At 64.6% G+C, this 57,671-nt stretch carries 47 protein-coding genes (1 of these 47 running past the window's edge); 26 read left to right on the forward strand and 21 right to left on the reverse strand.

Annotated elements, in window-relative coordinates:
* Window positions 1-466: 466 nt before the first annotated feature.
* On the reverse strand, window positions 467-1,564 hold the full coding sequence (locus tag DNJ95_RS08975) for an NADH:flavin oxidoreductase/NADH oxidase (RefSeq protein ID WP_131184385.1): 1,098 nt from the start codon (window positions 1,562-1,564) through the stop codon (window positions 467-469).
* A gap of 276 nt (window positions 1,565-1,840) precedes the next feature.
* On the opposite strand from DNJ95_RS08975, the gene DNJ95_RS08980 reads away from it, so the two are divergent.
* The 17 genes from DNJ95_RS08980 to DNJ95_RS09060 all read left to right on the forward strand — a co-directional run bounded on the left by DNJ95_RS08980 (window position 1,841) and on the right by DNJ95_RS09060 (window position 19,770).
* Window positions 1,841-2,914: an HlyD family secretion protein gene (locus tag DNJ95_RS08980; RefSeq protein ID WP_131184386.1), complete on the forward strand. Its 1,074-nt coding sequence runs from the start codon at window positions 1,841-1,843 to the stop codon at window positions 2,912-2,914.
* Window positions 2,911-5,652: a ribosome-associated ATPase/putative transporter RbbA gene (gene rbbA, locus DNJ95_RS08985; RefSeq protein WP_131184387.1), complete on the forward strand. Its 2,742-nt coding sequence runs from the start codon at window positions 2,911-2,913 to the stop codon at window positions 5,650-5,652. The genes DNJ95_RS08980 and rbbA overlap by 4 nt, the downstream gene beginning before the upstream one ends.
* Window position 5,653: 1 nt before the next feature.
* A complete protein-coding gene (locus DNJ95_RS08990; RefSeq protein WP_131184388.1) occupies window positions 5,654-6,769 on the forward strand; it encodes an ABC transporter permease in 1,116 nt (371 codons plus the stop codon).
* A gap of 223 nt (window positions 6,770-6,992) precedes the next feature.
* Window positions 6,993-7,658: a response regulator transcription factor gene (locus DNJ95_RS08995; protein ID WP_131184389.1), complete on the forward strand. Its 666-nt coding sequence runs from the start codon at window positions 6,993-6,995 to the stop codon at window positions 7,656-7,658.
* Window positions 7,645-9,039 carry a sensor histidine kinase gene (locus DNJ95_RS09000; RefSeq protein ID WP_131184390.1) on the forward strand — a complete coding sequence of 465 codons (1,395 nt, stop codon included), beginning with the start codon at window positions 7,645-7,647 and terminating at the stop codon, window positions 9,037-9,039. The genes DNJ95_RS08995 and DNJ95_RS09000 overlap by 14 nt, the downstream gene beginning before the upstream one ends.
* 134 nt (window positions 9,040-9,173) lie before the next feature.
* Window positions 9,174-9,374 carry a Flp family type IVb pilin gene (locus tag DNJ95_RS09005; protein ID WP_131184391.1) on the forward strand — a complete coding sequence of 67 codons (201 nt, stop codon included), beginning with the start codon at window positions 9,174-9,176 and terminating at the stop codon, window positions 9,372-9,374.
* Between the two features lie 22 nt (window positions 9,375-9,396).
* Window positions 9,397-9,957 carry an A24 family peptidase gene (locus DNJ95_RS09010; protein ID WP_131184392.1) on the forward strand — a complete coding sequence of 187 codons (561 nt, stop codon included), beginning with the start codon at window positions 9,397-9,399 and terminating at the stop codon, window positions 9,955-9,957.
* 16 nt (window positions 9,958-9,973) lie between these two features.
* A complete protein-coding gene (gene cpaB, locus DNJ95_RS09015) occupies window positions 9,974-10,903 on the forward strand; it encodes a Flp pilus assembly protein CpaB (protein WP_131184393.1) in 930 nt (309 codons plus the stop codon).
* Window positions 10,904-10,963: 60 nt separating this feature from the next.
* Window positions 10,964-12,532 (forward strand): type II and III secretion system protein family protein, encoded by a 1,569-nt coding sequence (locus tag DNJ95_RS09020; protein WP_131184394.1) that lies wholly within the window; start codon window positions 10,964-10,966, stop codon window positions 12,530-12,532.
* An 11-nt stretch (window positions 12,533-12,543) separates the two neighbouring features.
* Window positions 12,544-13,197, forward strand: coding sequence for a CpaD family pilus assembly lipoprotein (locus DNJ95_RS09025; protein WP_131184395.1), 654 nt, complete (start codon window positions 12,544-12,546; stop codon window positions 13,195-13,197).
* A gap of 20 nt (window positions 13,198-13,217) precedes the next feature.
* Window positions 13,218-14,453: a CpaE/TadZ family protein gene (locus tag DNJ95_RS09030; RefSeq protein WP_131184396.1), complete on the forward strand. Its 1,236-nt coding sequence runs from the start codon at window positions 13,218-13,220 to the stop codon at window positions 14,451-14,453.
* A gap of 16 nt (window positions 14,454-14,469) precedes the next feature.
* A complete protein-coding gene (locus DNJ95_RS09035; protein WP_131184397.1) occupies window positions 14,470-15,834 on the forward strand; it encodes a TadA family conjugal transfer-associated ATPase in 1,365 nt (454 codons plus the stop codon).
* Window positions 15,834-16,823: a type II secretion system F family protein gene (locus tag DNJ95_RS09040; protein ID WP_207388760.1), complete on the forward strand. Its 990-nt coding sequence runs from the start codon at window positions 15,834-15,836 to the stop codon at window positions 16,821-16,823. Before DNJ95_RS09035 ends, DNJ95_RS09040 begins: the two co-directional genes overlap by 1 nt.
* Entirely contained in the window at window positions 16,820-17,776 is a 957-nt protein-coding gene (locus DNJ95_RS09045; RefSeq protein ID WP_131184399.1) for a type II secretion system F family protein, read from the forward strand. Before DNJ95_RS09040 ends, DNJ95_RS09045 begins: the two co-directional genes overlap by 4 nt.
* Before the next feature lie 21 nt (window positions 17,777-17,797).
* The gene (locus DNJ95_RS09050; protein WP_131184400.1) at window positions 17,798-18,661 is read left to right on the forward strand and encodes a tetratricopeptide repeat protein; all 864 of its coding nucleotides are present in this window, start codon (window positions 17,798-17,800) and stop codon (window positions 18,659-18,661) included.
* Window positions 18,662-18,664: 3 nt separating this feature from the next.
* Window positions 18,665-19,192, forward strand: a complete 528-nt coding sequence (locus DNJ95_RS09055; RefSeq protein ID WP_131184401.1) for a TadE/TadG family type IV pilus assembly protein — start codon at window positions 18,665-18,667, stop codon at window positions 19,190-19,192.
* Complete coding sequence (locus DNJ95_RS09060) at window positions 19,192-19,770, forward strand: TadE/TadG family type IV pilus assembly protein (protein WP_131184402.1); 579 nt, start codon at window positions 19,192-19,194, stop codon at window positions 19,768-19,770. Before DNJ95_RS09055 ends, DNJ95_RS09060 begins: the two co-directional genes overlap by 1 nt.
* 136 nt (window positions 19,771-19,906) lie before the next feature.
* Here the strand turns inward: DNJ95_RS09060 and rluB are convergent, their stop codons facing one another.
* A complete protein-coding gene (gene rluB / locus DNJ95_RS09065; protein ID WP_131184403.1) occupies window positions 19,907-20,917 on the reverse strand; it encodes a 23S rRNA pseudouridine(2605) synthase RluB in 1,011 nt (336 codons plus the stop codon).
* Between the two features lie 171 nt (window positions 20,918-21,088).
* On the opposite strand from rluB, the gene DNJ95_RS09070 reads away from it, so the two are divergent.
* Window positions 21,089-21,361: a DUF4404 family protein gene (locus DNJ95_RS09070; RefSeq protein ID WP_131184404.1), complete on the forward strand. Its 273-nt coding sequence runs from the start codon at window positions 21,089-21,091 to the stop codon at window positions 21,359-21,361.
* A 101-nt stretch (window positions 21,362-21,462) separates the two neighbouring features.
* Here the strand turns inward: DNJ95_RS09070 and queF are convergent, their stop codons facing one another.
* The 3 genes from queF to DNJ95_RS09085 form a co-directional block, all read right to left on the reverse strand.
* Window positions 21,463-22,293 carry an NADPH-dependent 7-cyano-7-deazaguanine reductase QueF gene (queF, locus tag DNJ95_RS09075; protein WP_131184405.1) on the reverse strand — a complete coding sequence of 277 codons (831 nt, stop codon included), beginning with the start codon at window positions 22,291-22,293 and terminating at the stop codon, window positions 21,463-21,465.
* A 715-nt stretch (window positions 22,294-23,008) separates the two neighbouring features.
* Window positions 23,009-23,788: an ABC transporter permease gene (locus DNJ95_RS09080; protein WP_131184406.1), complete on the reverse strand. Its 780-nt coding sequence runs from the start codon at window positions 23,786-23,788 to the stop codon at window positions 23,009-23,011.
* Window positions 23,785-24,717, reverse strand: a complete 933-nt coding sequence (locus DNJ95_RS09085) for an ABC transporter ATP-binding protein (RefSeq protein WP_131184407.1) — start codon at window positions 24,715-24,717, stop codon at window positions 23,785-23,787. The genes DNJ95_RS09080 and DNJ95_RS09085 overlap by 4 nt, the downstream gene beginning before the upstream one ends.
* A gap of 228 nt (window positions 24,718-24,945) precedes the next feature.
* Here DNJ95_RS09085 and DNJ95_RS09090 point away from each other — a divergent pair, with 228 nt between their 5' ends.
* From DNJ95_RS09090 to DNJ95_RS09100, 3 genes are all read left to right on the forward strand, one after another.
* A complete protein-coding gene (locus tag DNJ95_RS09090) occupies window positions 24,946-27,393 on the forward strand; it encodes an acyl-CoA dehydrogenase (protein WP_131184408.1) in 2,448 nt (815 codons plus the stop codon).
* Between the two features lie 152 nt (window positions 27,394-27,545).
* Window positions 27,546-28,583 carry an NADP(H)-dependent aldo-keto reductase gene (locus DNJ95_RS09095; protein ID WP_131184409.1) on the forward strand — a complete coding sequence of 346 codons (1,038 nt, stop codon included), beginning with the start codon at window positions 27,546-27,548 and terminating at the stop codon, window positions 28,581-28,583.
* A gap of 144 nt (window positions 28,584-28,727) precedes the next feature.
* Complete coding sequence (locus DNJ95_RS09100) at window positions 28,728-30,002, forward strand: MFS transporter (protein ID WP_420824391.1); 1,275 nt, start codon at window positions 28,728-28,730, stop codon at window positions 30,000-30,002.
* 24 nt (window positions 30,003-30,026) lie between these two features.
* On the opposite strand, the gene queD is transcribed toward DNJ95_RS09100, so the two are convergent.
* Window positions 30,027-30,383, reverse strand: a complete 357-nt coding sequence (queD, locus tag DNJ95_RS09105; RefSeq protein WP_131184410.1) for a 6-carboxytetrahydropterin synthase QueD — start codon at window positions 30,381-30,383, stop codon at window positions 30,027-30,029.
* A gap of 696 nt (window positions 30,384-31,079) precedes the next feature.
* Here queD and queC point away from each other — a divergent pair.
* Together queC and queE are read left to right on the forward strand one after the other, a co-directional pair.
* Complete coding sequence (gene queC / locus DNJ95_RS09110; protein ID WP_131184411.1) at window positions 31,080-31,805, forward strand: 7-cyano-7-deazaguanine synthase QueC; 726 nt, start codon at window positions 31,080-31,082, stop codon at window positions 31,803-31,805.
* Entirely contained in the window at window positions 31,802-32,437 is a 636-nt protein-coding gene (queE, locus tag DNJ95_RS09115; protein WP_131184412.1) for a 7-carboxy-7-deazaguanine synthase, read from the forward strand. The genes queC and queE overlap by 4 nt, the downstream gene beginning before the upstream one ends.
* 60 nt (window positions 32,438-32,497) lie before the next feature.
* Here queE and DNJ95_RS09120 read toward each other — a convergent pair whose 3' ends face one another.
* The 5 genes from DNJ95_RS09120 to fadB all read right to left on the reverse strand — a co-directional run bounded on the left by DNJ95_RS09120 (window position 32,498) and on the right by fadB (window position 39,812).
* A complete protein-coding gene (locus DNJ95_RS09120; RefSeq protein ID WP_131184413.1) occupies window positions 32,498-33,007 on the reverse strand; it encodes a DUF6586 family protein in 510 nt (169 codons plus the stop codon).
* A 371-nt stretch (window positions 33,008-33,378) separates the two neighbouring features.
* The gene (topA, locus tag DNJ95_RS09125; RefSeq protein WP_131184414.1) at window positions 33,379-35,982 is read right to left on the reverse strand and encodes a type I DNA topoisomerase; all 2,604 of its coding nucleotides are present in this window, start codon (window positions 35,980-35,982) and stop codon (window positions 33,379-33,381) included.
* Between the two features lie 86 nt (window positions 35,983-36,068).
* Window positions 36,069-36,320: a DUF1653 domain-containing protein gene (locus tag DNJ95_RS09130; protein ID WP_131184415.1), complete on the reverse strand. Its 252-nt coding sequence runs from the start codon at window positions 36,318-36,320 to the stop codon at window positions 36,069-36,071.
* A 132-nt stretch (window positions 36,321-36,452) separates the two neighbouring features.
* Window positions 36,453-37,628, reverse strand: a complete 1,176-nt coding sequence (gene fadA, locus DNJ95_RS09135) for an acetyl-CoA C-acyltransferase FadA (protein ID WP_131184416.1) — start codon at window positions 37,626-37,628, stop codon at window positions 36,453-36,455.
* Window positions 37,629-37,664: 36 nt separating this feature from the next.
* Window positions 37,665-39,812, reverse strand: coding sequence for a fatty acid oxidation complex subunit alpha FadB (gene fadB / locus DNJ95_RS09140; RefSeq protein ID WP_131184417.1), 2,148 nt, complete (start codon window positions 39,810-39,812; stop codon window positions 37,665-37,667).
* Between the two features lie 447 nt (window positions 39,813-40,259).
* Between fadB and DNJ95_RS09145 the strand changes: the two genes are divergently transcribed.
* Window positions 40,260-42,305, forward strand: a complete 2,046-nt coding sequence (locus DNJ95_RS09145) for a S9 family peptidase (RefSeq protein WP_131184418.1) — start codon at window positions 40,260-40,262, stop codon at window positions 42,303-42,305.
* Between the two features lie 106 nt (window positions 42,306-42,411).
* Here DNJ95_RS09145 and fghA read toward each other — a convergent pair whose 3' ends face one another.
* Window positions 42,412-43,254: an S-formylglutathione hydrolase gene (fghA, locus tag DNJ95_RS09150; RefSeq protein WP_131184419.1), complete on the reverse strand. Its 843-nt coding sequence runs from the start codon at window positions 43,252-43,254 to the stop codon at window positions 42,412-42,414.
* Between the two features lie 47 nt (window positions 43,255-43,301).
* The gene (locus DNJ95_RS09155) at window positions 43,302-44,417 is read right to left on the reverse strand and encodes an S-(hydroxymethyl)glutathione dehydrogenase/class III alcohol dehydrogenase (protein ID WP_131184420.1); all 1,116 of its coding nucleotides are present in this window, start codon (window positions 44,415-44,417) and stop codon (window positions 43,302-43,304) included.
* Between the two features lie 251 nt (window positions 44,418-44,668).
* Here DNJ95_RS09155 and DNJ95_RS09160 point away from each other — a divergent pair, with 251 nt between their 5' ends.
* Entirely contained in the window at window positions 44,669-45,541 is an 873-nt protein-coding gene (locus DNJ95_RS09160) for a LysR substrate-binding domain-containing protein (protein WP_131184421.1), read from the forward strand.
* Between the two features lie 148 nt (window positions 45,542-45,689).
* Here the strand turns inward: DNJ95_RS09160 and ispD are convergent, their stop codons facing one another.
* The 7 genes from ispD to DNJ95_RS09195 form a co-directional block, all read right to left on the reverse strand.
* A complete protein-coding gene (gene ispD, locus DNJ95_RS09165) occupies window positions 45,690-46,397 on the reverse strand; it encodes a 2-C-methyl-D-erythritol 4-phosphate cytidylyltransferase (RefSeq protein ID WP_131184422.1) in 708 nt (235 codons plus the stop codon).
* Window positions 46,394-46,672, reverse strand: coding sequence for a cell division protein FtsB (ftsB, locus tag DNJ95_RS09170; protein WP_131184470.1), 279 nt, complete (start codon window positions 46,670-46,672; stop codon window positions 46,394-46,396). The genes ispD and ftsB overlap by 4 nt, the downstream gene beginning before the upstream one ends.
* A gap of 213 nt (window positions 46,673-46,885) precedes the next feature.
* Window positions 46,886-48,175: a phosphopyruvate hydratase gene (gene eno, locus DNJ95_RS09175; protein ID WP_131184423.1), complete on the reverse strand. Its 1,290-nt coding sequence runs from the start codon at window positions 48,173-48,175 to the stop codon at window positions 46,886-46,888.
* Window positions 48,176-48,228: 53 nt separating this feature from the next.
* Window positions 48,229-49,074 carry a 3-deoxy-8-phosphooctulonate synthase gene (gene kdsA, locus DNJ95_RS09180; RefSeq protein WP_131184424.1) on the reverse strand — a complete coding sequence of 282 codons (846 nt, stop codon included), beginning with the start codon at window positions 49,072-49,074 and terminating at the stop codon, window positions 48,229-48,231.
* A complete protein-coding gene (locus DNJ95_RS09185) occupies window positions 49,071-50,702 on the reverse strand; it encodes a CTP synthase (protein WP_131184425.1) in 1,632 nt (543 codons plus the stop codon). Before DNJ95_RS09185 ends, kdsA begins: the two co-directional genes overlap by 4 nt.
* A 781-nt stretch (window positions 50,703-51,483) precedes the next feature.
* Window positions 51,484-53,043 carry an enterochelin esterase gene (fes, locus tag DNJ95_RS09190; RefSeq protein ID WP_165491618.1) on the reverse strand — a complete coding sequence of 520 codons (1,560 nt, stop codon included), beginning with the start codon at window positions 53,041-53,043 and terminating at the stop codon, window positions 51,484-51,486.
* A gap of 80 nt (window positions 53,044-53,123) precedes the next feature.
* On the reverse strand, window positions 53,124-55,253 hold the full coding sequence (locus tag DNJ95_RS09195) for a TonB-dependent siderophore receptor (protein ID WP_131184427.1): 2,130 nt from the start codon (window positions 55,251-55,253) through the stop codon (window positions 53,124-53,126).
* Window positions 55,254-55,416: 163 nt separating this feature from the next.
* Between DNJ95_RS09195 and DNJ95_RS09200 the strand changes: the two genes are divergently transcribed.
* Window positions 55,417-56,289, forward strand: coding sequence for a helix-turn-helix transcriptional regulator (locus DNJ95_RS09200; protein WP_131184428.1), 873 nt, complete (start codon window positions 55,417-55,419; stop codon window positions 56,287-56,289).
* A gap of 175 nt (window positions 56,290-56,464) precedes the next feature.
* Here the strand turns inward: DNJ95_RS09200 and tilS are convergent, their stop codons facing one another.
* Window positions 56,465-57,671, reverse strand: the 3' portion of a protein-coding gene (tilS, locus tag DNJ95_RS09205; protein ID WP_131184429.1) for a tRNA lysidine(34) synthetase TilS. The gene runs 113 nt beyond the window's last position; the window shows 1,207 of its 1,320 coding nt (coding positions 114-1,320); its start codon lies off the right edge, out of view; it ends in the stop codon at window positions 56,465-56,467.

A 57,671-nucleotide genomic window follows, 5' to 3' on the forward strand; every position in this document is an offset into this window, starting at 1 on the left:
ACTATGGAAAGAGCCGGCGGCGCAGTACCGAATCATCCATAGGACTTGCGGTTTCGCCGGTCTGTTTCTTTCAGGCAGCGCCGATAGTGGCTGTGCGGATGCCTGGTGGTGGGACGGGGCCTTCGCCGCCAGGGATGGCGGCGAAGAGCTACAGGGATGTATTCACGCGTGCCCCGTCCCACCACCAGGCATTCGCACAGGAACGGTGATCCCGAGATCGCGCTCTACGATCCTGAAGCCACAAACACGATTGCCAATCCAGTAGCGATGTATCGCTCCCGGGGCGATCGCGCTATGCACTGCAAACAGCCGAAAACAGCGCTGGAAGGCTCGAGGCTGGACGAAAGCGTGACAGCCGGTGTTTTTCGTCCAGCGTTCCAGCCTCCGGCGCTTTTATCGAAGCACCAACGGCATAGCGCGATCGCCCCGGTATCGCCCCCTGAGACAAGGCATACTCGGTGCTCCATCAGCGTGGCTTGCGCAATGGCGTATCGCGCTGTGCCGCACGCACGTATTGCGCCGGCCAGGGTACCTCGCTGTCGCGCAAGGCTTCGGCGGCGTGCAGCGGCCAATAGGGGTCGCGCAGCAGTTCCCTGGCCAGCAATACCAGGTCGGCCTGGCCAGTACGCAATATATGCTCGGCCTGCACCGCCTCGGTGATCAGGCCAACCGTCCCGGTGGAGATATGCGCCTCGCGGCGAATACGCTCGGCGAAGCGGGTCTGGTAGCCGGGGCCGATGGGGATTTCCGCATTGACCGCGGTCCCGCCCGTGGAAACATCGATCAAGTCGACCCCCAGGCTCTTCAAGTGACGCGCCAGCTCGACGGTTTCGTCGGCACTCCAGCCGTCCTCGACCCAGTCGGTGGCCGACAGCCGGACGAATAGTGGCAACGCCTGGGGCCAGGACTCGCGTACGGCGGTGGAAACCTCCAGCAGCAAGCGGATACGCCCTGCGAACGAACCGCCATAGCCATCCTGGCGCTGGTTGGAGATCGGCGACAGGAACTGGTGCAACAGATAGCCGTGGGCCGCGTGGATCTCCAATACCTTGAAGCCGGCACGCCGGGCACGCCCGGCCGCCTCGACGAACGCCTGGATGACCGATGCGATAGCGGCTTCGTCCAGCGCCTGCGGCACCCGGTGCTCCGGATCGAAGGCAATGGCGGAAGGGCCGACGGGGAGCCAGCCGCCCTCCTCCAGCGGCACGCTGCCGTGCCGGCCCAGCCAAGGCTGCCAGACACTGCCCTTGCGCCCGGCATGTCCCAGTTGTATGCCGGGTACCGCGCCCTGGCTTTCGATGAAGGTGGCGATGCGCCGCAAAGGCTCGACCTGCGCCTCATTCCAGAGGCCCAGGTCGCAGGCGCTGATGCGCCCCTCGGGCAATACCGCGGTCGCTTCCACCAGCACCAGGCCGGCGCCGCCCACGGCCCGGCTGCCCAGGTGGACCAGATGCCAGTCATTGGCCAGACCATCCTCGGCCGAATACTGGCACATCGGGGAAACCGCTATGCGATTGGGCAGGGTCAACTGGCGAAGTGTCAGGGGCTGGAATAGATGTGTCATGGCTGGCCTCATCTGCAGGGGAATTGCACTTTCAAGTAAAGACCGCCCGGGACCGAAGGTACAGCCAGCCCATGTACAAGTCGCCATACGGTCTTGCCTCGTCACAACGGCGATCGAGTCGCGCCATCCCATGGCTGACCTGTGTCAGTATTCCACCCGATGCCGTACCAAAGCAGCGCATGCGGCTTTCCCCGGCCACTGCCATGCTGAACAATAAGCCGATAGCCTTTATCATCCGCCGACCGGATTCTTCGTTCAAAGCAGGAGCCCCATCCAATGAAACAGGAAAGAAAGGCCACACTCGGCAAACTGGCGTTGCTGGTGGCAGTGCTCGGCGTGGTCGCCATCGGCTGGTGGACCATGCAGACGGATGAGCTTGGGGAAGGCTTCGCCAGCGCCAATGGGCGCATCGAGGCGACCGAAGTCGATGTCGCGAGCAAACTGGCTGGCCGCCTGCAGGAGATCCTCGTCGACGAGGGCGACTTCGTGCAGGAGGCGCAGGTGCTGGCGCGCATGGACACGCAGACACTCGAAGCGCAACTGGCCCAGGCCCAGGCGCAGACGCGCCAGGCACAGAACGCCATCCGTACCGCCGCGGCCCAGGTCAGCCTGCGCCATAGCGAGAAAGTCAGCGCCGAAGCCGTGGTCGCCCAACGCCAGGCCGAACTCACCGCCGCGCAGAAGCGCCATGCGCGCACCGCCATCCTGGTCAAGCGCAACGCCATGCCCCAGCAGCAACTGGACGATGACACCGCCCAATTGCAAAGCACCCAGGCCGCGCTTGCGGCGGCACGTGCCCAGGTGCACTCGGCACAGGCCGGCATCGAAGCAGCCGAATCCCAAGTCATCGAAGCGGAGTCGGCGGTGGAAGCCGCCCAGGCCAGTGTCGAGCGCCTGCAGGCCGATATCGAGGACAGCCAGCTCAAGGCACCCCGCAGCGGTCGCGTGCAATACCGGGTCAGCCAACCGGGCGAGGTGCTGGGCGCCGGAGGCAAGGTGCTCAACCTGGTGGACCTGAACGATGTCTACATGACCTTCTTCTTGCCGTCGCACCAGGCCGGCCGCGTCGCACTGGGCTCGGATGTCCACCTGATCATCGACGCCGCGCCCGATTACGTCATCCCGGCCAAGGTCAGCTTTGTCGCCAGTGTCGCGCAGTTCACCCCCAAGAGCGTGGAAACCGCCAGCGAGCGGGAGAAACTCATGTTCCGCGTCAAGGCCCGCCTGGACCCGCAACTGCTGCGACAACACCTGGAGCAGGTCAAGACCGGCGTCCCCGGCATGGCCTATCTGAAACTCGATGCACAGGCGCAATGGCCTGAACGGTTGCAGATCCGGGTACCGCAATGAATGAGAGCACCGCGCCGGTCGTGCGGCTGCAGAAGGTCAGCCTGCACTACAAGGACACCTGCGCCCTCGATGAGGTGACCCTGGATATTCCGGCCAATCGCATGGTCGGTCTGATTGGCCCGGACGGCGTCGGCAAGTCCAGCCTGCTGGCCCTGGTCTCCGGCGCTCGCCGCCTGCAACAGGGCGAGGTCTGGGCGCTGGGCGGCGACATGGCGCAACGCGGCCACCGGCGCGCGGTCTGCCCGCGTATCGCCTATATGCCACAGGGCCTGGGCAAGAATCTCTATCCGACCCTGACCGTCTTCGAGAACCTCGAGTTCTTCGCTCGCCTGTTCGGCCAGGCCCAGGCCGAGCGCGAGGCGCGCATCGCCGACCTGGTGCAGAGCACCGGCCTCGCCCCCTTCACCGATCGCCCCGCCGGCAAGCTCTCGGGGGGCATGAAACAGAAGCTCGGCCTGTGCTGCGCGCTGATCCACGACCCCGACCTGCTGATCCTCGACGAACCCACCACTGGCGTCGATCCGCTCGCCCGCAGTCAGTTCTGGGAACTGATCGAGCGTATCCGCCAGCGCCGCCCCGGCATGAGCGTGCTGGTCGCCACCGCCTATATGGACGAGGCGCAGCGCTTCGACTGGCTGGTGGCCATGGATGACGGCAAGGTACTCGATACCGGCACCCCCGGCGAACTGCTGCAACGCACCGGACGCGACAACCTGGAGGCGGCCTTTATCGCGCTGCTGCCGGAAGAAAAACGCCGCGGCCACCATGAACTGGTGATTCCGCCACGCCCCGAGGTCGAGGGCGAGCATGCCGTCGCCATCGAGGCCCACGGCCTGACGTGCCGCTTCGGCGATTTCGTCGCCGTCGATCATGTGGATTTCCGTATCGAGCGCGGGGAGATCTTCGGCTTCCTCGGCTCGAACGGTTGCGGCAAGTCCACCACCATGAAGATGCTCACCGGCCTGCAGCCGGCCAGTGAGGGCGAGGCCTTCCTGTTCGGCCAGCCGGTCGATACCCGCAACATCGACACCCGTCGCCGGGTCGGCTACATGTCGCAGGCCTTCTCGCTGTACAGCGAACTCAGCGTGCGCCAGAACCTCGACCTGCACGCCCGACTGTTCCATATCCCCGCCGAACGCCGCGATACGCGCATCGAGGAAATGCTCGAACAGTTCGACCTGCACGGCGTCGCCGAGCAAATGCCCGGCGACCTGCCGCTGGGGGTGCGCCAGCGCCTGTCGCTGGCGGTGGCGGTGATCCACCAGCCGGAAATCCTGATCCTCGACGAACCCACCTCGGGTGTCGACCCGGTGGCCCGGGACGGTTTCTGGGAGCTGCTGATCAAGCTCTCGCGCGAAGATGGCGTGACCATTTTCATCTCCACACACTTCATGAACGAGGCACTGCGCTGCGACCGCATGTCGATGATGCATGCCGGGCGCGTGCTCGCCAGCGACACCCCACGTGGCCTGATGGCCAGGCGCGGGCTGGATACCCTGGAAGAAACCTTCATCGCCTACCTGAAGGATGAAGTCGCGGACGATGGTGCCATGGATAGCGAGAATGCCACGCCATCGGCCGAGCTCGGCGACAGCCATGCCGACCTGAACGCGCGCTTCAGCCTGCGCCGCCTGCTCAGCTATACCCGGCGCGAGTCCATGGAGCTGCGGCGCGACCCGATCCGCGCGACCCTGGCGCTGCTCGGCACCGTGCTGCTGATGTTCATCATGGGCTACGGCATCAGCATGGATGTCGAAGACCTGCCCTATGCGGTACTGGACCGCGACCAGACCAGCACCAGTCAGACCTATGTGCAGAATATCTCCGGCTCGCGCTATTTCATCGAGAAGTCGCCACTGTACAGCTACGATGAGCTCGACCAGCGCATGCGCAACGGCGAACTCAGCCTGGCGGTGGAGATCCCACCCGGCTTCGGCCGCGACCTCAAGCGCGGTGCCGTACCGGAGGTCGGCTTCTGGATCGACGGCGCCATGCCGACACGCGCCGACACGGTCCAGGGCTATGTCCAGGGCATCCACCTGAGCTACCTGCAGGCGCTGGCCGCCAGTCAGCCCCACGCGGTCGCCGGCAGCTCCACCGATATCGCCCTGCGCTACCGCTACAACCCCGACGTACGCAGCCTGCCGGCCATGGTGCCGGCGGTGATTCCACTGCTGCTGATGCTGATCCCGGCGATGCTCACCGCACTGGGCGTGGTGCGGGAAAAGGAACTGGGGTCGATCACCAACCTCTATGTCACGCCGGTGACACGCCTGGAGTTCCTGGTCGGCAAGCAGTTGCCCTATATCGTCCTGGGCATGGTCAACTTTTTCCTGCTGGTGGCGCTCGCGGTGCTGATATTCGATGTGCCGGTCAAGGGCAGCCTGCTGGCCCTGAGCCTCGGTGCGCTGCTCTACGTCATCTGCGCCACCGGCCTCGGGCTGCTGATCTCGTCGGTGCTCAACAGCCAGATCGCGGCGATCTTCGGCACCGCCATCGCCACCCTGATCCCCGCCACGCAATTCTCCGGGCTGCTGCACCCGGTCTCGGCCATGGAGGGCGCTGGCGCGATGATCGGCAATCTCTATCCGACCACCCACTTCCTCACCATCAGCCGCGGCGTGTTCTCGAAAAGCCTGGGGCTGGTGGAACTCTATCCGTACTTCATCCCCCTGCTGCTGACCATCCCGGTGCTGACGCTGTTCAGTGTCCTCGGCCTGAAGAAACAGGAGAAATGACATGGCCAGCCTGAGCAACATCCTGCAACTGGGTATCAAGGAGCTACGCAGCCTGTACCGCGACCCGGCGCTGGTACTGCTGATCGTCTATGCGTTCACCCTGGGCATCTACTCCAGCGCCACCGGCGTGCCGGAAGCGCCGCACCGCGCCACCATCGGCGTCATCGACGAAGACCAGTCGCAGGTTTCCCAGCGCATCATCAGTGCCTTCCAGATGCCCTACTTCCTGCCGCCCAAGCCCATCGACCTGCAGGAAATGGACCAGGGCATGGATGCCGGCCTCTACACCTTCACCCTGAGCATCCCGCCCGACTACCAGCAGGACCTGCTGGCCGGACGCCAACCGACCATCCAGCTCAACGTGGATGCCACGCAGATCACCCAGGCCTTCACTGGCGCGGGGCATATCCAGCAGATCATCAGCGACGAGACCAGCGCCTTCCTCGCCCGCTATAAAAGCGCCAGCGCACTGCCGGTGAATGCCGTGGTGCACATGAAGTACAACCCCAACCTGGTGCGCTCCTGGTTCGGCGCGGTGAACGAGGTGATCAACCAGATCACCCTGCTGTCGATCATCCTCACCGGCGCGGCACTGATCCGCGAACGCGAGCATGGCACCATCGAACACCTGCTGGTGATGCCCATCACCCCCTTCGAGATCATGTGCGCCAAGGTCTGGTCGATGGGGCTGGTGGTACTCTGCGCATCGGCCATCGCCCTGGCGCTGGTGGTCGAAGGCTGGCTGGCGGTACCGATTCCCGGCTCCATACCGCTGTTCCTCAGCGGTGCGGCGTTGCATCTGTTCGCCACGACCTCGATGGGCATCTTCTTCGGTACCCTGGCGCGCTCCATGCCGCAACTGGGCCTGCTGGTGATCCTGGTGCTGATGCCCTTGCAGATTCTCTCGGGAGGCATGACCCCACGTGAAAGCATGCCGGAGTTGGTGCAGCAGATCATGCTGGCGGCACCGACCACTCACTTCGTGCAACTGGCCCAGGCCATCCTGTTCCGAGGCGCCAATATTTCCATCGTCTGGCCGCAACTGCTGGCCTTGATCGCCATCGGCTCGGTGTTTTTCGTCGGCGCCCTGTCACGCCTGAGAAAATCCCTGCACTGACCCAGCCTGGCGCGCCATGAGGCGCGCCGCTGCGCCGTCCCCCCGTCCTATCCAGCCCCTCCCGAAAACACCCTGCCCGATTGGTCAAACCTATTTCCACGGCGAGCTATAATTATTATAATGGTAAGTATTATCATTAGACTTAAGGATTCTTAATCCCATCGCCTTGCCATGATTGTTAAAAAGACTCCCGCTTTAGCCCACACTCACTGAGGAACAGCGCATGCGCGTTCTGGTAGTAGAAGACGACGCCTCCGTCAGCCACTGGATCGGCAGCAAACTGCATGCCTCAGGGCATAATTTCCGCCTGGCCGATGATGGCGAAGGTGCCCTGCAGATGATCCAGAACGAAGCCTTCGATGTCGTCATCCTCGACCGCGTGCTGCCCAGGATGGACGGCATCGAACTGCTGAACCGCCTCAACGGGCGGGCACGCCCGCCGATTCTCGTACTCTCGGCCAACGACCAGATAGCAGATCGCGTCGAAGGACTGCGTGCCGGTGCCGACGACTACCTGGGCAAGCCCTTCGATTTCACCGAACTGCTGCTGCGCCTGGAACTGCTGGCCAAGCGCAATACCCACCTGCAGCAGGACGAGCGCCTGCACATCGAAGACCTGTGCATCGACCTCAACCGCCGGGAAGTACAGCGCAACGGCAACAGCATCGATCTCACCGACAAGGAGTTCAAGCTGCTGCAGGTACTGGCCGAACACCAGGGCCAGACCGTTACCCGCGCCATGCTGCTGGAAAAGGTCTGGGGCTATCACTTCGATCCACAGACCAACCTGATCGACGTGCACCTGTCGAAGTTGCGCAACAAGATCGACAAGGGCTTCGAGCGCCCGCTGATCCGCACCATAAGGGCCATCGGCTATGTCCTGGGGTAGCACCCGCAACCTGCGTCTGCTGCTCAACACCAGTAACTTTCGCCAGGCCGCCACCATTGCCTTCATCTGCCTGCTGGTCGCGTTGATGTCCATGGTTTTCAGCAACCACCTGCTGGAAATAGTCATGCGCAGCCACGTACGCGACATGATCCTCACCGACATCCGCTCGCAGCAGTTGCATGGGCGCCTTACCGAAGCCAGGAACGTCGCCGCGGCGCTCACCTACCGGCAGCCCTTCGAGTTGCGCAAGGATCGCCACTCGATCGTCTTCGACAGCGCCGACCAACCGCTGTATGGCGACGCCCGGCTGATGCCTCGCGACAACTGCCCGGCACCCTGCGCGAGCAACTGGCGCCACGCCGAACTGCGGGACTCCAGAGGCCGCACCATGGAAATCCTCGGGCTGGTCGTACCACTTTCCGACGGCGGGCAATATTTCAGCGCCTACGACCTGCGCCCGATGCTGGAAAGAACCCGCATCATCCCGCTGCTCGCCAGTGCCAGCCTGTTGATCATCCTGCTGTCGATCATGCTGATCAGCCTGCCCTTCAGCATTCGCAACCTGTCGCGCATCAACCGTATCCGCGATGCGCTCGGGCGCTATGCCAGCGGCGACCACAGCGCGATGGTCCCGCATGACCGCCAGGGCGACGAGTTCGACCAGTTGGGCAACGAAATCAACCAGGGCCTGCACCGTATCAACCGGCTGATGGATGAAGTGCAGAACATCACCAGCCATATCGCCCACGAACTGCGTACACCGCTGACACGCCTGCAGGGCCGGTTGTGGAATGTCGCGGAAATGGTCGACGGCGCTGCCCGCGATGAATTGCAGCGCGCCATCCAGGATGGCGAGCGCATCCAGAACCTGTTCCGCGCGGTCATGCGTATCGCCGAGGTGGAAACCGGCCGCTGCGCCCATCAGTTCGAGCCGATCCACGCCCGCCAGTTGCTCGAGGATATCCGCGAGTACTACTTGCCACTGGCGGAGGAACGCGCCTGCGAACTGGTGATCCAGACGGCCGACGACTGCCAGCTCTATGGCGACCGGGCACTGCTGTTCCAGGCCCTGGCCAACCTGATCGACAACGCACTCAAGTACGGACCGACCGGCAAGCCCATCACCCTCGCCATCCATAACCTGCATGGCTGGAGCCGCATCAGCGTGTCCGACCAGGGCAACGGCATCCCGCACCCGCTCAACGACAAGGCGATAGAGCGCTTCCAGCGCCTGGATACCAGTGGCGATACCCCCGGCAACGGCCTGGGGCTGACCCTGACCAAGGCCATCGCCGACCTGCACGGTGGCGAGCTGACCCTTGAGGACAACCAGCCGGGCTTGCGCGCGATACTGAGAATACGCGCCCTGCAGCGCGACTGAGGATCAATTCCTTAAGCATTCTTAATGATCGGCCGCTTGCCGCCCAGTTGAGAATAACTCCTAATATCGACACTGTTCGAAGGGATGAGATTCCCTCGGAAATTATCCCTCCCCCATCCTCAAGGAGTCGCTACATGGCCAGCCGTCTCAAACAATTCCTCGCCGATGAAAGCGCTGTCACCGCTATTGAATACGGGATTCTGGCAGCCGCCATGGCAGCTGCCATCGGTGTGATCTTCGGTTCCGACGGCGTGTTCGTCACCGCCCTGAAAGAACGCTTCTCCTCCATCGCCGACCAGATCACCAACACCAACAACCCCGGCACCAGCCAGTAAGCAACCGGCCACGGAGCCCAGCATGTACACCACCTATGCCATGCTCGTCCTGCTGCCGGCGCTGGCCTGGGTGATCTGCAGCGATCTGCTGTACAGGCGCATCCACAACACCCTGGTACTGATCCTCCTGGCCCTGTGGCTGTTGTTGCCGCTGGCGGCGCTGTTCGGCCTCGGGCCATTCGCGGCCCTGGCCGGCAACGGCCTGCTGTACCAGGTCCTGCGCGCACTGTGCGGCGCCAGTATCGTGCTGCTGGTGGGCTTCGTCCTGTTCAGCCTGGGGCGCGTCGGAGCTGGCGACGTCAAGCTGATGGCCGTGATGTGCCTGTGGCTCAGCGGCCTGGGCCTGATGACCTTCCTGATCGTCACCGCACTGGCGGGCGGCCTGCTGGCCCTTGGCCTGCCATTGCTGACGATGCTCGAGGGCTTCTGCGCCCAGGCCTGGATGAAATTCGGCCAGCGCCACCCACGCCTGGCCATTCCAACGCCCATGGTACTGACGGAGGATTGCCCGCAAGGTATTCCCTACGGGCTGGCCATCGCCGCAGGCGCTTTCTACACCCTGCTATTTCCCATCCACTCCTGACTGCACGGTCCAACCCATGAAAACCCCTTCCATCCTTCTCCTGGCTGGCGCCCTGGTCATGGCCGGCGGCGCCGCCCTGCTGGCTCGGGTACTGATGACGCCACCGCCGCCCGTAGTGGTCGAGCAAGCCCCCGTCCGGGTCGAAGAACCAAAGCCGAAGCAACCGGCCATTCTGGTCGCCAGCCGTGACCTGCGGCCAGGCGATTTCATCGACCCCTCGGCCCTGCGCTGGCAGGACACCGACAACGCGCACGACGAGCGCCTGTATTTCATCGACGGCCGCGACCAGATCGGCCAACTGACCGGCGCCAGCGTACGCCAAGCCATCGCCGCCGGCGCAGCGCTGACCAGCAACCTGGTGGTCAAGGCCAACGAGCCCGGTTTCATCGCCACCGTCATCACCCCCGGCCTGCGCGCCGTGTCCATCCCGACCAACAACACCGGCAGCCTCTACAGCATGGTGGCATCGGGTGACAGGGTGGACGTGCTGGTCAACCTGGAGCGGGCCCAGGAAGCGCCCCTGGTCAATCCGCTGAACCAGGACCAGATACCGCGCCTGGCAACCCAGACACTGCTACGCGACGTTCGCGTGCTGGCCATCAACAACCAGGCCCGCAGCCCGCTGCAACCGCGCCCGGAAGTGGAACCCAAGGCCAAGAAGAAGGATACCGACGCCTACCCTTCTTCCTTCCCCGAAACCGTCACGCTGGAAGTGCCACCGGCCTATACCGAGAAACTCGCCCTGGCCAGCCAGATCGGCACGTTGCAACTGGCGCTGCGCAGCAGCCAGGAGCATAGCGACGGCCAGGTCAAGCCAGGCAGCGGGCATGTCACCACCCTGGCCCAGACCACCGGCGTCTACCAGGCATCGGCCCCTTCGGCGAACTCGAAGGTGGCTACATTCCATGGCAACGCCGCCGGAGTCGTGCAGTTCGGCCAGCAGTAACCCGACATTGTCGACGGCTGGCACGCACCAGCCGCACCTGCCCAACAGAGAACCCAACAAATGAAGTTCGCGTTCAAAACCACAGCCCTCTCGCTGGCTTGCGCCCTGGGCGCAGGGATCGCCGCTCCCGGACTCGCCCACGCCACCAGCCAGGATAGCGCCGATACGCCGGCAGAGCCGGCCAACACCTACAACCCGGACCTGGACCTGGCGTTCCTCCAGCAGATCCATACCCAGGCAGGGCAGGTCGTCGAGGCCGGGACGATAGCGCAAGCAGGGGTTACCCAAAGCGCAAAAGCGCAAAAGCGCACAGACCAGCAAAACACAGCATCGCGTTTACGCAAGCAATTAACGCAAATCAGCGAAACCGAGGACATCAAGCTGCTGGTCAAGCAGGGCCGCCTGCTGCAACTGCCCCGGCCCGCCGCCAAGGTACTGGTGGCCGACCCCAGCATCGCCAGTTTCCAGATGCCCTCGGCGGGCAGCGTCTTCGTCTTCGCCCAGGCAGCCGGCACCACCACGCTCTACGCCCTGGATAGCGACGACAAGGTGATCGCGGCGATCCGCCTGGTGGCCAACCACGACCTGGCGGCCCTCAGCGAGCAGATCCAGAATGAAGTGCCCGGTTCGCGTGTCGAATTCGGCCCGGCCACCAACAATGGCCTGATCGTTCGCGGCAGCGTACGCACCCCGCAGCAGGCCAAGCAGGTGATCAGCAGCGTCGAGTCCTACCTCGGCGGCAGCAGCGCCAGCGGCTCCGGCGCCCAGGGTGGCGGTGGTGGCGAAGGACCGAAGGTGGTCAACCAGCTCAAGGTCGAGCTGTCGGCCCAGGTCAATATCAGCGTACGCATCGTCGAGGTGTCGCGCAGCCTGTCGACCCAGTTGGGATTGAACTGGGAAGCCACGCTGAAGAACGGCAACTACTTCTTCCGCAACGCCAGCAGCCTGTTCGACGCGACCACCGGCGCATTCACCTCCACCGGCATCAGCAATGCCGTGGCCGGCGGCTCCCATAGCTATGGTTCGACGACGGTGGCCGGCCTGCTGACCGCCCTTTCCGAAGATGGCCTGGCCACGGTACTGGCCGAGCCCAACCTGACGGCGATGTCCGGGGAAACCGCGGGCTTCGCCGCCGGCGGCGAGGTGCCCATCGTCATCATCACCAACAACAACGTGACCATCGAGTACAAGCAGTACGGCGTGATCATGCGCATGACGCCGACCCTGCTGTCGCCGAATCGCATCAGCCTGCATGTCGCGCCAGAGGTCAGCGACCTGTCCGACGAAGGCGCGGTGACGTTGGAAGGCAATGTCATTCCGGCCTTCAAGGTACGCCGCGCCGACACCACGGTGGAACTCGCCAGCGGCCAGAGCTTCGCCCTCGCCGGCATGCTGCGCAGCAATATCAACCAGAGCATCAGCAGCGTGCCCGGCCTGAAGAGCATCCCTGTCCTCGGCCGCTTGTTCGAGACCGACGCCAGCTCCCAGGAAGATACCGAACTGGTGATCATCGCCACCGCCTACGTGGTCGAGCCCACCGCCCCTGGCGACCTGCAGGCCCCCGGTCGCGGTATCCGCGCCCTGGACTCGATGATGCCGTCCCAGGCCGCCGCCGGCTACCTGTTCTGAGGAGAATTGCCATGACTGTACGCCCATTGCTGTCCTTGCTGGCGCTCTCACTGCTGGTCACAGGCTGCGACCGCAACCTCAACCAGATGCGCGAGACCCGTTTCACCCCCTACCAGAGCGCGCCGCTGCCAACGGTCACGCCATCGGCCATGGTCGCTTCGCTGAAGGCGGCCGGCAACGGCAGCTTCAGCGCCGAGTCGCTGGATAATCTCAACACCCTGCTGCGCGCCCAGGGCCGCCTGTCGCGTCAGACCCTGAGCCTGCAACCCTATACGCCTTCCGGCGAGCGCCTGGCACAACGCCTGGCTGCGGTCCTGCGTGATCGTGGCACCCCCGCCGAGCAGATCATCGTCATGCCTGTACGCCTGGAAGCTGCCGAAGCCCGGCAATGGGACCTGCAGGTGGTTTCCGAGGCCCTGGTGGTCAAGACCCCCGATTGCTCCATCGCCGACGCCGAAGTGTGGACGGTCAAGCCCTACCAGGCCATCGGCCCGATGGGCTGCGCCAACCGCGCCAATATCGCACGCATGGTTTCCGACCCGAGCGACCTCGTACGCCCCCGCACGCTGGACGCCGGCGACGGCATCGCCGCGGTCAACGCGGTCACCCGCTACTACGACGATGAAGTGCGTGAACTGCTCGACATCGACTTCCAGGAAGACTGATCCGGCAGGAGAACAGCATCATGAACGACGTATCCCGGAACACGCTCGAACCCGTCGGAGGCAAGCATGGCGTGGCCCTGTTCGCGGCCACCGAGGAAGAGGCCCGCCACTTCGGCGAACAGTTGCTGCGCCTCGGCCACTCCAGCGACATGGCCATGAGCGGCGGCATCGCCAGCGCCATCGGCTGGACCAGCAGCAACCCACCACCCACCGTGCTGCTGGTCGACCTGGATGGCGACCCCTTGCCCCTGCAGTCGATCCAGGACCTCATCGAGGTCTGCGATCCGGCCTGCCAGATCATCGCGCTGGGCAGTCGCCAGGACATCGACCTTTACCGCACATTGCTGCACAGCGGCGTCTTCGACTACCTGAGCAAGCCCGTGCCGCTCGATCTGCTGGCCTCGGTATTGTCACGCGCCCAGGGCCACGCCCTGGGCGAAATACAGTCGGCACGCAGTGGCCGCACCATTGCCGTCACCAGCGTATCAGGCGGCGGCGGTGCCAGTACCGTGGCCTCCGGGCTGGCCCTGCTGCTGTCCACCCAGCGCCACAGCAGCACCGCCCTGGTGGACTTCGACCGCAGCAATGGCGACCTCGCCCTGCTGCTTGGCTATGAGGGTGACGCCGGCCTGGCCGGCGCACTGGCCAGCGAGGAAATCGACGCGCGCTTCCTGCAACGCGCCATGGGCCGGATCAACGATCGGCTCTACCTGCTCGCCCAGGAACCCAGCCTGTATGCGGATGCGAATTTCAGCACGGAACATCTGCTGACCCTCGGCGCCAGCCTGTGCCGTATGTTCAACCAGGTCATCTGGGATCTGCCAGCGGGCCGCCCGCAAGGCTCCCTGGATGTGCTCGCCCATGCCCAGACCCGCATCCTGCTGACCGATTTCACCGTGCAGGATGCTCGCAACAGCCACCGGCTGCTGCGCGAGATCGGCGACGAAAGCGCCGGCCAGCACCTGCTGCTGGTGGCCAACCCTTCGCGCCAGGGCCAGGCCGGCATCGTCGAACGCAGCCAGTTCGAGGAGTTCGTCGGACGCCCGGTCGACCTGATCCTGCCCCACGCCGGCCAGGTCCTCGGCGACAGCCTGCTGACCGGCGCCCTGCACCTGCCCAGCGCGCCGGCCTTCCAGGCGGCCCTGCTGGACCTGGCGGACCTTGCCTGCGGCAGGCCACTGCGCAAGCAGGCGCCCGGCACCGGCCTCGTCGGACGACTGAAAAGCGCCCTGACACGCAACCGCTCGGCAGCCTGAGCCAAGGAGTTCCAGCATGCTGATCCGTCAACCGAAAAAGCCCCTGCCGGCGCGCCAGCCGCACCTGCCACAGGCCGTCGAGGCGCCACAGGAAATACGTGCCACCAGCGTCCAGCGCAACACCGGCGGCAAACCGGCGGATACCCTCGGCACGCAGAACCGGCGCATTATCCGCACCCACCTGTACGACCAGATCGACCCGCTGAAAGCCGCCGCGATGGGGCGCGACAAGCTGCGCATACAGATCGAATCGCTGATCCGCCGCATCTGTGACGAACAACGCCTGCAGCTCTCGCGCCAGGAAGAAGAAGTCATCGGCGAGGAAATGCTCAACGAGATGGTCGGCATCGGCCCGATCCAGCCACTGCTCGCCGACGACAGCGTCAACGATATCCTGGTCAATGGCGCCGGCCAGGTGTTCGTCGAACGCTATGGCAAGCTGGAACTGTCGCCGATCACCTTCATCGACGAAGAGCATGTGTTCAACACCGCGCAGCGCATCGCCGCGGCGGTAGGGCGACGCATCGACGAAAGCCATCCGATGGTCGACGCCCGCCTGGCCGACGGCAGCCGGGTGAACGTCATCACCTATCCGCTGGCGATCGACGGCACCACCATCTCCATCCGCAAATTCATGCGCCGCAACATGTCGCTGGAGATCCTCGCCGAGCGCGGCGCGATGTCCCACGAGATGGTCGAAGTGCTGCGCCGGGCGATGCTGGCCAAGCTCAATGTCATCGTTTCCGGCGGTACCGGCGCGGGCAAGACCACCCTGCTCAACGCACTGTCGCAGAAGATCAGCGACGAAGATCGCATCATCACCATCGAGGACGCCGCCGAACTGCAACTGCAGCAGATCCACGTGGTACGCCTGGAAACCCGCCCGATCAGCGCCGAAGGCACCGGCAAGGTCGACCAGCGCGACCTGGTGCGCAACGCCCTGCGCATGCGCCCCGATCGCATCATCCTCGGCGAGGTGCGTGGCGGCGAGAGCTTCGACATGCTGCAGGCGATGAATACCGGCCACGATGGTTCACTGTGCACGGTACACGCCAATACCCCGCGCGATGCCATCATGCGCCTGGAGAACATGGTGATGATGGCCAGCATGCAATTGCCGCTGGAGGCGATCCGCCGGCAGATCGCCAGCGCGGTCAACCTGATCGTGCAGGTCGAGCGCATGCGTGACGGCGCCCGCCGCATCGTCTCGATCACCGAGGTCTGCGGCATGGAGAACGAGGTCATCCAGACCCAGGAACTGTTCGGTTTCAAGACCACCAGCATCGATGCCAAGGGCAACCTCTCCGGCCAGTTCGTACCCAGCGGCCAGCGCCCGCACTTCTACGGCACCCACGCCCATCTGTTCGAGGGGCAAGCCTGATGGATGCCGTACTCGATCTGTTCACCGTACTGGTCTTCGTCTGTGTCCTGCTGGCGTTCTTCACCGCACGCGGTCTTGGCGGGAGACGCCAGCGCGAACAGGCCTCGCGCGAGCATCTGCGACAGTTGCAGGCGCAGTTGTCGGGGGCGCGGCCCGGCAACGCCCAGCTCGCGCAGGCCGAGGGCATCCTGCGCGAGCTGGAGCAGCCACCCCTGGCGCAATGGCCGCTGATCGGCCCGCGCCTGGGCAGGCTCTGGCTGGACCTGCGCATACTCGGCTGGGACAAGACGCTGCGCATGCGGCTGTCGCTGCTGGGGCTGGCCAGCCTGACCGCCGGTATCCTGCTCGGACGGGATACGCCCCTGCCCTGGCTGCTGGGCGGCCTGTTCACCCTGGCCTTCTTCCTCGGTATCGGCAACATGCTTTACCGCAGCGCCATGGCCAAGCACCTGAAGCAGCTCAAGCAGAGCCTGCCGGAAGCCATCGACGCCATTACCCGCACCGCCCGCGCCGGGGTGCCGGTCAGCAATGCCTTCGCCCTGGTCGCGGAAAACCTGCCGGGGCCGCTGGCGGTTGAATTCGCCCTGATCGACAACTGGCTGCGCCTGGGGGTCCCGCTGCGGCAGGTCATGCAGGATTCGGCCAAGCGCATCCCGCTGAACGAATACCGCTTCTTCGCCGTGATCCTGATCATCAACCAGGAAGCCGGCGGGCGCCTCGGGGAAACCCTCGACCGCCTGGCATCCACCCTGCGCGAGCGCCAGGAACTGCAACTGAAGATCCAGGCCAAGACCTCAGAGGCCCGGGCCTCGGCGAAGATCGTCGCCTCGCTGGTACCGCTGGCCCTCGGCTATATGTACCTGAACTCGCCTAAGGACTTTCACTTCCTGCTCAACGACCCCACGGGCAATGCCGTGCTGTTCTACGCCTTCGCCAGTGTCACCCTGGGCCTGCTGATCACTCACCTGATGGTCAGGAGGGTCGCATGAACCTGCTCGACGACCCGCTGCTGCAAACCTGCCTGGGCCTCATGCTCTGCGGCATCGGCCTGGGCCTGATCGGTATCTACCGCCTGCAGCGCCCATCCAGCCTGCGCGCCCGCCTCAACCTGCAGTCGACGCCCGGCGACGCCAGCCCGGTCGCGGATATCCTGCGCAACCAGGGCCTGCAACTCTCGCCACGCCAGGTAGCGATACTGCGCCCCATCGCACGCGCCGGCGACAGCCTGGCCGGGACCGACAACGACCGCCAGAACCTGCGCCGCCTGCTGGCCATGGCCGGCTTCCGCGGCCCCGAGGCGCTCGGCCTGCTGATGGCCGGCAAATACGCCCTCGGCCTCCTGCTGCTGATGATCGTGCTGTTCGGCCTGCTCGCCCCCGATAACCGCTTCGGGCTGAGCGGCCTGGCCGCCGGGCTGATCGCCCTGTTCGTCGGCAGCACCCTGCCCGAGGCCTGGCTCAGGCTGCGCAGCGCCCAGCGCGGCGAGCGCCTGGCGCGCAGCCTACCCGACGCCCTCGACCTGATGGTGATCTGCGCCGAGGCCGGCCTGCCATTGGGGCGCGTGCTGCAGGTGGTCTCCAGGGAGCTGGCGTTGTCCGCGCCGGAAATGGCCGATGAGCTGCGCTACACCTGGGCCGAACTGCAGATTCTCAGCGACCGTACGCGGGCGCTGCTGAACCTGGCGGAGCGCACCGGCGTCAGCAATATCGAGAGCATGGTCGCCACCCTGATCCAGGCCGAACGCTACGGCACGCCATTGTCCCAGGCGCTGCGCACTATTTCCGATGAAAGCCGCAAGGCGCTGATCCTCAATCTCGAAGAAAAGGCCGGCAAGCTGCCAGCCCAACTCAGCGTACCGCTGATGACCATGATCCTGCCGCCGATCGTGGCGATGATGGGCGCCCCCGCCATGGTGCGCATCATCCGCCTGCTCGGCAGTTGACCTTCCCGGAGCCATCGAACCATGCGATCCACCCTGCCCAGCCTGCTGCTTATCGGCCTGATCTCGCTCACCGGTTGCGCCAGCATCAGTGGCGTCAACCCGCTCGACTCGGGCAAACCGCCGGCGCTGACCAAGGAAGCCGGGGAAGCCCTGCGCCTGGCCCGTGTCCTGCGCGACAACGGCAGGCTACAGGCGGCCTATGAAGTCTACGAACGCATGGACCAGCGCCAGCAACTCGAGGGCGCCTACCTGCTGGAGTACGCCAGCCTTGCCGCCACGCTGCGCCCGCAGCAGGAGGCACTGGCCCTCTATGGGCGGGCCAGGCGGCAACTGGGCGACGATCTGCAGGCCATCGCCCCCGGCCAGCGTATCGCCCTGTGCAACGGCGTGGGTCGTGCGCGCCTGGCCCTCGGGCAGTCCCAGCGCGCCATCGGCGATTTCCAGTGCGCCCTGCAGGCCGATCCGCAGAATACCCAGGCGCTCAATGGCCTCGGCGTGGCGCTGAATATCGGCGGCGACAGCGAAGGCGCGCGCGAGCAATTCGAAAAGATACTGGAACTGGAACCCGGCAACAGCGCCGCGGCCAACAACCTGGCCCTGGCCTGGCTCGCCAGCGGCGAGAACCAGCGCGCCATCGCCCTGCTCAACCAGGCGCGCAACGGTGGCGACGCCGCGCTGCAGTTGAACCTGGCCCTGGCCTATGTACTCGAGGGGCATGACGACACCGCCCGGCGCATCCTGCTGGAAAACCTGCAACCCGGCTTTGCCGGACGCATCATCGAAGACTTCCAGGCCACCCGCCAGCGCATCGCCGCCGGTGCGCCCCTGGCCCAGGAGCTGCTGGCCGCCAGCCAGCGTCCATTGGTACTGAGCGAGCAGGATTGAAGCATGCGTGATCTCTCCCGTTGCTCGCGTGACGAACAAGGCGTCACGGCAATAGAAACCGCCCTGATCCTGCCGGTCCTGCTGTTCGGCGTGATGATGCTGTTCGAGCTGGCGCGTATCGCCCTCATGATCGGTATCGGCAGCCTCGCGCTGGAGCACGCCCTGCAGAATTTCCGCCACGACTCGAACTTCTATCGCAAGAACGCCGAAGAGCTGCAGCAGGATATCGAAAAGCGCATGATCGATTTCTCCTACGACTTTCTCAGCGAAGAAAACCTGGAGATCGAAGTACTCCCCTTCGATAACCTCTATCAGTTCGGCAAAGGTACCAACGACCCCGGCGATGAAGAAGAAAGCCTGGCCGCCCAGAACGATCGCTCACCGCCCATCCTCAGTGTCACGGTCGACCTGAGCCAGCAGTTCATGACACCGCTGCCGGCCCTGTTCGGCCTCGGCGAGGCGTTCCAGTACCAGTATCGCCATCTGCTCGGCGACCTGCCCAGCGACGAAGACGACGAGGAAGACGAGTGATGAAGGCATTCAGCCCTCGCCGCCAACGCGGCAGCGCGATACTGGAAACCGCGCTGGTCATGCCGGTGCTGATCGGCACCGCACTCATCAGCGCCGACCTGTACAACGTCAACCAGGCGCGCAGCCACATGGAACAGTCGGCCCATACCATCGCCTCGGTTCTCTCCAACCAGAGCAGGTTGGACTACGACGGACTGCAGGCGCTCGTCGATCAGGTCGCCGCGGCGGAAATCCTCGGCGAGTACGAGTTGATCATCCACCAGGTGGCGCTGGATCGCAGCATGGCCTGGAGGCCCATATACCGCGGCTCCGCCGGCGACCTGTGCCCCCAGCAGAGCGAAGGCCTCGAATACACCGGAGAACTGCCGGAAGAACAGGAGTACGACCCGGAAAACCCCAGCACGACCGCCATGGTGGTCGTGCAACTGTGCCGCAACAGCTCCAGCCTGGCCCTGAGCAGCGGCCTGCTGGTGGACAAGGAGATGCAGGCCATCGCCTTCAATCGCATGCTCTATAACGAACTGGAGCTCGACGAAACCCTCGCCGCGGAAGTCGGCCTACGGGACGAGGACGAATAAGCCAGGGCAATCGTGCCTACGCTGGAATGCCTCGGGAAAGCGGCTGGAGGCTGGACGAAAGACTGGCCCAGCGTGTTTTCGTCCAGCTTTCCAGCCTCCAGCGCCTTTATCGAAGCTGGATGATAATGGCGCCGCTTCAACTACGCCCTCGCCCCTTGCCGCTATCCCGGCCCCGGCGCCTGACATCGGCAGGCCGCTCCGCGACGGCGCTACCACGCTCACGGGGCTTTCCAGCCTTCTGCCCATCGCGATCCTCCGCCGGGCGCAGCACGCGCTTGTTGCGCTCACTGCGGGTCAGCGGCTTGGAAGTCTTGCGTTGCAGGCGCTCCAGCTTCTCCTTCAGCTTGACCTTGACCTCGGGCAACGCCACCGGCGTCAGGCCGACTTCCTCGCTGAGGATATCCACTTCGCGCTGGGCCATTTCCCGCCAGCGTCCCATCGGCAGGTCGGCGGTCATGAATACCGGCCCGAAACGCACGCGCTTCAGGCGGCTGACCACCAGCCCCTGGGATTCCCACAGGCGCCGTACCTCGCGGTTACGCCCCTCCATCACCACACAGTGATACCAATGGTTGAAACCCTCGCCTCCCGGCGCTTGCTGGATATCGGTGAAACGTGCCGGGCCATCCTCGAGGGTGACACCCGCCTTGAGGCGCTCGATCATCTCCTCGTCCACCTCGCCACGCACACGCACCGCATATTCGCGGTCCATTTCGTAGGATGGGTGCATGAGCCGGTTGGCCAGTTCGCCATCGGTGGTGAACAGCAGCAGGCCGGTGGTATTGATGTCCAGGCGACCGATATTGATCCAGCGGCCTTCTTTCAGGCGCGGCAGGCGATCGAACACCGTCGGCCGGCCCTCGGGGTCGTCGCGGGTGCAGATCTCGCCATCGGGCTTGTTGTAGATCAGCACGCGGCGCACCGCTTCGCTGGCCTCTTCGCGTTTGAGCAGGCGGCCATCCAGGGCGATCGCATCGTGCAGATCGACCCGTTGGCCCAGGCCCGCCACAGCGCCATTGACCCTGACGCGCCCGGCGGCGATCCAGCCTTCGACTTCGCGGCGCGAGGCGAGCCCCATGCGCGCCAGCACTTTCTGCAGTTTCTCGCCGTGGGCGACATGGGGTTGGGGTGTTTCGTGCTCGGTCATCTGGGCACCTCCCGGTGTGACACTTCCGATTGAAAGGAGCCGTATCATACGCATTTGCACGACGCCACGCACGAAAGCCGCTACCGATCGCCAACGGACGCGGACAAACCCGCCTGCTCTGGTTTAACCTTCGGAAGTACAGTCAACTGCAACGGCCACAAGGAAAACACCATGCCGATCCACCAACTGCAATCGCAACTCGACGAACTGCGCAACCAGCTCGCCCAGGACACCCCGCTGACCGAGGAAGAGCGCGAGGCCCTGCATGAGATCGCCCAACGCATCGAAATCCGCCTGGCCAACGAAGGCTCCGGCGATACCGAGCCTGGCGACTCCCTGGTCGATGGCGTGAACCTGGCGGTCGAGCGTTTCGAAGTCAGCCACCCCACCACCGCCATCACCCTGCGCAATATCATCCAGAGCCTGGCCAATATGGGCATCTGAGAACCCGGCCTTCCCGCCTACGGTCACGAAACCGTTGTAGGGTGCGCTGCGCGCACCCTACTTGGACTCTGCTTCCCGCCCATGGCCTGACCGAGAACGGCCTATTGCCTGGCCAGCCTCGGGTTTACCTGGATGAATGGCTCACTGCTGCGATAGGGATTGATGTCCAGCCCGCCACGCCGCACATAGCGGGCGCTGACCGCCAGCCGCTGCGGACGCAGCACGCGCAACAGGTCGAGATAGATACGCTCCACGCACTGCTCATGGAAATCCGCATGCTGGCGGAAGCTCACCAGATAGGCCAGCAGGCTTTCCGGCCGCAGAAAAGGCCCCTGGTACTCCACCAGCACGCTGCCCCAATCGGGCTGGCCGGTCACCGGGCAATTCGACTTGAGCAGATGGCTGTGCAGGCTAGCGCTGACCTGCCGCGCCGGCTCGCAGCGCAGCAGTTCGGCGCGGGGCGCGGCGTAATCGCTGATGGCGATATCCAGGTCGTCGATGCACAGCCCCGGCAGCTCGGCCAGACCTTGCGCCGTTGCCTCCTGGATACTGCTCACACGCACCCGGACCGGTGCCCCCGCCACGGCGGACAGGTCGCGCACCAGCGTCTCGCCCAGGGCCTCGTGGCTGGCAAAGACCGTCTGGTTGAGCGAATTCAGATACAGCTTGAACGACTTGGATTCGATGATGTTCGGCGAGTCGGCCGGGATCACGAATTCGCCGATCGCCACCACCGGCTTGCCCGAAGGCAGCAGCCAGGACAGTTCATAGCAGTTCCAGATATCCACGCCACGGTAAGGCAGGGTCGCCGCCGTCAGCCCCAACTCATGCCATTTCGTTTCCCGGGAGATCGGGAACAGCAACTGCGGGGCGTAGCTGGAAACGTAGGCACTGGACTTGCCCAGTGGAGAAAGTTCGGCGGGGTGTTGCATGGCGAAGGAACCTGCTGGAGAAAACGCCCGCGATTGTAGCGCCTCACGGGCATTCGTGCCTTCGTCCGGGGCTGCCCACGCAGGACGATCGCGCTATGCCGTTATGCACCGGCAAGGTGCTTCGATAAAAGCGCTGGAGGCTGGAAAGCTGGACGAACAACACCGGCTGCCACGCGCTTTCATCCAGCCTTCCCACGCTGTTTCGGCTGTTTGCCGTGAATAGCGCGATCGCCCTGCCTGCCCACGGGGCGCTCACCCCATGCCTCGATGCGGGAATACATTGATAGCGGATTGGCAATTTTGTTTCTGGTCGATAAAGCGTGCCGCGTGATCTCTGATGCGGCGTTCCTGTGCGAATGCCAGCTACTTTCGGCGCTGCCTGAAAGAGCGAGAGCGGGTGAGCCGACGACCGTGGCGCCTGGGTTCCCGCCTGCGCGGGAACGACGAGGCTGGCTTTTTCTCGCAGTCGCCTCGGTATTCGCCGCGAGCCCGGCCAGCCCCTCGTAGCAACCTTCGCCGACAGGGATGTCGGCGAAGAGCGCCCCTTGTTCATATGGGCGACGGGTTCATGCGTGTTGCGTAGAGGGGCTGGTCGGGTTCGCGACAGCACGGACGCCAGCACAACGAAAACGGTCGATGGCCAGCCACAGACTTACTTGCCAATCCGATCGCAACAACCCCTGGGTAGCGCGCCTTTCCCGATACAGAGTCCGGACTACTGCCGCATGCCCCTGCCACGCTTGAGCAAGCCTACCGTCACCAGGTACAGCACCAGTACCGCCGCCAGCATGAAAGTGATGGCAGTGCCGATATGGATGTCGGAAACGCCGAGGATGCCGTAGCGGAAAGCATTGACCATATGCAGGATCGGGTTGGCCAGCGACAGGCTCTGCCAGAACGGCGGCAGCATATGGATCGAATAGAACACCCCGCCCAGGTAGGTCAGCGGCGTCAGGACGAAGGTCGGCACGATGGAGATATCGTCGAAATTGCGCGCGAACACCGCGTTGATCATCCCGCCGAGGGAAAACACCGTCGCCGTCAGCACGATCACCAGCAAGGTCACGCCCAGGTGGTGTACCTGCAGCTCGGTGAAAAACAGCGACAGCAGCGTGACGATAAAGGCCACCGCCAGCCCCCGGGTAATGCCGCCCAGGGCATAGCCGATGACGATCACATGGGGCGACACCGGCGACACCAGCAGTTCCTCGATGGAGCGATGGAACTTGGTGCTGAAGAAGCTCGACACCACGTTGCTATAGGCGTTGGTGATCACCGACATCATGATCAGCCCCGGCACGATGTACTGGGTATAGCTGAAACCGTCCATCTCGCCGATACGCGCGCCGATCAGGCTGCCGAAGATGACGAAATACAGCACCATGGTGATCGCCGGGGGCAGCAACGTCTGTGGCCAGATGCGGATATAGCGGCGGATCTCCCGGTAGGCGATGGTGTTCAGTGCAACCAGGTTGTCCTTCAGTTCCGGCTTCATGGGGCCACCTTCGACAGATTGTTCTGCACCATCGACACGAACAGCTCCTCCAGCCGGTTGGTCTTGTTGCGCAGGCTGCTCACCTCGATGCCCTGGGCCGCCAGCAGGCGGAACAACTCGGTAACGCCCTGCTCCTTGTCCACCTGTACCTCCAGCGTGTGCGGGTCGACCAAGCGCGCGGCATAGCCGCCGAGGTCGGGGGCCACGACCCGGGAATCCCTCAGGTCGAGCAGGAAGGTTTCCACATGCAGTTGCCTGAGCAATTCACGCATGCTGGTGTTCCTGACGATCTCGCCGCGGTCGATGATGCCGATGTTGCGGCACAGTTGCTCGGCCTCCTCCAGGTAATGGGTGGTGAGGATGATGGTGATGCCCTCGCGGTTCAGCCCGGTGAGGAAGCTCCACATCGAACGGCGCAATTCGATATCCACCCCGGCCGTCGGCTCGTCGAGGATCAACAGGCGCGGCTGGTGGATCAGCGCCCTGGCGATCATCAGGCGGCGCTTCATGCCGCCCGAGAGCATGCGCGAGGGCACGTTGCGCTTGTCCCACAGGCCCAGCTCGCGCAGGTAGCGCTCGGCGCGCTCCTTGGCCACGCGGGCGGGAATGCCGTAGTAGCCAGCCTGGGTCACGAGGATGTCGAAAGCCTTCTCGAACTGGTTGAAGTTGAACTCCTGCGGCACCACGCCCAGGCAGCGCTTGAGCCCGGCAGGATCGCGGTCGAGGTCGTGGCCGAATACCTCGACATTGCCGGAGGTCTTGTTCACCAGGGTCGACAGGATGCCAATGGTGGTCGACTTGCCAGCCCCGTTGGGTCCGAGCAAGGCGAAGAAATCGCCTTCGGCCACGTCCAGGTCGATGCCCTTGAGGGCCTGGAAGCCGTTGCCGTAGGTCTTGGTCAACTGGCGGATGGAGAGAGCGGAACTCATAAAGACACGCACGCGTCATGCAGAAAGATCGCAGGTAAATGGGGGCGGCCCGCGGCAATTGCAACCGGAAATGACCAGCTCTTTGCCGGAAGCGCGGGCCACCCATGCTCGACGGTGAGCCGAGAACTTCCTGCCTGGAGTGCCTGTCCACTGGGGAAGCCCCGGCGTTTCATGGCAAGGTCCATGAAACGCCGGATACCGGCCCACCCATTCGAGGAGAGGAACTGCATGTCGCTGATCTGGTTACTGGTTCTGCTACTGGGCAGTGCCGTGCTCGCCCACCTGCGCCTTGGTGCTCGTCCGATCCTGGGAGCCATCGCCGCCTATCTGCTGCTGATGGGATCATGCGATGGCGGGCCGGTCTGGCTCATGTTCATCCTTTGGCTGGTCCTGGCGGTCGTGGCCATTCCACTGTTCGCTACGAACCTGAGGCGGAAATACTTCAGCGGACCAATGTTCGACTGGTTCAGGAAAGTCCTGCCGCCGATTTCCGCCACCGAGCGCGATGCCATAGAAGCCGGCAGCGTCTGGTGGGACGGCCAGCTCTTCAGCGGTCGACCGGACTGGGACACACTGCTCGGCTACCCGGCGGCCAGGCTCACGGATGAAGAACAGGCCTTCCTCGACGGCCCCACCGAAGCCCTCTGTGCGCTGGTCGACGAATGGGATGTCAGCCAGCGCCTGGACCTGCCGCCCGAGGCCTGGGACTTCATCAAGACCCACGGTTTCTTCGCCCTGATCATCCCCAAGGAATACGGCGGCAAGGGCTTCTCCGCCTATGCCCACTCGCAGATCGTGATGAAACTGGCGACCCGCAGCGGCGACCTGGCCAGCACCGTGATGGTGCCCAACTCCCTCGGTCCGGCGGAACTGCTGCTGCACTACGGCACCGAGGCGCAGCGTAATCATTACCTGCCGCGCCTGGCCAACGGCAGCGATATCCCCTGCTTCGCCCTGACCGGCCCCTACGCCGGCTCGGACGCCGGCGCCATGACCGACAGCGGGGTGATCTGCAAAGGGCAATGGCAGGGCGAGGAAGTGCTCGGCCTGCGCCTGAACTGGGAAAAGCGCTATATCACCCTCGGCCCGGTGGCCACCCTGCTCGGCCTCGCCTTCAAGACCTACGACCCCGAGCACCTGCTGGGCGGGGAAAGCGAACTGGGCATCAGCCTGGCGCTGATCCCCACCGATACCGCCGGCGTCAGCATCGGCCGCCGCCACCTGCCACTGGGCGCGGCCTTCATGAACGGTCCGAACTGGGGCAAGGATGTCTTCGTACCCCTGGAAGCCATCATCGGCGGGCAGGAAATGATCGGCAAAGGCTGGATGATGCTGATGAACTGCCTGTCCGTCGGCCGCTCCATCTCCCTGCCGGCCACTGGCGTCAGCGCCGCCAAGACCTGCAGCTACGTATCCGGGCGCTACGCGAGCATCCGCGAACAGTTCGGCGTGCCGCTGGCCGCCTTCGAGGGTATCCAGGAGCCCCTGGCGCGCATCGGCGGCAACGCCTGGCTGATGGACAGCGCGCGCATCCTCACCGCCAACGCGGTGGACCTGGGGGAAAAGCCCTCGGTGCTCTCGGCCATCCTCAAGTACCACCTGACCGAACGTGGCCGCGAGTGCATCCGCGATGCCATGGATATCCACGGCGGCAAGGCCATCATCCTCGGCCCCAGCAACTACCTGGGGCGCCTGTGGCTGTCGGCGCCGATCTCGATCACCGTCGAAGGCGCCAATATCCTTTCGCGCAACCTGATGATCTTCGGCCAGGGCGCCATCCGCTGCCATCCCTTCGTACTCAAGGAGATGGAGCTGGCCAACGAGCCGGACCGCGAACGCGCCGTCGCCCGCTTCGACGAGTTGCTGCTGCAGCATATCGGTTTCGCCATCGGCAACAGCGCCAGCACCCTGGTGCTCGGGCTGACCCTGGGCAAGCTCGGCAACGCCCCCGGCAATGCGCTGACACGCCCCTATTTCCGGGCGCTGGATCGCCTGGCCGCCGCCTTCGCCATGCTCGCCGACCTGTCGATGATGCTGCTCGGCGGCGAGCTCAAGCGCCGCGAACGCCTTTCCGCTCGCCTGGGCGACGCCCTCAGCCACCTCTACCTGGCTTCCGCCGCGCTCAAGCGCTACCACGACCTGGGCTACCCGAGCGAACAGGAAGCGCTACTGCGCTGGAGCCTGGAAGACTGCCTGCACAAGGCGGAACAGGCGCTGGCCGGCGTCCTGCAGAACTTCCCCAACAAGACGCTGGGCTGTCTGCTGCATCTGCTGGTGTTCCCTCTCGGCGCGCGCCACAACGGCCCCTCCGACCAGTTGGATGCGCAGGTTGCGCAAATCCTCGGCCGTGCGGAAGGCGACCCGGCGCTGGAACAGATACTCGAAGGCGTCTACCGCCCGCAGTCGGATCAGCAGCCCCTGGGCGCCTTGAAGCTGGCGTTCGAGCAGTTGCATGCCCAGCGCGACACCCTGCGCAAGCTGCAACAGGCGCTCAAGCGCGGCGATGTCCAACCGGCGCCGGGAGAAGACACAGTCCTCGCGGCACAGCGGGCCGGTCTGCTCGGCGAGGAGGAAGCCAGGCTCGTCCATGCCGCAGAGGCGGCACGGCGCAAGGTCATCGACGTGGACGATTTCGACAAGGCCGAACTGCAACGGCCCGACGATGACTCACGGTAAGCCATTGCAATCGCAAAGAGCGCCCGGAATGGCCTTGGCCGCGCATCCTCATCCGACGGAAGCCCATTCCGCGCTGGCACCACTCGCATAAAAAGAAGAAAACTTTATGCGATGGTCGTAATATTACGTCTGCCTTTGCACAGGAGCCTGTCATGCAATACCGCCCGCTTGGACGTACCGACCTCAAGCTCAGCGCCATCACCCTCGGCACCATGACCTGGGGTGAGCAGAACACCGAGGCCGAGGCCTTCGAACAGATCCGCCTGGCCAAGGATGCCGGCGTCAACACCCTGGACACCGCGGAGATGTACCCGGTACCGCCGGGAGGCGAAACCTATGGCGCCACCGAACGCATCATCGGCAACTACTTCCGCCGCTTCGGCGACCGTGCCGACTGGATACTGGCCAGCAAGGTGGCCGGCCCCGGCCGCATGGAGCATATCCGCGACGGCAACCCGCGCCTGGACCGCGCCAATATCACCGCCGCCCTGGATGCCAGCCTGCAACGCCTGAACACCGACTACCTGGACCTCTACCAACTGCACTGGCCGGATCGCAAGACCAACTTCTTCGGCGAGCTGGGCTTCAAGTACGACCCGGACGATAGCTTCGTCGCCATCGAGGACACCCTGGAGGTGCTCGCCGAGCTGGTCGACGCCGGCAAGATCCGCCATATCGGCCTGTCCAACGAAACCCCATGGGGCGTCCAGCGCTTCCTGCACCTGGCGCAAAGCCGCGGCTGGCCGCGCGTGGTATCCATCCAGAACCCCTACAACCTGCTCAATCGCAGCTTCGAGGTCGGCCTGGCGGAAATATCCCTGCGCGAGCAGGTCGGCCTGCTGGCCTACTCGCCCCTGGCGTTCGGCGTACTCTCCGGCAAGTACCTGGACGGCGCCCGCCCGGCCAATGGTCGGCTGACCCTGTTCGAGCGCTTCCAGCGCTACAACAACCCGCAAGTCGAACGGATAGTGCCGCGCTATGTCGAGCTGGCCCACCGGTACGGCCTCGACCCGGCGCAACTGGCGCTGGCCTACGTCACCAGCCGGCCCTTCGTCACCAGCAACATCATCGGCGCCACCAGCCTCGAGCAGCTCGCCAGCAACCTGGCGAGCACGCAGGTCGAGCTGAGCCCGGCACTGCTCGACGAACTGGAAGCGCTCCACCTGTCGCAACCCAACCCGGCACCTTGAGGCCATGCTTTCAACGTATTTGAACCGGTAGGCGTAGCCATAGGCTGGAAGCGGAGGCCATTGCAGGATGCGCATGGCGCATGTGAACCTTCCAGTTTCCAACTGCTTCTCCCACAACCAGAACACCCTGCCGCGAGCCCCGAATTGTCCAGCCTTTCCAGCACCACGAAACCTGCAAGCGTCTACCGCCACCCGGGCTTCCTGCCCTTCCTGATCGGCCGCATGGTCGCCGTCGGCGCGATCCAGATACAGGCGGTGGTGGTCGCCTGGCAGGTCTACGAAATGACCCGCGACCCGCTGTCGCTGGCCTATGTCGGCCTGGCGCAGTTCATTCCCATGGTGCTGCTGCTGATGCCGGCGGGCGACCTGATCGACCGCTATGCGCGCAAACCGATCCTGGCCATCAGTTGGGGTGTCGAGGCGATCTGCGCGGCATTGCTGGCCTGGCTGTCATTCACCGATGCACAGAATCCCCTGGCGATCTACGCCGTACTGGCCCTGTTCGGCTGTGCCCGTGCCTTCACCGGGCCGGCCCTGCAAAGCCTGCTGCCGCAGATCGTTCCACGCGAACAACTGGCCGCGGCCATCGCCGCCAACAGCATGATCATGCGTGGCGCCAGCATCCTCGGCCCGCTGTTCGGCGGCGGCCTGTACGCCTGGGGCGGCGGCGCCCTCACCTACGGGCTGTGCATGACCGCCTTCCTGCTGGGGCTGCTGCTGCTGATATGGGTACCGGTGCGCTTCGCCGACAAGATCGAGAAAGCCGGAAGTGGCGCCTGGGAGCGCTTCACCGCGGGCATTCACTTCATCCGCAACCGCCCGATCATCCTCGGCACCATCTCCCTGGACCTGTTCGCCGTCCTGCTGGGAGGCGTCATCGCCCTGCTGCCGATCTATGCCCAGGATGTCCTGCAAGTCGGCCCGCAAGGGCTCGGCGCCCTGCGCAGCGCCATCGCCATCGGCGAAATCGCCATGGGCCTGTACCTGAGCCTGCACCCTTTCAACCGCAAGGTCGGCCTCACCATGTTCGGCGCAGTCGCCCTCTTCGGCCTGGCCAACCTGATATTCGCCCTGTCCACGCTATTCTGGCTTTCCTTCGCCGCCCTGCTGGTGGCTGGCGCCGCCGACATGGTCAGCGTCTATATCCGCTCTTCGCTGATCCAGTTCTCCACCCCCGACAACATGCGTGGCCGGGTCAATGCGGTGAACATGCTGTTCATCGGCTCTTCCAACGAACTCGGCGAGTTCCGCGCCGGCAGCAGCGCCGCCTGGCTCGGCGTGGTGCCCGCCGCCGTGCTCGGCAGCCTCTGTTCCATCGGCATCGTCGCGACCTGGATGCTCTGGTTCAAACCACTGCGCCAGATCGACCGCTTCGAACAGGCCAGCCCGGATAGAGGCAGCCATAAGCCTGAAGCTTGAAACGGACGGCACCGGGACTGGCGGCTAATCCCCGGTGTATTCGCAGCCGCTGGTGCAGGTTTCATGCACGCGGATACGCGAAAGCCCCGGCAACAGGGGCTTCAACCGGCCCCAGAGCCACTCGGCCAGCACCTCGCTGGTGGGGTTTTCCAGCCCGGGGATATCGTTCAGGTAATGATGGTCGAGCTGCTCGTAGACCGGCCGGAAGATAGCCTTGATATCGGAAAAATCCATGACCCAGCCCAGCACCGGGTCCAAAGGCCCCTGCACATGGATCGCCACCCGGAACGAATGCCCATGCAGACGCCCGCATTTGTGGCCATCGGGTACGTTCGGCAGCTTGTGTGCCGCTTCGAAGGTGAATTCTTTATAGATTTCCATGCAAACCTCGTCCCGCTGGACCGCCTTGTGCAAAGACCCGCCGAAAGGCAGGATCGGAGGATCTGAAAAAGGCCGCGATTATGCATCAGAACGACGGGCTTGCGTTGCGCTATCCCAGTAGCGCACAGGGTAATCGGGGCATGCGTGCCGGGAAGCTCATTGCGACCGGATTGGCAAGTAAGTCTGTGGCTGGCCATCGACCGTTTTCGTTGTGCTGGCGTCCGTGCTGTCGCGAACCCTACCAGCCCCTCTACGCAACACGCATGAACCCGTCGCCCATATGAACAAGGGGCGCTCTTCGCCGACATCCCTGTCGGCGAAGGTTGCTACGAGGGGCTGGCCGGGCTCGCGGCGAATACCGAGGCGACTGCGAGAAAAAGCCAGCCTCGTCGTTCCCGCGCAGGCGGGAACCCAGGCGCCACGGTCGTCGGCTCACCCGCTCTCGCTCTTTCAGGCAGCGCCGAAAGTAGCTGGCATTCGCACAGGAACGCCGCATCAGAGATCACGCGGCACGCTTTATCGACCAGAAACAAAATTGCCAATCCAGTTTCAACCTTCATATTGCGCAACGACACAGGATCACCTGGCCGGACGCAATGACCTCGCCAGGCATCTGCGGTAGCATTGCCGCCCCTGAAACGGCCCCAGTACACGACTTCCACCACACGGCGACCTTGCAAGGCAGGCGGAGACATCATGCACAAACGCGCCCTGGTCCTCTTTTCCGGCGGGCAGGACTCCACCACCTGCCTGGCCTGGGCCCTCGACCGCTACGAGCGGGTCGAAACCATCGGCTTCGACTACGGCCAGCGCCATAGCGTGGAGCTCGCCTGCCGGCAAAGGATTCTCCAGCGCCTGCGCCAGCGCTACCCGGCATGGCGGGACAGGCTGGGGGATGATCATTTCCTTGACCTGAAGCTGCTGGGGCAGATCAGCGAAACGGCCATGACCTCCGAGAAGGCGATCGAGTTCGAGCAGAACGGCCTGCCCAACACCTTCGTGCCGGGGCGCAACCTGCTGTTCTTCACCTTCGCCGCGGCGCTGGCCTACCGGCGCGGCATCAGCGTGCTGGTGGGCGGCATGTGCGAAACGGACTACTCGGGCTACCCGGATTGCCGGGACAACACCCTGAAGGCCCTGCAGGTCTCCCTGAGCCTGGGCATGGACAGCGCCCTGCTGATCGAGACGCCGCTGATGTGGCTGGACAAGAACCGGACCTGGGAACTGGCCGGGCAACTGGGCGGTAACGATTTCGTCGAACTCATCCGCGAGGAAACCCACACCTGCTACCTGGGCGAGCGCGGGCAGCGCCACGCCTGGGGCTATGGCTGCGGCACCTGCCCCGCCTGCCAGTTGAGGAAATCCGGCTACCAGCAGTATGCCGCAGGGCTGCCAACCGCCCCGCAGGACGCGCCGGAATGACCTACAGCGTCAAGGAAATCTTCTACACCCTGCAAGGCGAAGGCGCCCAGGCCGGCCGCCCGGCGGTGTTCTGCCGCTTCAGCGGCTGCAACCTGTGGTCGGGACGGGAGCGGGACCGCGGCACGTCCATCTGCCGCTTCTGCGACACCGACTTCATCGGCACCGACGGGCCTGGCGGCGGCAAGTTCAGGCAGGCCGAAGCGCTCGCCAGCGCCATCGATGCGCAGTGGCCAGGGCACGCTGCCCGCAACAAATACGTGGTACTGACGGGTGGAGAGCCGCTGCTGCAGGTCGACCAGGCGCTCACCGATGCCTTGCATGCGCGGGGGTTCACCATCGCGGTCGAGACCAACGGTACCCTCGCCCTGCCGGACGGCATCGACTGGGTCTGCGTCAGCCCGAAATCCAGCGCCGAACTGCTCATCACCCGCGGCAATGAGCTGAAACTGGTCTACCCGCAGCACGACGCCATGCCGGACCGGTTCGAGGCACTGGACTTCGAGGTGTTCTACCTGCAGCCGATGGATGCGCACGGCAGGCAGCAGAACACCCTGGATGCCATCGACTACTGCAAGTCCCACCCGCAATGGCGGCTCGGCCTGCAGCAGCACAAGATCCTGATGATCCCCTGAGCGGGAAGCATCCCTCCTTGTCTTCGCTTGCAGCTTATCGCTCGTGGCTTGCCGCTGCCCTCAGCACTCGTTCATCCCTTCGCGAAAGCGCAGCACCAGTTCCCTGAGTTGCTGGCGCCAGTCCTGGACATCCTCGAGCGACAGCTCGTCGCTGGCCGGCTCCAGCGTAACGGCCTCGATCAACGGCTGCGTCACGTCCTGGCGGACCTTGGGCGCGGGCCGCAGGGGCAGGAACAATGCCGCATGGCCGCGCAGCAACAGCGCCAGCCAGGTATCCGGGTGCTCCGCCAGCTCCAGCAGTTCCGCCAATTCCGGAATCGGTGCCGCTTGCAGCAGCGGTCGCTTGAGAATCGCCTCGACCGAACTCGCTTCGGCGCCCGCCACGCGATAGAAGCCACCCACCTCATGGCACAGCCCCAGCAACGCGCCATACAGGTGCAGCAGGCTGGTCTCGCGCTCGGCGGCCTGCTGCGTGCTATCGCCCTGCGCCAGAGCATGTTGCCAGCGCTCCAGCGCCAGGCTGGCAAAATGGAGCTTCTGGTTGGTACGCGTGTAGCGTTCGTTGGCCATGCCTTGCAATCCTCCAGACGGTAATGACTCTCAGCATGCCTCGGCAGTGCTTCGAATACCAGAGACGGGAAAGACAGAAACGGCAACCACGAAGGGAAAAGCCGGAGGCCGCCCACACAGCCTGGGCGAACTGAGGCCCCAATATCCTACAGCTCGCCCGTATCGGCAGCGCCCTATGCGGCCAGGGCGATCGCGCTATGCGCGGCAAAGCGCCGAAAAGAGCGCTGGAAGGCTTTAGACTGGACGAAAGAGCGTGGCAACCGGTGTTTTTCGTCCAGTTTTCCAGCCTCCAGCGCTTTTACCGAAGCCCCTTTCCGATGAGTAACGGCATAGCGCGATCGCCCAACCTATGCGACCCGGAGGCAGGCGCCTCAGCGCTTGTCCTCTACCTTCCACTTCGAGCCGTCATGGAAAGCCTTCCAGCCGGTCGGCTTGCCCTCGACCTCGGTCTGCACGTACTGCTCCTTGGTCTTGCGGCTGAAACGGATGACCGCCGGGCGCCCTTCCGGATCGCGCTGCGGGGCATCCAGCAGGAAGTGATACTTCGGATCGATCTCGTCGCGGTGCGGCAGCAGCTCGATCACCAGCGGCGCGCGCGTCTCGCGATTCTTCGGGAACTGGCTGGCGGCCAGGAACAGCCCCGAGGCGCCGTCGCGCAGCACATAGTTATCGTCGACCTTCTCGCAACGCAGCTCGGGCATCTTCACCGCATCCATCTTCGGCGGTGCGGCTTCGCCATTCTTCAGCAGCTTGCGGGTGTTCTTGCACTGGGGGTTGGTGCAGCCGAAGAACTTGCCGAAACGCCCGGACTTGAGCTGCATCTCGCTGCCGCACTTGTCGCACTCCAGGCTCGGCCCTTCATAGCCCTTGATCCGGTACTGCCCTTCCTCGACCTCGTAGCCGGTGCAGTCCGGGTTGTTGCCGCAGATATGCAGCTTGTGCCGCTCATCCAGCAGGTAGGCGTCCATCGCGGTGCTGCAGATCGGGCAACGGCGCTTGCCCAGCAGCACGCGGGATTCCGATTCGCCCTCGTCGTCGGCGGCGATCTCGTCGCCCGGAATCAGGTTGACGGTGGACTTGCAGCGTTCCTTGGGCGGCAGGCTGTAGCCCGAGCAGCCGAGGAACACCCCGGTCGAGGCGGTACGGATCATCATCGGCCGGCCACAGGCCTTGCACGGGATGTCGGTCAGGGTCGGCTGGTTGGCGCGCATGCCGGTCTCGCTGGACTCGGCGATCTCCAGCTTGTGCTTGAAGTCCTTGTAGAACTCGTCCAGCAGGTGCTTCCACTGGCGCTCGCCCTGGGCGACATCATCGAGCTGCTCCTCCATGCCGGCGGTAAAGCCGTAGTCCATCAGGTTGGCGAAGCTCTCGCTGAGGCGCTCGGCGACGATATCGCCCATCTTCTCGGCATAGAAACGCCGGTTGTGCACGGTGACGTAGCCGCGCTCCTGGATGGTCGAAATGATCGCCACATAGGTCGACGGGCGACCGATGCCGCGCTTCTCCAGCTCCTTGACCAGGCTCGCTTCGGAAAAGCGCGCCGGCGGCTTGGTGAAGTGCTGGCTGGGGTCGAGCTTGAGCAGCTTGAGCAACTCGCCTTCGGTCATTTCCGGTAGCACATCGTCCTCGCCCGCCTTGCCCTGCGGCGGCTGGACCCGGGTAAAGCCATCGAACCTGAGAATGCGCCCCTTGGCACGCAGCTCGAAGTCGCCGGCAACGACGCTGACGGTGGTCGACAGGTATTGCGCCGGCGGCATCTGGCAGGCCACGAACTGGCGCCAGATCAACTCGTACAGGCGCTCGGCATCGCGCTCCATGCCGGACAGCTGCGAGGGCCGCAGGTTGACATCGGACGGGCGGATCGCCTCGTGCGCCTCCTGGGCGCCTTCCTTGCTACTGTAGACGTTGGGCTTGCCGGGCAGGTACTTGTCGCCATACTCGCCCTCGATGAAGCCGCGCACCATGGACACGGCATCGTCCGACAGGTTGGTCGAGTCGGTACGCATATAGGTGATGTAGCCGGCTTCGTAGAGGCGCTGGGCCATCATCATGGTCTTCTTCACACCGAAGCCCAGGCGCGTACTGGCAGCCTGTTGCAGGGTGGAAGTGGTGAAAGGGGCCGATGGCTTGCTACTGGTCGGCTTGTCCTCGCGGCGGGCGACGCTGTAGCCCGACGCCTTGAGCTTGGCCAGGGCCGCCTGGGCCTGGGCCTCGTTGAGCGGCTTGAACGCTTCGCCGCGCTCACGGGCCACTTCGAAACGCACCTTGGCGCCCTTGGCGGTGCCCAGGTCGGCATGCACTTCCCAGTACTCCTCGGGAATGAAGGCACGGATTTCCTTCTCGCGCTCGACCACCAGCTTCACCGCCACCGACTGCACGCGGCCGGCGGAAAGCCCGCGGGCGATCTTCGCCCACAACAGCGGCGAGACCATGTAGCCGACCACCCGGTCGAGGAAACGCCGCGCCTGCTGCGCATTGACCCGGTTGATGTCCAGGTCGCCCGGATGGGCGAAGGCTTCCTGGATGGCCTTCTTGGTGATCTCGTTGAACACCACGCGCTTGTAGCGGCTGTCATCACCACCGATGGACTCGCGCAGGTGCCAGGCGATGGCCTCCCCCTCTCTGTCCAAGTCGGTCGCGAGATAGATGGTGTCGGCATCCTTGGCCAGGCGCCGCAACTCGTCGATGACCTTTTCCTTGCCGGGCAGGATTTCGTAGCGGGCCTTCCAGCCATGCTCGGGGTCGATGCCCATGCGCGTGAACAGTTGCCGCTTGGCCTTCTCCTTCGCCGACAGGGCCGGCCCCTCGGCGCTCGCGGCCTTGCCGCGCTTGGCCGGCTCCTTGCTGCCCGAACCGCTGGTGGGAAGGTCGCGGATATGGCCGATACTCGACTTCACCACGTACTGGTTGCCCAAATACTTGTTGATGGTCTTGGCCTTGGCCGGTGATTCCACGATGACCAGCGATTTACCCATGGGGAGGAAGGTTCCTGAATCGAGAGAGCGAAAAGGCGTCGGGCGCCGGAAAAGCACCGCTATATATAGTGGCGAGAGAGCTCAGGTCAAGCATGCGGGTCTTGGTCGGCCTGCAATCGGCCACTTTCTGCCTCGATCAGGGCGAAGCGCGGTAGCCGCTCGCCATCGACCTCGACCTGCTGCAGAAACATCGAAAGCGGACGTACCCAGAAACCGAAATCACCGTATAACGCCTGGTAGAACACGACCTCCTCCTCCGTCTCGGAGTGCCGCGCCACGGCGAATACGCGGTAGTGCGGCCCCTTGTAATGACGATAGAGGCCCGGCTCGATACACATGGGAAACTCCCTGATACGGAAAAATGAAGACTGGATCACGATTGGCCATTGCCAGTGATTTCGCGGGCCAACCCGCTCCCGGCACAAATGAAAACCGGGGCACGAGGCCCCGGTCGATCGGACACGAACAGGTTACACCCGTTCGAATACCGTACTGATGCCCTGCCCGAGGCCAATACACATGGTCGCCACCCCAAGGGTACCGCCATTCTGCTTCATGACGTTGAGCAGCGTACCGGATATCCGCGCGCCAGAGCAGCCGAACGGGTGCCCGAGGGCAATCGCACCGCCGTGCAGGTTGACCGCCTGGTCCATCCTGTCGAGCAGTTTCAGGTCCTTCAGCACCGGCAGCGCCTGGGCCGCGAAAGCTTCGTTCAACTCGACGAAGTCGATGTCGCCGATACTCAGGCCGGCACGTTTCAGCGCCTTCTGCGTCGCCGGCACAGGGCCATAGCCCATGATCGCCGGGTCGACCCCGGCCACCGCCATCGAACGTACCACCGCCAGCGGCTCCAGCCCCAGGTCCCTGGCCCGCTGTGCGCTCATGACGATCATGCAGGAGGCACCATCGGTGATCTGCGAGGATGTCCCCGCGGTCACGGTGCCGCCCTTGGGGTTGAACACCGGCTTGAGTGCCGCCAGGCCTTCCAGGGTGGTGTCCGGGCGGATCGTCTCGTCATGCTCGAAACGCCGCAGGAAGCCCTGCTCGTCGTGCCCTTCCAGCGGGATGATCTCGTCCTTGAACTTGCCTTCCTGGGTCGCTTTCCAGGCCAGTTGGTGCGAGCGGTAGGCGAACTGGTCCTGCGCCTCGCGGGTGATGCCATGCATCTTGCCGAGCATTTCCGCGGTCAGCCCCATCATCCCCGAGGCCTTGGCCGCATGCAGCGACAACTGCGGGTTGGCGTCGACGCCATGCATCATGCCGACGTGGCCCATGTGCTCGACACCACCGACGATGAACACATCGCCGTTGCCGGTCTGGATCGCCTGGGCGGCGGTGTGCAGTGCGCTCATGGAAGAGCCGCACAGGCGGCTGACGGTCTGCGCCGCGCTGGTGTGCGGGATGCGCGTCAGCAGCGAGGCCATGCGGGCGATGTTCCAGCCCTGCTCCAGGGTCTGGTTGACGCAGCCCCAGATCACATCCTCCACCTCGGCCGGATCGACCTTGGGGTTGCGTGCCAGTACGCCTTCGATCAGGTTCGCCGACAGACTCTCGGCACGGGTATTGCGGTGCATGCCGCCCTTCGAGCGGCCCATCGGGGTGCGGCCGAAGTCGACGATGACGACATCTCTTGGATTCAGGCTCATATCTTCGTTCTCACTCGTTTAACCCTGGCGGGGCTATTAACCGTAAAAGCGCTGGCCATTGGCAGCCATCTCGCGCAGCTTCGCGGTCGGCTGGTACAGGGCGCCGAGGTCGGCATAACGATCGGCCAGGGCGACGAACTCGGCCACGCCGATGGCGTCGATATAGCGCAACGCGCCGCCACGGAACGGCGGGAAGCCGATGCCGTAGATCAGGCCCATGTCCGCCTCGGCGGCGCTCTCGACGATGCCGTCCTCCAGGCAGCGTACCGCCTCCAGGCACAGCGGGATCATCATGAAGTTGATGATGTCCTCGTCCGTCACCTCGCGCGGCTCGTAGACGATCGGCGCCAGCACCGCCTGCACGCTGCCGTCGACCACCTTGGCCGGCTTGCCGCGCTTGTCCACTTCATAGACATAGAAGCCCTTACCGTTCTTCTGGCCCAGGCGGTTGGCCTCGTACAGGGCATCCACGGCGGTCTTGCGCGCGTCCTTCATGCGCTCGGGGAAGCCTTCCGCCATGACATCGCGGGCATGGTGGGCGGTATCTATACCGACCACGTCCATCAGGTAGGCCGGGCCCATCGGCCAGCCGAACTTCTCCATGACCTTGTCGACCCGCACGAAATCCACGCCGGCGCTGACCAGCCGGGCGAAGCCGCCGAAGTACGGGAACAGCACGCGGTTGACCAGGAAGCCCGGGCAGTCGTTGACCACCACCGGGCTCTTGCCCATCTTCTTGGCATAGGCGACGGTGGTGGCGATGGCCTGCTCGCTGGTTTTCTCGCCACGGATCACTTCCACCAGCGGCATCATGTGCACCGGGTTGAAGAAGTGCATGCCGCAGAAATTCTGCGGGCGTTCGAGGGCTTCGGCCAGCAGGCTGATGGAGATGGTCGAGGTGTTGGAGGCGATGATAGCGTCCTCGCGCACCTGCGCCTCCACTTCGGCCAGCACGGCCTTCTTGACCCTGGGGTTCTCGACCACCGCCTCGACCACGATGTCGACATTGGCGAAGTCGCCATAGGACATGGTCGGGCGGATGGCATTGAGTGCCTCGGCCATCTTCTCGGGCGTCAGGCGGCCTTTCTCGACCCGCTTGCCAAGCAGCTTGGAGGCCTCGGCCAGGCCGGCCTGGATGCCCTCCTCGCGGATATCCTTCATCAGGATCGGCGTGCCCTTGAGGGCCGACTGGTAGGCGATACCACCGCCCATGATGCCGGCTCCCAGCACCGCGGCGAGCTTCACTTCGCGTGCGGCCTTGTCGTAGGCCCTGGCCTTCTTCTTCAGTTCCTGGTCGCTGAGGAACAGGCCAACCAGGCTCTGTGCAACCGAGGTCTTGGCCAGCTTGACGAAACCGCTCGCCTCCACTTCCAGCGCCTTCTCACGGCCGAAGCCGGCGGCCTTCTGGATGGTCTTGATCGCTTCGACCGGCGCCGGGTAGTTCGGCCCGGCCTTGCCGGCGACATAGCCCTTGCTGCTTTCGAAAGCCATCATCTGCTCGATCGGATTGAGCTTGAGCTTCTCCAGCTTGGGCTGGCGGCGCGCCTTGAAATCCAGCTCGCCGGCGATCGCCCGGCGTACCAGGTCGAGGGCGGCGTCGCGCAGTTTGCCAGGCTCGACCACGGCATCCACGGCATGCACCTTGAGCGCTTCCTCGGCGGTGTTCTCCTTGCCGGAGGCGATCCACTCGATGGCATTGTCCACACCGATCAGCCGCGGTAGACGCACCGTGCCGCCGAAACCGGGATAGATGCCCAACTTGACTTCCGGCAGGCCGATACGCGCATTGCTCGACGCCACGCGGAAGTCGGCGGCAAGGCTCACCTCCAGGCCACCGCCCAGGGCGATGCCATTGATCGCCACCACCGTGGGCACGTCCAGGTCCTCGAAGTCGCTGAAGGTCCTGTTGACCTCTTGCAGCAGCGCATGCAGTTGCTCGTCGGGCAACTTGAAGTTGTCGACGAATTCGCTGATGTCGGCACCGACGACGAAGACATCCTTGCCGCTGGTGACGATGACGCCGGTAATGGATGCATCGCCTTTGATGGCATCCACGGCCTGGCGTAGCTCGTTCAAGGTGAGGCTATTGAATTTATTGACGGACTCACCCTTGAGGTCGAAATTCAATTCGACGATGCCACTCTCAAGAGTCTTAACCGTGATGGCTTTACCTTCGTAAATCATCAACTGATCTCCAGGATGGAAACTGAACATTGCGTGCAATTCGGACATGAAATCAGCCTGTCCGGCACGCTCCGCATCGATACGAGCACACGAGCCTAGGCAAACGCCAGATTCATACAAGCGTTTGATTCAGGTGAGCACACCTTTAAGGAAAAGTCCCACCTTGTCAATCCACCCTTAGGGTCTGCACAGGATGATTGCGCTATGCCGTTATTCACCGGCAAGGTGCTCCGATAAAAGCGCTGGAGGCTGGAAAGCTGGACGAAAAACACCGGTTGCCACTCCCTTTCGTCCAGCCTCGAGCCTTCCAGCGCTGTTTTCGGCTGTTTGCCGTGCATAGCGCGCTCGCCCTGAGGGTCCTGTGCCCCATGGCTTTTTCGCTCGTGCCGCTTGAGCCCCGGGACAAGAATAGGCTTAATCGACACTTCGATGATTCTGGAGTCCGGTATGCCGCAAGCCCCCATCGCCCGCGTCGAAAGCGGCGAAGACCCCTACCGCTGGCTGGAGCGGCGCGACGACGCCGAAGTACTGGCTTATCTGCGCGCCGAGAATGAGTATCTGGAGTCGCAACTGCAGGAGCAGGTTCCCCTGCGCGAGAAACTGTTCGAGGAAATCAAGGGACGTATCCGTGAAACGGACCTGTCGCTGCCCTCGCCCTGGGGCCCCTGGCTCTACTACCAGCGCACCACGGCCGGTGACGAATACCCACGGTACTATCGCTGCCGACGCCCGCTCGGCGACAGCCTGGAAACGGACGAGCACAGCGAACGACTGCTGCTGGACCCCAACCAGTTGGCCAATGGCGGCTTCCTCTCGCTGGGCACCTTCAGCATCAGCCAGGATCACCAGTGGCTCGCCTATAGCCTCGACACCCAGGGCGACGAGATCTATCGCCTATACGTCAAAGAGCTGGCCACAGGCACCGTCAGCGAACTGCCGTTCGACAATTGCGGTGGCGGAATGACCTGGGCCAATGACAATCGCACGCTATTCTTCACCGAACTCGACGACAGCCACCGGCCCTTCCGCGTCAACCGCTACCGGGTGGGCGAGGAGAACTGCGAAAGGGTCTTCCAGGAGGATGACCAGCGTTTCTTCCTCCACTGCCTGCGCGCCAGTTCGGAGCGGCAACTGCTCATCCTGTCCTCCAGCAAGACCACCAGCGAGGCCTGGGCGCTGCCTGCCGACCACCCCGAGGGTGCCTGGCGCTGCCTGGCGCCGCGCCAGGAAGGCCATGAATACTACCCTGACCATGGCCTGCTCGACGGACGCTGGAGCTGGCTGATTCGCAGCAACCGCAACGGTATCAACTTCGCCCTGTTCGCCCACGATGACCTGGTTGCAGGCGATGAAAAAGCGCCGGAGTCTCAATGGCGGGAAATCATCGCCCACGACCCGCGGGTGATGCTCGAAGACATCACCCTCAATGCCGGTGCCATCACCCTCGCCCTGCGCCAGGACGGCCTGCCGCTGCTCGAAGTGCGGCCCCGGCAGGCGGCCCCTTACCGCGTGCAACTGCCCGACGCGGCCTACAGCCTCTACGTACAGGACAGCCTGGAATTCGACAGCCCGCTCATTCGCCTGCGCTATGAAGCACTGAACCGCCCCGCCCAGGTGCGCAGCCTGGAACTGGCCAGCGGACGCCAGGCCGTCCTCAAGCAGACACCGGTGGAAGGCCCGTTCGACGCTGATGACTATGAAAGCCGGCGTATCTGGGCCAACGCCGCCGACGGTACGCGGGTGCCGATCAGCCTGGTGGCGCGCCGGGACACCTTCGGCAAGAGCGCCCCGCTCTATCTCTACGGCTATGGCGCCTATGGCGAAAGCCTCGACCCGTGGTTCTCCCATGCCCGGCTATCGCTGCTGGAACGCGGCTTCATCTTCGCCATCGCCCATGTCCGTGGCGGAGGTGAAATGGGCGAGGCCTGGTACCGGGCCGGCAAGCTGGAGCACAAACAGAACAGCTTCGATGATTTCATCGCCTGCGCCGAAACACTGATCGCCACGGGCTACACCACATCCCCAAACCTGGCGATCAGTGGCGGCAGCGCCGGCGGCCTGCTGATCGGCGCGGTACTCAACCAGCGCCCGCAGTTGTTCGGCGCGGCCGTGGCGCAGGTGCCCTTCGTCGACGTACTGAACACTATGCTCAACACCGATCTGCCGCTGACCGTGACCGAATACGACGAATGGGGCGACCCCAACCAGCCCGAGGTCTACCAGCGCCTGAAAGCCTACGCGCCCTACGAGAACGTCCGTGCGCAGGACTACCCACACCTGCTGGTGGTCGCGGGCTACAACGACAGCCGGGTGCAGTATTGGGAAGCCGCCAAATGGGTAGCCCGCTTGCGCGCGAGCAAGACCGACAACAACCTGCTGCTGCTCAAGACCGACCTGGACTCGGGCCATGGCGGCATGAGCGGCCGCTACCAGAGCATCCGCGAGGTGGCGCTGGAGTATGCGTTTCTGCTCAAGGTGCTGGCAGGATTATAGGCTGGAGGCTGGAGGCTGGAGGCTGGAGGCTGGAGGCTGGAGGCTGGACGATAAATCGTACGAATCGGAGCGTTCACGTCCAGCCTTACAGCGCTGCTTTCGGGTTTTATTCCTGCCCCAACGCGTTGGCATGGTGCCGCAGGTGGTCTTCGATGAAGCTGGCAATGAAGTAGTAGCTGTGATCGTAGCCGGGTTGCAAGCGCAGGGTCAGCGGATGACCAGCGGCCTTGGCGGCGGCTTCCAGCGTCTGGGGCCTGAGCTGGCCCTCGAGGAAATCGTCGCGGTCGCCCTGGTCGATCAGCAGCGGCAGTCGCTCCTTGGCGCCGGCGATCAGCAGGCTGGCATCCCACTCGCGCCACAGCGCGCGGTCTTCGCCCAGGTAATGGGCAAAAGCCTTCTCGCCCCAAGGGCAATCGACCGGGTTGGCGATCGGCGAAAAAGCCGACACCGACTGATAACGGCCAGGATTCTTCAATGCGCAAACCAGTGCACCATGGCCGCCCATTGAATGGCCAGCGATGCCACGCTTGCCCGACACCGGGAAATTGGCCTCGATCAATGCCGGCAGCTCCTGCACCACGTAGTCATACATGCGGTAGTGGCGTGCCCACGGCCCCTGCGTGGCGTTCAGGTAGAAACCGGCGCCCTGGCCGAAATCCCAGGCGCCCTCGGCATCGTCCGGCACGCCCTCGCCACGCGGGCTGGTGTCCGGCGCGACGATGACCAGCCCCAGCTCCGCCGCCAGGCGCTGGGCGCCGGCCTTCTGCATGAAATTCTCGTCGGTGCAGGTCAGCCCCGACAACCAGTACAGCACCGGCAGCTTCGCCCCCTGCTCGGCCTGCGGCGGCAGGTAGATGGCGAACGCCATGTCGCAGTTCAGGCTGCTGGAGCGATGACGGTAACGCTTGTGCCAGCCGCCGAAACTCTTGTTGCTGGATACGATTTCCATAGATCCCCCAAAAGACGATAAGAGCCTCTAGCGCTTCAATCGGCGTTTCAGTAATGAATAACAGTACGAATGCTCTTGCCTTCATGCATCAGCTCGAAGGCATCGTTGATCGCGTCCAGGCCCATGTTGTGGGTGATGAAGGTGTCCAGTGGAATCTCTCCGGCCTGGGCCTTTTCCACGTAGCCCGGCAGCTCGGTACGGCCCTTGACGCCGCCGAAGGCGGAACCGCGCCAGACGCGGCCGGTGACCAACTGGAACGGTCGAGTGCTGATCTCGGTGCCGGCCGGTGCCACGCCGATGATGGTCGACTCGCCCCAGCCCTTGTGGCAGCACTCCAGCGCCGCGCGCATCAGTTGCACGTTGCCGACGCATTCGAAGCTGTAGTCCACGCCGCCATCGGTCAGATCGACGATGACTTCCTGGATCGGCTTGTCGTAGTCCTTGGGATTGACGAAGTCGGTGGCCCCCAGTTCGCGGGCCACCTCGAACTTGGCCGGGTTGATATCGACGGCGATGATGCGCGAGGCCTTGGCCATCTTCGCGCCAATGATCGCCGCCAGGCCGATGCCGCCCAGGCCGAAGATCGCTACCGTGGCGCCTTCTTCCACCTTGGCGGTGTTGAGTACCGCACCGATACCGGTGGTCACGCCGCAACCGAGCAGGCAGACCTTCTCCAGCGGCGCTTCCTTGGGGATCACCGCCACCGAAACCTCCGGCAACACGGTGTACTCGGAGAAGGTCGAGCAGCCCATGTAGTGGTAGACCGGCTGGCCCTGGTAGGAAAAGCGCGTGGTGCCGTCCGGCATCAGGCCCTTGCCCTGGGTGGCGCGCACCGAGCTGCACAGGTTGGTCTTGCCGGACTGGCAGAACTTGCACTGGCGGCATTCGGCGGTATACAGCGGGATCACATGGTCGCCAACCTTGACCGAGGTGACACCTTCGCCGACCGCTTCGACGATACCGCCCCCCTCATGGCCCAGCACACAGGGGAACACCCCTTCGCTGTCCTGGCCGGACAGGGTGTAGGCATCGGTATGGCAGACGCCGGTGGCGACGATCCGCACCAGTACCTCGCCGGCCCTGGGCGGCTCGACGTCGATCTCGACGATCTGCAAGGGTTCGTTCGGCGCGAAGGCGACGGCTGCACGGGATTTGATGCTCATGGCGACACTCCTGAGACAAGGACGGGCGCGGCCAGGCATCCGGCCGCACGATTGACGCGAAGTTTAATTCAAACCTGGAAGGGGATAATCTTCGGCCCTGGAATTCATTATTGCCATTCAGGGACAATAATGGATAAAAAGCTGCAAGCTGCAAGCTGCAAGCTGCAAGCTGCAAGCTGCAAGTATCAGGCTGGCCCTGAATACTCGGGTCTGCAACCTATCGCCTGAAACCTGCCACTCGAAGGAGCGCCATGAGCCGCTGGGAAGGACTGGATGAATTCGTCGCCGTCGCCGAGTGTGGCAGCTTCATGCGCGCCGCCGAACGGCTGCGGGTTTCTTCCTCCCACGTCAGCCGGCAGGTGGCGCGCCTGGAAGAGCGGCTGCAGGCGCGGCTGTTCTACCGCACCACCCGCCGCGTCTCGCTGACCGAGGCGGGGCATACTTTCTTCGCCCGCTGCCAGCGGCTGATCGAGGAGCGCGACGAAGCCTTCCTCGCCATCGGCGACCTGCACAGCAGCCCCACCGGCCTGTTGCGCATGACCGCCGCCGTGGCCTATGGCGAGCGCTTTATCGTCCCGGTGGTCAATCGCTTCATGGCCCAGCACCCGCAACTGCAGGTCGAGATCGAGCTGAGCAACCGCACACTGGACCTGGTGCAGGAGGGCTTCGACCTGGCCATCCGCCTCGGCCGGCTCAACGAATCGCGACTGGTCGCCACCCGCATCGCGCCACGGGCCATGTACCTGTGCGCGGCGCCCTCCTACCTCGAGCGCTATGGGCGCCCGCATACACTGTCGGAGCTGGCGCGCCACAACTGCCTGATCGGCACCGGCGACACCTGGCTGTTCCAGCTCGACGGCAGCGAGCGCCCGTTCAAACCCGGCGGCAACTGGCGCTGCAACAGCGGCCAGGCGGTGCTCGATGCGGCCCTGCGCGGCTTCGGTCTCTGCCAGTTGCCAGACTATTACGTGCGCGAGCCCCTGCAACGCGGCGAACTGGTCTCCCTGCTGGAGGCCAACCAGCCGCCCAATACGGCGGTCTGGGCGGTCTATCCCCAGCGTCGTTATCCGCTGCCCAAGGTCAGGTTATTGGTCGAAGCACTGAAGAACGAACTGGGACCATGACGAACACCCTTCAAGAGCAGCCCTGGCCGCGAAGCTTCCGCGCTCGGAGCGCCTCATGCGCGGGCGAGCCCGCTTCCACCGAGGCTGTGCTCCTGGGCGCTGGGTGCCACCACGATTCGAATCTGGCAAATGAACGTTGAACAGGTCCTCAGGAAGTGGCGCCCCAGAGCCGTCGCAACCAGTCCAGATCCTCCGGGCGGGTCACCTTGAGGTTGTCGGCGCGGCCTTCGATCAGCCGTGCGGACAGGCCGGCCCACTCCAGCGCCGACGCCTCGTCGGTGATCGCCACGCCGGCGGCCAGGGCGGCGCCCAGGCTGTCGCGCAACATGCCCAGGCGGAACATCTGCGGCGTATAGGCCTGCCATATAGGCGTGCGGTCGATGGTCTCGCTGACGCGGCCATCGGCGCCGATACGCTTGAGGGTGTCGCGTACCGGCACCGCCAGCAGGCCGCCGACCGGGTCGTTGGCCAGTGCGTCGAGCAAGTGGTCCAGGTCGCTGCGGGCGAGATTCGGCCGGGCGGCGTCGTGCACCAGCACCCAGTCGTCCAGACATGCGCCATGCTCCAGCAGGCATTGCAAGCCGTTGCGGACCGAACCGGCGCGTTCCCGCCCGCCTTGGGCGCGCAGGATGCGCGGATCGCCGGCACAGGCCAGGCGCAGCCAGAACGGATCATCCGGCGCCAGGCAGACCACCAGGCCACGCAGGCCGGGATGGCCGAGGAAACAGTCCAGGGTGTGTTCGAGAATGCTGCGTCCAGCCACCTGCAGGTACTGCTTGGGGCGATCGGCACGCATGCGCGAGCCTATGCCGGCCGCCGGCAGGACGACATGAAAGCCCGTGCCGGCGCCTGTCATTCGGCCAGCAGATAGAGGGTCTCGCCCTCTTTCACCATGCCCAGTTCATGCCGGGCACGCTCCTCTACGGTTTCCATGCCGCGCTTGAGTTCCATGACCTCGGCCTCGAGTATGCGGTTGCGCTCCAGCAGGCGTTCGTTCTCGCCTTGCTGCGTGGCGATCTGCTGCTTGATCTCGGCCACCTGGGCCAGGCTGCCCTCGCCGACCCACAAACGGTATTGCAGCCCGGCCAGCAGCAGTGCCAGCACGACGAACAGCCAGTAGGGGCTACGCATTGACGGCATGGAAAGCGTCCGGTTGACCTGGGCGGGTGAGTAAACGGCAGTCAGCATAATGGGCAAAGCGACACAAGACACTGCTCCCCGGGCACTAGGACCGCGAAAAAGTGGATTCGATCATAAGGATTGTCAAGAAGAAACGGGCCACCTGCCTGGCGACCCGTTTCCATTCCCGCATCTCAACCACCCCTGGGGGCGGTTACACCGCGATCAGCCGCGAAACTCGGCACGGCCCTTGTACGGCGCCTTGCCAGCCAGTTTCTCTTCGATGCGCAGCAACTGGTTGTACTTGGAAACGCGGTCGGAACGGCACAGCGAGCCGGTCTTGATCTGGCCGGCAGCGGTACCGACGGCCAGGTCGGCGATGGTGCTGTCCTCGGTTTCGCCGGAACGGTGCGAGATCACCGCCGTGTAGCCGGCGGCCTTGGCCATCTGGATCGCTTCCAGGGTCTCGCTCAGCGAACCGATCTGGTTGAACTTGATCAGGATCGAGTTGCCGATGCCCTTGTCGATGCCTTCCTTGAGAATCCTGGTGTTGGTCACGAACAGGTCATCGCCGACCAGTTGCACCTCGGCACCGATCTTCTCGGTCAGCCCCTTCCAGCCGGCCCAGTCGGACTCGTCCATGCCATCCTCGATGGAGATGATCGGGTAGCGCTGGGTCAAGCCGGCCAGGTAGTCGGCGAAACCGGCGGCATCGAACACCTTGCCTTCGCCTGCCAGGTCGTACTTGCCGTCATTGAAGAACTCGGAGGAAGCGCAGTCCAGCGCCAGGGTCACGTCGTCACCCAGCGTGTAGCCGGCATTGGCCACGGCCTCGGCGATGGCGGCCAGGGCGTCCTCGTTGGAGGCCAGGTTGGGGGCGAACCCCCCTTCGTCGCCCACCGCGGTGTTCAGGCCACGGGCCTTGAGCACGGCTTTCAGGTGATGGAAGATCTCCGCGCCGATGCGCAGCGCGTCGGCGAAGGTCTTGGCGCCGACCGGCTGGATCATGAATTCCTGGATGTCGACGTTGTTGTCGGCATGCTCGCCGCCGTTGATGATGTTCATCATCGGCACCGGCATGGAGTACTGGCCAGGGGTGCCGTTGAGGTTGGCGATATGCGCGTAGAGCGGCAGGTCCTGGTCCTGCGCGGCGGCCTTGGCGGCGGCCAGGGACACGGCGAGGATGGCGTTGGCGCCCAGCTTGGCCTTGTTATCGGTACCGTCGAGCTCGATCATCGCGCGGTCGAGGGCACGCTGGTCGAGCGGGTCCTTGCCCAGCAGCAGATCGCGGATCGGGCCGTTGACGTTGGCCACGGCCTTGAGCACGCCCTTGCCCAGGTAGCGACTCTTGTCGCCATCACGCAGTTCCAGCGCCTCGCGGGAACCGGTGGAGGCACCGGAAGGCGCGCAGGCGCTGCCGACGATGCCATTGTCGAGGATCACATCGGCTTCTACGGTGGGGTTGCCACGGGAGTCGAGAACCTCACGACCCTTGATGTCGACGATCTTTGCCATTTGTTGTTAACACTCCGTTGGGGCTACGGGCTTCAAGCTGCGAGCGGCAGGCTTCAAGCGGTTTCGATGGGGGAAAAACTCTTGACCAGGTCGTCCAGGCGCTTGAGCTGGGCCAGGAAGGGCTCCAGTTTGTCCAGGCGCAATGCGCAGGGGCCGTCGCACCTGGCGTTTTCCGGGTCCGGATGGGCCTCCAGGAACAGGCCGGCCAGCCCCTGGCTGAGCCCGGCCCGGGCCAGCTCGGTGACCTGGGCGCGACGCCCGCCGGCGGAGTCGGCGCGGCCGCCCGGCATCTGCAGGGCGTGGGTCACATCGAAGAACACCGGGTACTCGAACTGCTTCATCAGGCCGAAGCCGAGCATGTCCACCACCAGGTTGTTGTAGCCGAAGGACGAACCGCGCTCGCAGAGGATCAGTTGCTCGTTGCCCGCCTCCTCGCACTTGCGCAGGATGTGCTTCATCTCCTGGGGCGCGAGGAACTGGGCCTTCTTGATGTTGATCACCGCCGAGGTCTTGGCCATCGCCACCACCAGGTCGGTCTGCCGCGAGAGGAAGGCCGGCAACTGGATGATGTCGCAGACTTCCGCCACCGGCTGCGCCTGCCAGGGCTCGTGGACATCGGTGATGACCGGCACGCCGAAGGTCTTCTTCACCTCTTCGAAGATCTTCATCCCCTCTTCCAGGCCCGGGCCACGGAAGGAGTTGATCGAGGAACGGTTGGCCTTGTCGAAGCTGGCCTTGAACACATAGGGAATGCCGAGCTTCTCGGTGACCCGCACGTACTCTTCGCAACTTCTCAGCGCCAGCTCCCGCGACTCCAGCACATTGATGCCGCCGAACAGCACGAAGGGCCGGTCGTTGGCGATGTCGATGGAACCGACACGAATGGTTTTCTGGCTCATGCGCGCTTCGCCTTGTGCTCCAGGGCCGCGTTGACGAACCCGCTGAACAGCGGATGCCCGTCACGTGGCGTGGAGGTGAATTCAGGGTGGAACTGGCAGGCCACGAACCACGGATGGTCGGCGACCTCCACCACTTCCACCAGCGCACCGTCGCCGGAGCGACCGGTCACCTTCAGGCCAGCGTCGATCAGTTGCGGCAGCAGCTTGTTGTTCACTTCGTAGCGATGGCGGTGGCGCTCGACGATACGCTCCCTGCCATAGCAGTCGAATACCCGGGAGCCCGGCTCCAGGCCGCACTCCTGCGCGCCCAGGCGCATGGTGCCGCCGAGGTCGGAAGCATCGTCGCGGGTTTCCAGCGCACCGGTGGCATCTTCCCATTCGGTGATCAGGCCGACCACCGGGTGGCCGCTGTTCTTGTCGAACTCGGTGGAGTTGGCATCGCCCCAGCCGAGGATGCTGCGGGCGAACTCGATCACCGCCACCTGCATGCCGAGGCAGATACCCAGGTAGGGGATCTTGTTCTCGCGGGCATAACGCACCGTGGCGATCTTGCCTTCCACGCCACGCAGGCCGAAACCGCCCGGCACCAGGATGGCGTCGATACCGTCGAGCAGGCCGGTGCCCTGGTTCTCGATATCCTCGGAGTCGATGTAACGCAGGTTGACCTTGGTACGGCTCTGGATGCCGGCGTGGCTCAGCGCCTCGATCAGCGACTTGTAGGCGTCCAGCAGTTCCATGTACTTGCCGACCATGGCGATGGTGACTTCACGCTCGGGGTTGAGCTTGGCGTCCACCACGCGCTCCCACTCGGAGAGATCGGCGCTGGCGCATTGCAGGCCGAAGCGCTCGACGACGTAGTCGTCCAGGCCCTGGGCATGCAGCACGGCGGGAATCTTGTAGATGGTATCGACATCCGGCAGGCTGATCACCGCCCGCTCCTCGACGTTGGTGAACAACGCGATCTTGCGTCGCGAGGACACGTCGATGGCGCGGTCGGAACGGCACACCAGCACGTCCGGCTGCAGGCCGATGGAACGCAGCTCCTTGACCGAGTGCTGGGTCGGCTTGGTCTTGGTCTCGCCGGCGGTGGCGATGTAGGGCACCAGGGTCAGGTGCATCAGCATGGCGCGCTTGGCGCCCACTTCCACCCGCAACTGGCGGATCGCCTCGAGGAACGGCTGCGACTCGATGTCGCCCACGGTCCCCCCCACTTCCACCAGCGCCACGTCGGCGTCGCCGGCGCCCTTGATCACCCGGCGCTTGATCTCGTCGGTGATGTGCGGGATCACCTGGATGGTCGCGCCCAGGTAGTCGCCACGGCGCTCGCGGCGCAGCACGTCGGCGTAGACGCGGCCGGTGGTGAAGTTGTTGTTCTGGGTCATGGTGGTACGGATGAACCGCTCGTAGTGGCCCAGGTCGAGGTCGGTCTCGGCGCCGTCGTGGGTGACGAACACCTCGCCGTGCTGGAACGGGCTCATGGTGCCCGGATCGACGTTGATGTATGGGTCCAGTTTCAGCATGGTGACCTTCAGGCCCCGCGCCTCCAGGATGGCCGCCAGTGAAGCCGAGGCAATGCCTTTCCCCAATGAAGAAACAACACCACCCGTGACGAAGATGTAGCGCGTCATGAAAAACCCTAGAAGTCAGCATGGGCGGACAGGCCGCCGGGGAGCAAAGAAGGCCTTGGTTCGTTCCGAGCCGGGCAATCCATGCTGCGAAATAGCGAACATCCACCGCTTCCGGGGAAGCAGCGAATACCTGAATTAAGACGGGAGGGCAGTCTACCGGAAAGCTATTGAGGGGGGAAGAACGGCAAGCGGCCAGCCGTTATGGAAGTAGTCGGAAAGGTGTGCGCAAACCTGTGTTCCAGCCGCCAACCATGACCGCCGCCAGGGGGCACCCGGCCCACACGCCAGCCCGTATGCGCTTATGGGGCATGGCGGATTGGCAGTGTGCATATCATCGAACGCAGAGGGTGGTGCCCTGGAGCCAGCGGAGTCGCGAGCCCGGCCAGCCCCGCCACGCAACACGCATGAACCCGTCGCCCATATGAAGAAGGGAGCGCTTTTACTCGGCGTCCCTGCCGACGAAGGTTTCGCAGCGGGGCTGGCCAGGCTCGAGGCGACTATGGAAAGAGCAGTCGGCGCAGTACTGAATCATCCGCAGGGCTTTCGCTTTTTCGCTCTTTCCCGCAGGCACTGCTGAAGGTGGCTGTGCGGATGCCTGGTGGTGGGGCGGCGAAGAGCTACAGGGATGTATTCACGCGTGCCCCGTCCCGCCACCAGGCATTCGCACAGGGACGATGAGCCCGAAAGCACGCTGCACGCTCTGTAGCCAGCACTTTATTGCCAATCCGATCGCAAGACCTGCCGTCACAGGCATGGCACGACCCCTCTGGCCCTGCCTCCCCTATTCTTCGTGCACAGCGCCGAACAGTGCGATAAGCCCGTCGGCCAGGGCGCCGCGCCAAACCAGCCAGTCATGCCCGCCGGCATATTCGCGCCAGTGGGTTTCATAGCCTTTCAGCCGCGAGATATCACGCACCTGGCGCGAGCTTTCGAGAATACCGGCGACATCGCCATGCCCGCTTTCGAATGTGCCGGCGCTGAGGAAAAACCGCAGCGGTTTCTTCCCGGCCTCCGCCAGCGACTGGCCGACGAAGGGCGTACCGTCCGTGTCGCGCCCTTCCGGCGCCCACCAGAACGAACCCGACATCGACAACACATTGCCGAAGCGATCCGGCCGCCGTAAAGCCGCGGTCGCCGCCGCCAGGCCGCCATAGCTGGCTCCGGCCAGGACGGTCCGCTCAGCCTCGGGGCGGATGCCGGTCAAGGCGGCGACCCGTGGCAACAACTCATCGGCCAGCGCATCGGCAAAGGCAGCGTTGCCCGGCAACTCCCGCGAACGAGTCCCGCTGTCGATCGAAGGCACCAGCACCGCGACCACCGGCGGCAGGCGCCCGCTCGCCGTCAGCGTATCGAGCATGCCCGGCACGTCGATCTGATGCAGCGCCCGTTCGCCATCGAAGATGATCGCCAGCACCAGGTTCGGGTCGGACGGGTCGAGATCGCGCGGATGGGCGACAGTGATCCGCCGGCTGTTGCCCAGCGTCTCGCTGGCGAAGACGAAGGAGCACAGCAGCGGGTCCGCCGCTGGCATCGCAGGTGTACCAGGCTGCGTGGGCGCACCCGCCAGCTCGACGGTCGCCTGCTGGTTGAAGCGATCCGGCGCCTGCCGCGGCCAGGGCTGGCGGTTGAAGGGGTCCATCTGCAGGGTGGCGGAGATGGCGCCCCGGCGCACCCGGGCATCACCGGGGATGTCGGGAATATCGGGCGCCAACTGGTACGCCAGGCGTGTAGCGGGCGGCACCGGGAAAGTGACGAACCAGACATCGCTGGCGCCCAGCCGCTCGAGCCAGGCATGGTCGCTGGATGGCCCGCCGACCAGCCGGACATTGCGCTGCGCGCCGCGCCAGAGGAAGGTCATGAGCGTCTGCTCGCGCATCCGCGCCGGCGCCCCCGGATAGAACGGGCCGGGCATCCGCCGCGTTTCGATCAGCGGCGTGCCGCGCTCCGCCACTTCCCGCCAGAATGCCTCGCTGCCGCGCCCCGCCGCCAGTTCCGCGGCCAACCCGGCGATACGCGGGCTGAGGTACTCCGCGGCCGGCGGCCGCTGCTCGGCGACCGGCACCACCTCCTCGATGACCACCGATAACGCCACCGCCCCGGCAGGCGCCAGTCGCAGGCGGATACCGGCGGCCTCGGCCACGAAGCGAAACCCGATGACACCGCCCTGCTGGTCGGCAATACGCCGATGGTGAGCACCATCCTCGCCGAGGATATCGACATCCAGCGCCGCGCCAGCGGCCTCGACCCGCCCGACGACGTAGTCGCCCGCGGCAACCGGCAGCGCCAGCGTCAGGGGGGCGTCGACCTTACGCTCGAAAGGCTGCCCCACGCGCAATGTCATATCCCCCGCCCCCATCGCCACGCCCGCTGGCGGCAGCAGCATGAGCAGCGACAACCATGCCGCCGCTCGCCCACCACCACTCACCACTGGTAATCCAGCGATGCGGTGATCACACGTTCGTTGCCAACGAAGCAGGCATAGGCACCGGAACAGGAGGCGGCGTAGAACTTGTCGGTCAGGTTCGACACGTTCACCTGCCCGCGCAGCCCTGCGCAGCGAGGGTCGAGCTTGCCGCACTCATAGCCGAGCGCGAGGTCGAGCAGGGTATAGCGGGAAACGCTGAAGGCATTGTTGCGCGCCCAACTGGTACCGGTGTGGCGAGCGCCCAGGGCGATATCCAGGCCGTTGTCGAACAGGTATTTGCCCCACAGCGATGCCTGGTGCCGCGGCACCCGGTCATTCTTCATGCCCACTTCGGCAGGCTTGTTGGACTCGGATATCTTCGAGTCGTTGTAGGAATAGGCGCCAATCAGTGAGAGGTTGCGGCTGATCCGGCCCTGCGCCTCGAGCTCGAAGCCCCGGCTCTTGATCTCACCGACCTGCTCATAGGCCGTCGGGGTCGTGCCGTCGATCGACTTGAGCACATTGGTCTGGCGCAAGTCGTAGACGGACGCGGTGACCATCAGGCTATCGTCGGGCCGGGACCACTTCACACCGACCTCCAGTTGCTCGCCCTCGGTCGGGTCGAAGGTGCCCTCGCCGGCCTGCGGCGCCTGGGTCACCGGCTCGAACGAGGTCGAGTAGCTGATATAGGGGGCAAAGCCGTTATCGAAGGCATACAGCGCACCGATACGGCCCGTGACGGCTTCGTTGTCGATATCGGGCGAGCGCGTGCCGGCCAAATAATTCAGCGACTCGTTGCTGGCCCGGTCATAACGCAGCCCGGCCACCAGGTGCCAGCGCCCATGGGTGAGCTGGTCCTGCAGGTAGACACCCTGCTGGCGGGTGCGCGAGAGCGAGTCGCCCGACTGGCCATAGCCGGTCAGCACGACGTTGCCGTAGACCGGCGCCAGCCAGTCGATCGGGTTGGCGCGCCCACGCCAGGACAGGCTGGTCGCCCTGGTGTACTGCACGTCGAAACCGCCCAGCAGCACATGCTCGAAACCGGCGAAGCCGAAGCGCGTTTCCAGTTGGTTGTCGATCAACGCCTGGTCGTTTTCCGATTCGGAGTCGCTGGCCGTGCGCGAGATCGTGCGCTGGTCGGCGGCCAGCGAGCCCCACACCAGCGTGTCGCGGGTCGATTCGACGTTCGAGATGCGGGCTTTCTGGCGGAAGATCAGGTCGGGCGAGAAGGCATGCTCGAAGCTGTAGCCGAGGGAAAGGCTGGTACTCGCCGAGCGCTCATGGGCGGGATCGCCGACCAGGAAGTCCGACGGAATACGACCGTAGCGGGTCGAAGTCTCGGTGCCCAGGCGCTCGCGGAAATTGCGATAGCCGGCATCCGGCTCGCGCTGGTAGCGCGCGGAGACGGTCAGGCTGGTGGCCTCGCTCGGCGCCCACAACAGGGATGGCGCAATGGCCAGGCGACGGCTCTTCAGGCCGTCCTCCTGGGTATCGGCACGCGACGCCAGGCCCACCACGCGCCAGGACAGGTCCGTGCCCTCCAGGTTGCGGGCGAAGTCGAAGCGGCTCTCGGCGCGCGACCCCGAACCGGTTGCCAGGCCGAAGCGATTGATCTCCTGGCCGTAGGCTGCCTTGGTGGTCATATCGATAAGACCGCCCGGATTGCTCTGGCCATAGAGCAGTGAGGCCGGCCCTTTCAACACTGCGACACTCTCCAGCAGCCAGGGCTCGATGGTGCCGCTGCCGACGGACAGGCCGTCGACGAAACGCGGTACATAGCCGAAGCCGCGGACAATGGCTTCATCGCCGGCATTCGAAGCACCACGGTATTCGGAAACCACGCCGGCGGTATAGCGCAGCGCCTCGGGAATCGACTTGACCGCCTGCTCCTCCATCCGCGCGGCAGTGACGATGGAGATCGAGGCCGCCGTTTCCTTCACGGGAGTATCGGTTTTCGTCGCCGAGGATGAACTGGCGGCGACATAGTCGCCTTCCGCCTTGTCAGCGACCCTAATGGCCCCCAGTTGCGTCGTGCCACTGGCCACCTGCTCCGCCAGCACGCCGCCCGGCACACCGGCAAGGGCCGTAGCCAGCAGCATGATGCCGTACCATTCATTGCGCTGAGCTTCTACTTCGATACCTGACATTCTTTCCACTCCCCCGGCTGGTACTGATGCATATATGAGAATCCATCAGATTTGGTTATGAATCTCATATACAATACAAACCGAATTGCCGAGGGTCCTTTGCCGACAGGACAAAAGGCTTTGCGCATCGGACATACGCAACGAATCCAGTGGGAGGTGGGGGGTGGCCGCTCGTATATACCCGGGTGATTTGCGCATAGGCGTGCTGAACGAGGAAGTGTCCGGCCTGTGCGCTCCGACCGAACGTCGGCTGACGCCCAAGCAGATGTTCATGCTGCTGCTGAACGGGCATCAGAAGTTCTGCATCGATGACCAGGAGTTCACCCTGTCCACCGAAAAACGCCAGTGCCCCGTGGCCATGATGGTCAGGCTGGAAAGGGACTCGACACTGAGAATGCTCGAGTACCGGGGCCGGCCATTCAGCAAGGTGGTGGTGTCGATCGCCCCCCACTGGCCGCTCGACGAAGCGTGCGACGAACGGGAGAGTTGCCCCCCCCGGCCCGCGCACCTGGAGCACCGCTTTCTCGAGCCGGATACCGCGGTGCTGGGAAGCGCGACGGCGCTGATCGCCGCCAGCACCCCACGGCGCGACATGCTGGGCGACCTGGCCTATCTGTCCGACGGCATCAACCTCTACCGCGCGGCACTCTGCGCCTGCAGCCGCGACGCCCGGCCGGCGCCCCCCACCAGCCGGCGCCCAGCGCTCGAGCGGGTGCAGGACTATCTGAACCACCACCTCGATGACCCGGACCTGAACGCCCTGAACCTGGCCCGCGCCTGTGCCCTGAGCCCACGGACACTGCAGCGGCTGTGCCAGGACAACTTCGGCCAGAGCCCATCCGATGTCATCAGGAGCCGGCGCATGGCCATGGCGCTCTCGGCGCTGCGCGGGCAAAGCGCCACGGTCAGCCAGGCGGCCTTTATCGCCGGCTACTCCAACCCGGCCAACTTCAGCACGGCGTTCAAGCGCGAATTCGGTTTCTCGCCCAGGTTCGTACTCAGGCCGGGAGCGGCCACAGGCCTCAAGCCGCCGTAGCGCACAGCGTGCCGCACCGCTTGCCGCGAAAGCCCCTGCCAATCACGCCATGCCGTCGTTCACCGGCAAGGGGCTTCGATAAAAGCGCTGGAGGCTGGAAAGCTGGACGAAAAAACCATGCCAGGCTCTTTCGTCCAGCCTCCAGCGCTCTTTTCGACTGTTTGCCGCGCGACAGCTATCCGGTCTGGCCCGGCGAATGTGTGCAAGGCGGCCGCCACCTGAGTTTTCCATGGCCGGCGCAGTCCAGCACATTGGCGATCGCGATCACCTGCCCTTCCCGCAGCAGCAGAGGCAGGCGCGGGCGGATGAACTCGGGAATGCCGGCCTCCTGCAGCAGGCGCTTGAGATCACGCCGGCCACGTCCGGGCCGGTCGAGTATTTCCCCGCCCTGGCGGTAAGCGATGCTCAGCCGGCCCGCGGGGGCAGCGCCTTCGAACCAGACCGTCCCATTTGCCGGCAGCGGCAACGGCTTCTGCAGCGCGGCCCAGGGCTGCTCCTGGCCGGCCCAGGCAGCGCACCAGAGCGATTCGAGCCATACCAGGCGGCGCCCATGGCGGCGCAGCTCTCCACCGTCCAGCCGCCAGCGTGGGCTGGCATCAACGGCCGCATCGCGCAAAGCCTCCCAGCCCCGCCAGTGGCGGCTATCCGGCAAGCGGCCGAAATCCGCCAGCCAGTGGCGCAAGAGGTTGCGCTGGCGCGCACTGGATAGCTGGCGCAGTGCATCGAGGTCCAGGCAGGGGAAATCCAGCCAGTCGAGGGGCGGCCCCATGCGGCAGGACTGCAGGTCGAGTTCGGCCAATTCCTGCAACAGCACCTGCGCCTCGGCCTGCTGCGCAGCGGCACGCGCCAGCACCGCCGGGGCCTGGGGCCAGTGCCGGCGCAAGCGCGGCAGGATCTCCTGGCGCAGGAAATTGCGCGCCAGCCGGGTATCGGTATTCGATGGGTCCTCGACCCAGTTCAGCCCATGCCGTTCGGCATAAGCCTGCAAAACGGCACGCGGAACCCCAAGCAGCGGACGCACCAGGCGCCCCGCCGCCAGCGGTCGGCTGGCCGGCATCGCCGCCAGGCCACGTACACCCGCCCCACGCAACAGCCGATAGAGAATGGTTTCCGCCTGGTCATCCTGATGCTGGGCCTGCAGCAGCAGTTCGCCAGGCCCCAGCAACGCCTGGAAAGCGCCATAGCGGGCCTCGCGCGCGGCGCGTTCCAGGCTGCTGCCAGGGTCGACCCGCACCCGCCGTACACAGAGTTCTACGCCCAGCGCCAGGCAGACAGTCTGGCAGTGCTCGACCCATGCGTCGGCGACCGCCTGCAATCCGTGGTGGACATGGATGGCGCGCACCTCGGGCAGCCGCTGGCGTGCGGCCAGAGCGACCATGGCA

It is taken from the genome of Stutzerimonas kirkiae (assembly GCF_004327335.1).
GTDB classification, from domain to species: domain Bacteria; phylum Pseudomonadota; class Gammaproteobacteria; order Pseudomonadales; family Pseudomonadaceae; genus Stutzerimonas; species Stutzerimonas kirkiae.

What these genes read in the sequence shown, in the direction of transcription:
- DNJ95_RS08975 (WP_131184385.1), bottom strand. Translation starts at nt 1,564, where the DNA reads ATGACACATCTATTCCAGCCCCTGACACTTCGCCAGTTGACCCTGCCC.
- DNJ95_RS08980 (WP_131184386.1), top strand. Translation starts at nt 1,841, where the DNA reads ATGAAACAGGAAAGAAAGGCCACACTCGGCAAACTGGCGTTGCTGGTG.
- rbbA (WP_131184387.1), top strand. Translation starts at nt 2,911, where the DNA reads ATGAATGAGAGCACCGCGCCGGTCGTGCGGCTGCAGAAGGTCAGCCTG.
- DNJ95_RS08990 (WP_131184388.1), top strand. Translation starts at nt 5,654, where the DNA reads ATGGCCAGCCTGAGCAACATCCTGCAACTGGGTATCAAGGAGCTACGC.
- DNJ95_RS08995 (WP_131184389.1), top strand. Translation starts at nt 6,993, where the DNA reads ATGCGCGTTCTGGTAGTAGAAGACGACGCCTCCGTCAGCCACTGGATC.
- DNJ95_RS09000 (WP_131184390.1), top strand. Translation starts at nt 7,645, where the DNA reads ATGTCCTGGGGTAGCACCCGCAACCTGCGTCTGCTGCTCAACACCAGT.
- DNJ95_RS09005 (WP_131184391.1), top strand. Translation starts at nt 9,174, where the DNA reads ATGGCCAGCCGTCTCAAACAATTCCTCGCCGATGAAAGCGCTGTCACC.
- DNJ95_RS09010 (WP_131184392.1), top strand. Translation starts at nt 9,397, where the DNA reads ATGTACACCACCTATGCCATGCTCGTCCTGCTGCCGGCGCTGGCCTGG.
- cpaB (WP_131184393.1), top strand. Translation starts at nt 9,974, where the DNA reads ATGAAAACCCCTTCCATCCTTCTCCTGGCTGGCGCCCTGGTCATGGCC.
- DNJ95_RS09020 (WP_131184394.1), top strand. Translation starts at nt 10,964, where the DNA reads ATGAAGTTCGCGTTCAAAACCACAGCCCTCTCGCTGGCTTGCGCCCTG.
- DNJ95_RS09025 (WP_131184395.1), top strand. Translation starts at nt 12,544, where the DNA reads ATGACTGTACGCCCATTGCTGTCCTTGCTGGCGCTCTCACTGCTGGTC.
- DNJ95_RS09030 (WP_131184396.1), top strand. Translation starts at nt 13,218, where the DNA reads ATGAACGACGTATCCCGGAACACGCTCGAACCCGTCGGAGGCAAGCAT.
- DNJ95_RS09035 (WP_131184397.1), top strand. Translation starts at nt 14,470, where the DNA reads ATGCTGATCCGTCAACCGAAAAAGCCCCTGCCGGCGCGCCAGCCGCAC.
- DNJ95_RS09040 (WP_207388760.1), top strand. Translation starts at nt 15,834, where the DNA reads ATGGATGCCGTACTCGATCTGTTCACCGTACTGGTCTTCGTCTGTGTC.
- DNJ95_RS09045 (WP_131184399.1), top strand. Translation starts at nt 16,820, where the DNA reads ATGAACCTGCTCGACGACCCGCTGCTGCAAACCTGCCTGGGCCTCATG.
- DNJ95_RS09050 (WP_131184400.1), top strand. Translation starts at nt 17,798, where the DNA reads ATGCGATCCACCCTGCCCAGCCTGCTGCTTATCGGCCTGATCTCGCTC.
- DNJ95_RS09055 (WP_131184401.1), top strand. Translation starts at nt 18,665, where the DNA reads ATGCGTGATCTCTCCCGTTGCTCGCGTGACGAACAAGGCGTCACGGCA.
- DNJ95_RS09060 (WP_131184402.1), top strand. Translation starts at nt 19,192, where the DNA reads ATGAAGGCATTCAGCCCTCGCCGCCAACGCGGCAGCGCGATACTGGAA.
- rluB (WP_131184403.1), bottom strand. Translation starts at nt 20,917, where the DNA reads ATGACCGAGCACGAAACACCCCAACCCCATGTCGCCCACGGCGAGAAA.
- DNJ95_RS09070 (WP_131184404.1), top strand. Translation starts at nt 21,089, where the DNA reads ATGCCGATCCACCAACTGCAATCGCAACTCGACGAACTGCGCAACCAG.
- queF (WP_131184405.1), bottom strand. Translation starts at nt 22,293, where the DNA reads ATGCAACACCCCGCCGAACTTTCTCCACTGGGCAAGTCCAGTGCCTAC.
- DNJ95_RS09080 (WP_131184406.1), bottom strand. Translation starts at nt 23,788, where the DNA reads ATGAAGCCGGAACTGAAGGACAACCTGGTTGCACTGAACACCATCGCC.
- DNJ95_RS09085 (WP_131184407.1), bottom strand. Translation starts at nt 24,717, where the DNA reads ATGAGTTCCGCTCTCTCCATCCGCCAGTTGACCAAGACCTACGGCAAC.
- DNJ95_RS09090 (WP_131184408.1), top strand. Translation starts at nt 24,946, where the DNA reads ATGTCGCTGATCTGGTTACTGGTTCTGCTACTGGGCAGTGCCGTGCTC.
- DNJ95_RS09095 (WP_131184409.1), top strand. Translation starts at nt 27,546, where the DNA reads ATGCAATACCGCCCGCTTGGACGTACCGACCTCAAGCTCAGCGCCATC.
- queD (WP_131184410.1), bottom strand. Translation starts at nt 30,383, where the DNA reads ATGGAAATCTATAAAGAATTCACCTTCGAAGCGGCACACAAGCTGCCG.
- queC (WP_131184411.1), top strand. Translation starts at nt 31,080, where the DNA reads ATGCACAAACGCGCCCTGGTCCTCTTTTCCGGCGGGCAGGACTCCACC.
- queE (WP_131184412.1), top strand. Translation starts at nt 31,802, where the DNA reads ATGACCTACAGCGTCAAGGAAATCTTCTACACCCTGCAAGGCGAAGGC.
- DNJ95_RS09120 (WP_131184413.1), bottom strand. Translation starts at nt 33,007, where the DNA reads ATGGCCAACGAACGCTACACGCGTACCAACCAGAAGCTCCATTTTGCC.
- topA (WP_131184414.1), bottom strand. Translation starts at nt 35,982, where the DNA reads ATGGGTAAATCGCTGGTCATCGTGGAATCACCGGCCAAGGCCAAGACC.
- DNJ95_RS09130 (WP_131184415.1), bottom strand. Translation starts at nt 36,320, where the DNA reads ATGTGTATCGAGCCGGGCCTCTATCGTCATTACAAGGGGCCGCACTAC.
- fadA (WP_131184416.1), bottom strand. Translation starts at nt 37,628, where the DNA reads ATGAGCCTGAATCCAAGAGATGTCGTCATCGTCGACTTCGGCCGCACC.
- fadB (WP_131184417.1), bottom strand. Translation starts at nt 39,812, where the DNA reads ATGATTTACGAAGGTAAAGCCATCACGGTTAAGACTCTTGAGAGTGGC.
- DNJ95_RS09145 (WP_131184418.1), top strand. Translation starts at nt 40,260, where the DNA reads ATGCCGCAAGCCCCCATCGCCCGCGTCGAAAGCGGCGAAGACCCCTAC.
- fghA (WP_131184419.1), bottom strand. Translation starts at nt 43,254, where the DNA reads ATGGAAATCGTATCCAGCAACAAGAGTTTCGGCGGCTGGCACAAGCGT.
- DNJ95_RS09155 (WP_131184420.1), bottom strand. Translation starts at nt 44,417, where the DNA reads ATGAGCATCAAATCCCGTGCAGCCGTCGCCTTCGCGCCGAACGAACCC.
- DNJ95_RS09160 (WP_131184421.1), top strand. Translation starts at nt 44,669, where the DNA reads ATGAGCCGCTGGGAAGGACTGGATGAATTCGTCGCCGTCGCCGAGTGT.
- ispD (WP_131184422.1), bottom strand. Translation starts at nt 46,397, where the DNA reads ATGACAGGCGCCGGCACGGGCTTTCATGTCGTCCTGCCGGCGGCCGGC.
- ftsB (WP_131184470.1), bottom strand. Translation starts at nt 46,672, where the DNA reads ATGCGTAGCCCCTACTGGCTGTTCGTCGTGCTGGCACTGCTGCTGGCC.
- eno (WP_131184423.1), bottom strand. Translation starts at nt 48,175, where the DNA reads ATGGCAAAGATCGTCGACATCAAGGGTCGTGAGGTTCTCGACTCCCGT.
- kdsA (WP_131184424.1), bottom strand. Translation starts at nt 49,074, where the DNA reads ATGAGCCAGAAAACCATTCGTGTCGGTTCCATCGACATCGCCAACGAC.
- DNJ95_RS09185 (WP_131184425.1), bottom strand. Translation starts at nt 50,702, where the DNA reads ATGACGCGCTACATCTTCGTCACGGGTGGTGTTGTTTCTTCATTGGGG.
- fes (WP_165491618.1), bottom strand. Translation starts at nt 53,043, where the DNA reads ATGACATTGCGCGTGGGGCAGCCTTTCGAGCGTAAGGTCGACGCCCCC.
- DNJ95_RS09195 (WP_131184427.1), bottom strand. Translation starts at nt 55,253, where the DNA reads ATGTCAGGTATCGAAGTAGAAGCTCAGCGCAATGAATGGTACGGCATC.